Here is a 54177-nt window from a genome sequence, read left to right as displayed (position 1 = left end):
GCCCATGCCGATACCGGCGTTGCCTGCGATGCGGCCGGTGCGTTCGCTGGCCTTGCGGAGCCGGAACACCTGCCGGTGCGCCACGTCGTGCGCGACCAGTGCGACCTGGCCGAAGACGACGGCCAGGAACGCCGCCACAGCGAGGGTCCACCAGCTGTCGCCGACGAGAACGAACGCGACCCAGCCGCCGACGTAGAGCGCGGCCACGGCGGACAGACGGGCTGTGTAGTAGCCCGGGCGGCGGTCCATGAGGCCGTGGTCGGCAATCTTCTTCGACAGGTGGGCGAAGTCGCTGCCTGTGCTCCGCGCGGGATGTGCAAAGGTCTCGTCGATCACGGTCGGGACCCTTTCGGTGGGTTGCACCCGGGGCGGTTCGCACCGGGTCCACTCCACGCAGCCGTTGGCGGGGTCACGGCCGAGCACCTCCGGAGGGAGGCGCTCTTTGAAGCGTGCGAGAGCGTTTGACTCTGTGTCGCGTACCCCGGAATCGTCCTCACGCACGTCTGTGGGCCTGCCTGCTGCTCAGGGCAGACGCAGCGGTGCGTCCCGGGACTGGCACACAGCGCGGTGCCGCCGTGTGCGGGGAACTCACCCGACCGCTGCGCGCCGGGTGAGTGGCGCTGCTAGCGGGTCGTGAAGAGGCCTGTGCGGAGCTTGGCCAGGGTGCGGGTCAGCAGCCGGGAGACATGCATCTGGGAGATGCCGAGCTCCTCGCCGATGCGGGCCTGGGTCAGCTCCTGGCCGAAGCGCATCTCGACGAGGGAGCGCTCGCGGTCGTCCAGCTGCGCGAGCAGCGGGGCCAGGGAGTGCAGATTCTCGACCAGGGCCAGGGAGGGGTCGGCGTCGCCGATCGTGTCGGCGTAGGTGCGGCCGTCGTCGCTCCCCTCACTCCCGGATCCGGGGGCGGGGGTGTCGATGGAGTCGGCGACATAGCCGGCGGAGGCGATGAGGCCGTCGATGACCTCTTCCTCGGACAGGTCCAGCTGATCGGCGAGTTCCTTGACCGTGGGCTCGCGGTCCAGTCGGCTGTGGAGCGTTTCCTTGGTCCTGGCGAGTTCGACGCGTAGCTCCTGAAGGCGCCGCGGCACGTGGACGGCCCAGGTGGCGTCGCGGAAGAAGCGCTTGATCTCGCCGACGATGTAGGGGATGGCGAAGGAGGAGAACTCGACTTCGCGCGCGAGGTCGAACCGGTCGATCGCCTTGATCAGGCCGATGGTGCCGACCTGGGTGATGTCCTCCATCTCACCGTCGCCGCGATTGCGGAACCGGCGCACGGCGAACTTGACCAGGGACAGGTTCATCTCGATCAACGTGTTCCGCGCGTACTGGTACTCCGCGGTGCCCTCTTCGAGGACCTGCAAGCGGTCGAAGAACAGCTTCGACAACTGGCGGGCGTCCCTGGGGGCCACCTTCCCGGCATCCTCGATCCACGGCAGCCCGCCGCTGACAGCGTCTGCCGATGCCCCCGCAATGTCGATGTCCGCGCCGGGTGTTGCGGTCGATAGCGGGAGGGTCATGACGATGTCCAGACTGTAGGAGGCAACCACCTGCCGGGTCACCTGCCCCGCGCCCTTGTTCTCACACCCTGTGCACCCGATGGGACGGACCGCGGCATGCTCGGTTGCCGGAGGTCTGCCGCAGACATGTCGGCAGTCTTCTTCCGCGGCCGGCCGGAGAACGACCGTGAGGCCGATGCCCCGTCCGGCGGATCAGCCGGCTGCTGGGTGGTCTCCGGGGCCTTCGGTGTGGAGGGCGAGAGGGGTGGGGGACAGGGCGGTGTCCTCCTCGCCGGGTTCGAGGAGCGTGGCGGCCGGGCCGATGATGAGCGGGTCCGCCAGTGCGACCGCGTCGCTGTCCTTGCTGGTGTAGTCGATGCGCGCGAGGAGGCTGCGCATGGCTTCGAGGCGGGCACGGCGCTTGTCGTTGCTCTTCACGACGGTCCAGGGGGCGTGCTCGGTGTCGGTGGCGCGGAACATGTCGATCTTTGCGACGGTGTAATCGTCCCAGTGGTCCAGGGAGTCGAGGTCGGTCGGCGAGAGTTTCCACTGCCGTACGGGGTCGACCTGACGGATGGCGAAGCGGGTGCGTTGCTCGCCGCGGGAGACGGAGAACCAGAACTTCACCAGCAGGATGCCGTCGTCGACGAGCATCTCCTCGAAGCGAGGACATTGCTGGAGGAAGAGCTCGTACTCGGACTTGGTGCAGTAGCCCATGACGCGCTCCACGCCGGCCCGGTTGTACCAGGAGCGGTCGAAGAAGACGAGTTCGCCCGCCGCGGGCAGGTGCGCGGCGTAGCGCTGGAAGTACCACTGGCCCGATTCCCGTTCGGTGGGCTTGTCCAGGGCGACGACGCGGGCGCCGCGGGGGTTGAGCCGTTCGGTGAACCGGTGAATGGTTCCGCCCTTGCCCGCGGCGTCACGTCCCTCGCAGACCACGATCAGGCGGGCGCCGGTCTCCTTGGCCCAGCGCTGGAGCTTGAGCATCTCGATCTGCAGGACCCGCTTCTGCTGTTCGTACTCCTTGCGCCGGACCTTGCGGTCGTAGGGGTGATTCTCCCGCCACGTCGCGATCGAGCGGCCTGCCTCGTCCAGCAGAACCGGCTGTGCGGGACTGCTGTCGTCCACGGTCAGCCCGTCCAGCAATGATCTCTGCGTCGCGTCATCGTTCATTGCTCAACCCTCTCGGCCCGGCCCCGCGTGATCCGTGCACGCCCGTGCGCAGCGCCTGCCTTCTGCGGTTCCCTGCAACCCGCAGGCCAGTCCTGTTCCCTCACGGCCGCGGCCGGCGACCGTGGTGCGCCCTTGCCGCACCGCGCCGGTACCCGCCTCACCGGACCCGGTGATCACGGCGTCCACGCACATCGGCGCTGTCACGCCCGGTGGAACCGTCGCGCTGGAGATGGCCGTCGAGGTAGAGCCCGGCCAGCAGGCCGATCGCCCCGAGAGTGAGGACGAGGAGGAAGGCGGTGAAGCCGCCGAACGCGGCAGCGAAGCCGAGCGCGAGGCCTGTCAGCAGCCCCATGCGAGTGGACGTCATGTCAGTTCTCCTTGGTGCCGCGCGAAACCGCCCTGGGACCGGTGTTCCCGCCGTGTCACCAGTGGCGAACGTGGAGTGATCGGCAATCTTCATGACGCCCTCCTCGGCCTCCGGACGTACGAGGCGGTGTCGCGCTCGTCGTGCCGGTAGGACCCCTGACAGGGCAGAACGTCACGACGTTTTCGTCGCAGGCTGAACGCCACTGGGCACCGGTTCGAGCGAACTGGGCGCCCGGCGGCTGGTGGCCCCCGCGGGCGAGGTGGGGCATTGCCGGGGCAGCGGGGACCGCAGGAAGCGAGCAGGGAGCCGATCGCTTCCTGCGGTCCCGTGCTCGGGCACCCCGTTGAGATGCCCGGCACCGTGCCGGGGGCTGCCTTCACCCGCCACGGCCGGCCGCAGGACGCGCCGCTCGCACCTCCCGCTGCCACAGGAGATCCGGAGCGGCAGCGCTCACGGATTGCTTTCTGAACGGACATCACCCGGCCGGGTGATGCGGCGAATCCGTCCCCGGCCCGGAGCCGGCCGGCCTGCCGCGGTGGCGCAGGACGGCGGTTGCTGTCCGGTGGCGCGCAGGAGGGCTGTGGTCATCGTCGGCTGTGAGGGCTACGGTGGGAGTGGCCCTTGACCCCGGTGCCCCTGATCGTGCGGCGTTGCGGGTGGTGGTCACGGTGTACAGAACCCCGGTTCGAGTGCCTTGCCGTGATGTCCGGGTGGCTCCTGCAGCGATGGGCCGGCAACAGCCCTCAATTCTGCCGTCGCGTCGAGTGGAAGCGTTCTCACGGGTGTCCTCTGTGGCCGAGACGCCGGTCCACGTCGTGCTCGCGTGGCGGGATCCCGCCCCCATCTCTCGAGCGAAGGCGGCGACGTGATCCGTGATCCCGGGGTTTCCACAGAGGAATTCCCTCTGCTGCGCAGCCCGACGCCAGATCCTGTCTCCCGGGCGGGCACCGGGCCACTCCCGTGGATCGAAGACCCGGCAGGAGTGTCTCCTCACGATGCCCGGTCGCTGTCCCGGGTGTTCTTCGAGCGGCTCGACATGCTGGAGGAAGGCAGCCGCGAGTACCAGTACGCGCGCAACACGCTGATCGAGATGAACCGGAGCCTCGTCGGGTTCGCCGCCCGCCGTTTCCGCAGCCGCGGAAACGGTCAGATGGAGGACCTCATCCAGGTCGGCATCATCGGTCTCATCAAGGCGGTCGACCGGTTCGACGTGTCCCGCGACGTTGAGTTCACGTCCTACGCCATCCCCTGCATCGTGGGCGAGATCAAGCGGTATTTCCGCGACGCCACCTGGGCCGTCCATGTGCCGCGGCGTCTGCAGGAACTGCGGGTCGATCTGGGCAAGGCCAGAGAACACCTGGCCAGTACCTCCGATCATGAACCCACGATCAGGGAACTGGCCGCGTATCTGGAGCTCGGCGACGACGAGATCATCGAGGGCCTTGTCGCGGCCCAGGGATACGCGGCCGGGCCGCTGGACGTTCCGGACGACAGCGGTGCGGACGCCGGAGCGGGTGCCAACGGCATCTCGCGCCCGGTCTCGGAGCGACTCGGCGTGCCCGATCACGGCATGGACCTGGTGGAGGACTTCCTGACGCTGGCCCCGCTGCTCGCCCAGCTCGACGACCGGGAACGGCAGCTGATCCGCATGCGCTTCGGGCAGGACATGACTCAGGTACGGATCGGCAAGGAACTCGGGATTTCACAGATGCACGTCTCGCGGCTCCTCGCGAGGGTATTGGCACGGCTTCGTGTCGGCATGCTCGACCAGTAGCCGTCAGCCGGTGGCCAGACGCAGCTCGCGGTCTTGGGGGACCGCGGGGGCGTCCGCACAGGGCAGCGCCGGGGGGCGGGGCGTGACCCTCGGCGCTGCCCGGTTTCGTCCTCCTCCCGCGCCGGGAGGTCTAGGCTGTGATCACACCCACCGGCTTCTGGGTGCTTCCGGCTGTCTCGGCAGGGAGCAAAGTGCGCGGGAAGGGGGTTGGGATGCTCAGTCCTGAGATGGCCGACATCCTGCGGCTCCTGCATGTGCGTGCGGAGCCGGGCCTTCCCGACGGCTGTACGGCCGCTCTGGGCATGGACCATCTCGCGGTCTCCCTCGTCGGCGAAAGCCGGACCATGGAGCAGCTGTGGTCGTCGGGCGCGACGGGGATTCTCTTCGACGATCTGCAGTTCACCCTGGGGGAAGGTCCCGCCTCGGACACGGTCCGCACGGGCCTGCTCACCCTGGAGCACGATGTCGCGGCTGTCCGGGCCGATCGGTGGCCGGCGCTGATGCCGGCGATGGCCGGTCTGCCGATCCGGGCCATGTTCTGCTTCCCCCTGGCTCTCGGCGGGATCACGGTCGGCGTGCTGACCGCTCTGCGAGCCACACCGGGACCCATGTCCGGCCGGGAAATGGACGATGCCCTGGCGCTCGTCTCCGCGCTGACTCTGCATTTCCTCGGCGCGGACGGCACCCAGCTGGAAGCCTGGATCGACGCACAGCGGGACGGAGTTCTGCACCGTGCCGTCGTGCACCAGGCCACCGGCATGCTCAGCGTCCAGCTCGCTGTTCCCCTGCCGCAGGCGCTGCTGCGACTGCGTGCCCATGCCTATGGTCACGCGCGATCCATCGTCGACGTGGCCGAAGACATCGTGGCCCGCCGGCTGCGACTGGCTCCCGACCACCAAGAACCCGATTCGACAGACGAGACGAGGGGATGACTGTCATGTCCCGCGAGCAGCAAGTGTCAGCGGTCTTCGTGGACGTCGCGGACTCTCTCACCGATGACTTCGACGTCATCGACTTCCTGGAGCAGCTGTGCACGCACTGCGTCGCTCTCCTCGACGTCTCGGCCGCCGGCATTCTCCTGGCAGGCGAGGGGGACACGCTGCACACCATCGCGGCCTCCGACGAGAACACGCACCTGCTGGAGCTCTTCGCTCTCCAGCACGATCAGGGGCCCTGTCTGGACTGCTACCGCGATGGACAGGCTCGCATCAACATCGACCTGCACAGCGCCCAGGAAACCTACGCCTGGCCCGAGTTCGCCACAGCCGCCCGCTCCAGCGGCTTCAGCTCCAGTCACGTGTTCCCCCTGCGCCTGCGGGCCCGCGCGGTCGGTGCGCTGAACCTGTTCCACACCGGTGGCCAGCCCCTGAGCCCGGCCGACGCCTCCCTCGCCCAGGCACTGGCCAACGTGGCCACCATCGCTCTTCTCCAACAACGCGCTCTCGACCACGAGCAGAAGGAGAAGGCGCAGCTCCAGCACGCGTTGACGGCCCGAGTTCTCATCGAGCAGGCCAAGGGCATCCTCGCCGAACGCTGGAACACCAGCCCCGACACGGCGTTCAACTCACTGCGGGCATACGCCCGCAAGCGTCAGCTCCGCGTCTCGGACTGCGCCCGCCGGATCATCGACCAGACGCTCGACAGCAACGACATCCCGCATGCCTGACCCGCCCGTGGTGGGCCGGTGCGCCGCGTAGCCGCGGCACCGGTGCGGCGGCTTCGAGGCAGTCGTCTTCGTGTCCCGCGCATGGGTGGTGGAGGGCGGGGCACACGGAGCGAGCACGAACAGAGATCCGGCGGCCGCCGATGGCGCGGCCGGCCGGATCTCGACTGGCCCGGGCTGCGCAGCGGGGCGGGGAGAGGGTGCTGCAGGTCCGACGACGCGAAGGCCCGCACGCACCGAAGAGACGGAAAGATCGGAACCGAAATGATTGTCCTGGGTGCCATTCTGCTCATCATCGGCCTGCTGGCCGGTGTCTCGTTGCTGACGACGATCGGCGGCGTGCTCGTCGTGGTCGGCGCGGTCCTGTGGGTCCTCGGCGCGAGTGGGCGCAAGGTCGGCGGGCGTAAGCACTTCTTCTGACAGACGCCCCTGCGGGGGTTCTCCTCGATGTGCGCACACGTCTGAGGACGAACACCCGGTCAGGGGCGCCGCAGGCCGAGCCGGAGGACTGCCCTGCCGACCGACCTGCTCACGCCGTACCGTTCCGGGGTCCCGCGGAGAACCACTTTCCGCCGGACCCCGTCGGCATGCTCCGGCACCCTCGCACCGGCGGGTCCCTGGAGGGCGCTCTCCCGGGTCGACTCCCTCGCCGTCGCCGAGTTTACTGTGAGGTGGGTCACATCAGGCCGGCCCGAGCGTCAGGCCGGGCGCCCGCCCGCTGTAAGAATCCGCAGGTCACCGCCATCGTTCGACCTCTCCACCGAACCCGGAACGGTTCTCTTCCGCATCTGTCACACACGTCACACCTCTTTGGTCATACGTGCGAAAGCGGGCAAAAGCCCGCCGAGGCAAGGAGTGCGACCATGACCAAGCCCGTTCTGGAGCCCGCGGCTCAGGAGTTCGCCGACGCGACCGCCAAGCCGCCGTTCCTCTACGAAATCGGCCCGGAAGCCGCCCGGAAGGTCCTGGACGATCTGCAGGCGGCGCCGGTGGAGAAGCCGGACGTCGAGGAGGAGTGGATCACTGTGCCCGCCGAGGTGGGTGATGTGCGGATCCGCATCGTCAAGCCCCTCGGCTCCCGGGGCCCGCTGCCGGCCGTCCTCTACGTCCACGGTGGCGGCTGGGTCCTCGGCAATGCCGGCACCCATGACCGTCTGGTGCGCGAACTCGCCGTCGGGGCGAACGTCGCCGTCGTGTTCGTCGAGTACGACCGCTCCCCGGAGGCCGCCTACCCGGTCGCCATCGAGCAGGCGTACGCGACCGCTCGATGGATCACCGCGAGGGGCGCCGACGTGGGGTTGGACCCCTCCCGGCTGGCCGTGGCCGGCGACTCCGTCGGCGGCAACATGGCCGCCGCGCTGACCCACATGGCCAAGCGGCGCGGCGACGTGACCTTCGTGCACCAGTCGCTGTACTACCCCGTCACCGACGCGGCTCAGGACACCGACAGCTACCGGGAGTTCGCCGACGGCCCCTTCCTCACCGCGAAGGCCATGGCCTGGTTCTGGGACTGCTACACCACCGACCCGGCCCAGCGGGCCGAGATCACCGCCTCGCCGCTCCGGGCCGGCCCGGACGACCTGGAGGGCCTCCCGCCGGCGCTCGTCATCGTCGACGAGAACGACGTGCTGCGGGACGAGGGCGAGGCGTACGCCCGCAAGCTGACCGAGGCCGGCGTGCCCACCACGAGCATCCGCATCAACGGCACCCTGCACGACTTCATGATGCTCAACCCTCTGCGGCCCACGCAGGCGACAACTGCAGCGATGGAGCGGGCCGTTCACACCCTGCGCGTTGCCCTGCACGGCAACTGAGGTTGCCGCCCGCCTCAGTTTCTCCCGACGAACCAGCAGTACTGAGCCCGGCTCGGTTGCTCCTGCCGAACCAGCAGCACTGAAGCCGTTCACCGCCTCGGCGCGCGTGCGCGGGGACCACCCGCGCACCGGCCGTCGAGTCCGATCGGTTCACCGGGCCGATCCCCGGCCGTCACCCGTTCCCGGCAAGCCCTGGACACGAACCCGCTTGCCGCGCCCGGCCCCCCATGACCTGCGGCAGCACCTGCCGTACCGCGGCCATGCCCACCTGTCCGGACATGGCTGAACCCCTGCGCCTCGAAAGGGCCCCCTCATGTACCGTCACTCGCGCCTTCGGCGTGCCCGTACCCCCCTCACCCTCCTGGCCACCGCAACCGTCGCCTCCGCGCTCCTGGCCGCGTCGGTCGGTCCGGCGAGCGCGGAGAGCACCGCCTCGAAGGGCGGCAAGCCGACCGTCGTGCTCGTCCACGGCGCGTTCGCCGACTCCTCCAGCTGGAACGGCGTCATCGGCGAGCTGAAGAAGGACGGCTACCCGGTGGTGGCCGCGGCCAACCCGCTGCGCAGCCTCAGCGGCGACGCCGCCTCCGTCAAGAGTCTGCTGGACACCATCAAGGGGCCCGTGGTTCTCGTCGGGCACTCCTACGGTGGTGCGGTCATCACCAACGCCGCCCACGGCTCCGACAAGGTCAAGGCGCTGGTGTACGCCGACGCCTTCCTCCCCGACAAGGGCGAGAGCGCCAATGCGCTGGCGAGCAAGTTCGAGGGCAGCGTCATCGCCAAGGTTCTGCGACCCGTCCCGATCACCAACGCCGACGGCTCCAAGGACGTCGATCTCTCCATCGACCAGTCCGCGTTCCGCCAGGCGTTCGGTGCGGACGTCCCCGCGGAGAAGGCCGGACTGATGGCGGTCACCCAGCGTCCCGGGACCGGCACGGCTCTCAACGAACCGTCCGGTGAGCCCGCTTGGAAGGACATCCCCTCCTGGGCTCTCGTGGGCACCGACGACCGGATCATCCCTCGGGAGGCCCAGGTCTTCATGGCCGAGCGCGCCGGCGCCCACGTCAAGGAGATCAAGTCCTCCCACGCCGTGAGCGTGTCCCACCCGCAGGCCGTCACCGACATCATCGAGAAGGCGGCCCGGACGGTCCGCTGACCGGCACCCCGGCACGGCGGGGCGGGTACGACGCCGCCCCGCCGTCGTACCCGGCGGCCGGCCCACGGCTCCCCGTACGCCCGGCACCGGCTTCCCCCCACGGCAGGGAGGGTTCACCGGCGCCGGGCCACGGTCATCCTCGGCGGGTCACCTCACGGAGCGAGGCGGTAGGCGTTCGTGATCGTCTCGCGCACCGTGTTGCCGCCCTTGTCCTTCAGGTCCACCTGGAAGGACACGGCCTTGGCGGCCGCCGGGTGCTTCACGATCACCGAGCGCGCCCCCTTCGCGTCGGTCGTCACGGTGAGCGCCTTCCAGGTCAGGCCGCCGTCGAAGGAGACCTTCACGGTCAGTGCGGCGACCTGCCCGGCCGCGGCGGCCGCTCCGCTCAGCTTAAGCGGCACCGCGAGCGCGCTGCCCGCCCGAGCCGTGCTGCTGAGGCTCAGCATCGGCGTGAACCGCACCGTCGACAGCGGCAGCCTGGCCGTGCTGTCCGCCGCCGGCCGGGCCGAGGTGAACGTCCACACCCCTGCCACCTTCGTGCTGGTGGACGTGTCCTCGGTGGAGCGGCTCGCCTCGACCGTCAGGCGGTACGGGGCGGAGGCGGCGGGAACGTCGGCGCCCAGCCAGTCCGTGGCCGGGCCCTCGGCGAGGACCCGTCCGCCGGATTCCAGCTTCGCGAAGCCACTGGTGACGGTCGATGAACCCAGGTTGCCGTGGCCGTCGTTGAACAGCGGGATCCTGGCGCCGATGTAGTCGCCGGTCCGCTCGGCGCCCTGCTCCCCCGGAGTTCCCGCCGCGAGATCGGGGCCGACCACACCGGTGTTGAAGTTCAGCGTGTGGCTGGAGCCCGGCTTGTAGGCCACCCCCGGCTTCGAGTAGATCATGCGCGGCTCGCCGAGGGCATTGAGCTGGGTGGCCGTCCAGGCCCAGCGCACGCCGGCCGCGCTGAGGTAGTGCGTGGTGGCCTGCGGCAGCTTCTGCTCCCGCGGTTCCTCGATGCCGATGGTCGTCCCGAGTTCGTCCAGCGGTGTGATGTGGACCTGGCCCTTGGCTCCGGTGACGGAGGCGCCGAAGCCGAGCTTCACCTCGGCGACATCGGCCCGGGTGACGGTACGGGTCAGGCCGGTGAAGAAGCTCCCCTTGCGGTTGAAGGCGAGCCGGTGGTCGACGTTCTTGCCGGGCGTCTTCCACACGCCGTTGAACTGGGCCCGCATCGTCGGGGACTCCGGGCCGAGGGCGGCGGTGCGGATCGGCGGTACCCCGTTGGTGGACCAGGAGTTGCCCACCCCGACGGCCTGGTCGTAGTAGCCGACGATGGAGGTGACGAGCTTCGCGGCAGGGTCCATGGCCTTCACGGCGAACGGCTTCGCCTTGCGGGAGTCGAGGGTGACCGCGACCTTTCCGGTCACGTTCAGCACCGGCTGGACGAAGAAGCCCAGTTCGTTGTCCTCGGCGAAGACCAGGCTCGCCAGCTGGTACCTGCCCTTGGGCAGCCGCTGGACCACCGTGCCGTTCGCGCTGTACGGCAGTTCCACGAACTCGCCGCGTCCGTCGACCGGGTTGATCGTCGTCATGTACGTCGCCGGGTGCGCCCCGTCGGCGTCGATGTGCCGCACGGTGACGTCGTACGACTCCACCTCCCGCTCGGCCACCAGGCCGGTGCGCACCTGCTGGCCGCTTCCCGACGCCAGCACGGTGCCGCCGAAGACGCCGTCGGCGGTGCCCTTGCGGGTGTCGACGGTGACGGTGGTCGCCGCGGTGCCGCCGGCCGGAACGGTGAGCTGGGCGTCCTTGACGGCGAACATGCCGGCCGGCGCGGGGCCGCCCGACGAGTCGACCCCGGAGACACTCAGCCGCAGAGTGACCGCCTGGGCCCCGTGGTTGCGGTAGGTGACGGTCTTCGAGACCGGCTTGTCGTCGGCATGCGGCCAGGCGTGAAGGCCGAAGTCCAGGGAGCCGGGCTCGGAGACGACGAGGGCGGTGGCGGCGCGCTCCAGGTCCACCCGGCCCGCGCCCTGCTGATGGGCGTTCAGCACCGGGTTGGGCTTGGCCGACCCGGTCAGGAGCGACTTCAGCCGGGCTCCGGTCCAGCCCGGGTGCTGCTGGAGCGCCAGGGCGGCGGCGCCCGCGACGTGCGGGGAGGCCATCGACGTGCCGGACTGCGAGATGTAGTCCTCGCCCGAGGGCTCCTCGCTCTGTGTGGTCAGGGCCGCGGTGATGTCCACGCCGGGGCCGGTGATGTCCGGCTTGGGCGTGCCGTCGAGATTCGGGCCGCGGCTGGAGAAGTCGGCGATCCGGTCCTGCTTGTCCACAGCGCCCACGGTGAGCGCCGTGGGCGCGCTGCCGGGCGACCAGATCGTGCGGCGCCCTTCTCCCGAGTTGCCCGCGGCCACCACGAACAGGGCCTTTCCGGAGAGCCGGGCGATGGCCGCCTCCATCGGGTCGACCTCCGGGGTGTCGGGGGCGCCCAGGCTCATGTTGACGACCTGCGCGCCCTGGTCGACGGCCCACTGCATGCCTGCGACGATGCCGGAGATGTCGCCGAAGCCGTCATCGCCCAGGACCTTGCCGTCCAGCAGCTTCGCGTCGGGAGCCACGCCCTTGTTGCGGCCGCCGGACCTCGCCCCGCTTCCGGCGATGGTGGAGGCCACGTGCGTACCGTGCCCGTAGCGGTCGTCGTTGACGGGGGACTCGGTGAAGTTCTTCTGTGCCACCTCGACGCCCTGGAGATCCGGGTGGGTCTGGTCCACGCCGCTGTCCAGGACCGCCACCTTGACGCCCTTGCCGGTCCAGCCCGACTTCCACATGGCGGGCGCACCGATGTGCGGCACGCTCTCGGCCAGGGTGCCCCGGACCTTGGCGTCCAGCCAGACACGGGCGACGGGCCGTGCGGCCGAACCGCCGGACGTACGGGCAAAAGAGCGGCCGGCGACGGCCGTCCACAGCGCCGGCGCACCGGACTTGGGCGTCTCGAAGGCCTCGCCGCCGACCGCGGGCAGCGCGCGTCGCTCCCGGACGGCCACCCCCGCGAACGGGTCACCGGCGCCGGCCCGCGCTCCGTCGCCGTCCTGCCGGTAGCCGACGATCAGCGGCAGCGTGGCGCGGTGCGCGTCGTCGTACCCGTCCCTGACCAGCTGCGCGACGTCGAACAGTTGCCGGTCGAGCACGCCGTCGGCGACCAGCCGGAGGGCGTCCTGCGGGATGACGTACGTGTGACCGTCAGCGCGCCGCACCGAGAAGCCGATCCCCTCGCGGCCCTTGCCGCGCACGAGCCGAACCACCCGTCCGTCCGTCCCGACGTCCACGCGGTCGCCGCTGATGAGCGTGACCGTGGCCGGCGGCCCGGCCTTCGCTTTCGCCGGTGTCTTCGTCCCCTCCTGCGCGGCGGAGCCGGCGGCCTGCGCCGTCTGCCCACCGGCCGAAACGGCCCCCGTGACCAGCGTCCCGGCCACCACGGCGGCCAGTGCCGCCGTTCTCGCGCGTGCTGTGGATCCCACTCGTGTTTCCCCCACCTCGTGTGCATGCCAACGCGTTCTCCGGTACTACGCACGGGGGGACGGTTCGGTTGCCTGCGCAGCTCGCCGATCGGAGAGAGGAAGGGGAGGGGGAACGAACGCGGTTGGCGCGGGTCGACCGACATGACGTGGGCCGGGAGCGGGACTACTCTGATCGAGTGAAGCCGTGATACGCGGCGCGTCGGCCGAGGCCCCTGAAGTGCGGGCACCCGGCCGCGGCATCCACAGGCGAAACCCATGTACGAGCCACGTCGTGGTGGACGCGCTCTCCCGTCACCTCTCCGAGCGCGACAGTGTCTTCGGCCGGGGCGAGCAGGCCGGATCGCGTGACAGCAGGCACTGCCTGACACGGCGCAAGGAGGCTGCGATGAGTACGGCGGATGTGTCCAGCGAAGCCGGCCGGGTCTCACGGGCCCAGGGCATCGACATGATGCTCGAGGTGATCCTTGTCCCTGTGTCGGATCTCGAGCGCGCTACGGAGTTCTATCTGCGCCTCGGGTGGAGGCGGGACGACAACACGCCGCCCGGTGTGGAGCAGTTCACCCCTCCCGGCTCCGGGTGCTCGGTGGTGTTCGGCGAGGGCCTCACGTCGGCGGCGCCCGGTTCGGCCGGCGGTTTCCTGGTCGTCTCCGACATCCAAGCCGCGCGGGACGCACTGGTCGCCGACGGCGTCGACGTGGGCGAGATCTTCCACGTCACTCCGGGCGGCCCGGTCCCGGGCCGTGATCCCGATGGCGGCAGCTACGTCACGAGGGCGTTCTTCAGTGATCCCGACGGCAACAGCTGGATGCTGCAAGAGATCACGACCCGCCTCCCCGGCCGCCTCGGATGATCCGCCGCTTCGGACGTGAGGCTTCATGAGCACCCCGCGGGATCTGCTGATCGTCGCCATGGACGTCGCGGGCACCCGTGACGTCGGGCCCGGTGATCTGTCGCTCGCGCTCGCCGGAGCCGAGTTGATCGAGCTGCTGAAGACACCGACCATCCGCTTGGACGCCGGTCGCATCGTGCCGGGGCATCTGCCGTTGCCGGCGGATCCGCTCCTGGTGGAGGCCGCCGCCGTCCTCATGATGGACGAGCCCTACGAGTTGGTCGGCGACTGGCTGTGGCGCAGGGGTGACTCCCTGGCCGAGGCGTACATGGCCGCCTTCGAGGCCGACGGGCTCGTCGTGCGGCAGGGCAGCCGGCCCTTCCGTGGCGGGCAGAGGGTCCTGGTCGATTCGCCGACGCGCCGCAGGGCGATGGAACGCTGGGAATCCGACGAGCCGGTCCTCGCCGGCCTGGCGGAGGGTCTCGGGATCGAGCGGGAGTCCGCGGAACCGTCGGAGATCGAGGACTATTCCGTGGCGATGGTGCTCGGCGCCGTCAACGACGCCCTGCTGGAACTGGAGGGCGAGCGGCAGAAGCGGGGGATCGAGCAGGCCGCATTCGACAACGTCTGGCGTGGCTTCTAACGGACCCTGCGGTGCTCCGACGAGCCGCCGCCCGGCGGGACCCTGCGGTGCTCCGACGAGCCGCCGCCCGGCGGGACTCTGCGGTGCTCCGACGAGCCGCCGCCGGCGGACCGGCCCGCCGTGCTCCGCGAGCCGTCGGCCGACCCACCTGCATGGCTCCGCCGGCCGCCCGTCGGCGAGGCCGGAAGGCCCGTCCGGACGGCCGCACAGCGTCCGTGATCCGAGTGGTCCGGTGCCGGTGGCCGTTTGCCCGAGGCGGCGACGGGGACTGCGTGGAGCATGATCCGAACCATTGTGCGCGGCTGCGCGGCGGGGGCCGCGGGGACCACCGCCTTGAATGCCATGGGCTATGCCGACATGGCTGTGCGGGGCAGGCCCGCCAGCAGTGTCCCGGAAACCCTGGTGGACACCGTCACCACCCGGGTCGGGATTCCGCTCCCGGACTCCGACAACAAGGGCAACCGGCTCTCCGGTCTCGCGGCGATCGCCGGGATCGCCGTGGGAGCCGGGACGGGCGCCGCCGTTTCGCTTGCCCACCGGTCCGGGGCCCGGCTGCCCCTCTGGCTGGGAGGCGCGCTCACCGGGGTGCTGGCGATGGCCGCCTCCGACGTGCCCCTCGCCGCCTTCGGGATCAGCGACCCCCGTACCTGGTCGGCCGCCGACTGGACCTCGGACGTGGTCCCGCACCTCGTCTACGGCGTGGTCACCTACGGCCTGGTGGCCGCCTGGGACCGGCGGCCGTGACCGTCTCGGCCCGCGCGGCCGGAAAGTCGGCCACTTCCCCATGCTGATCAGGGAAGAAGACTCCTTTTGATACGGCTTCCCGCTGATGCATGCTGGAGGAGCGGCTCGCCCCGATCCCAGAGGCGTGACCTGCGGTTCGACCGAAGCGGAGGAGACAGGCCATGACCGACGACCAACAGAAGGCGCTGCTGGCGGGCGGATGCTTCTGGGGCATGCAGGATCTGATCCGGACGCTCCCCGGTGTCCTCACCACACGCGTGGGATACAGCGGTGGCGACACCCCTCATGCCACGTACCGCAATCACGGGAACCATGCCGAGGCGATCGAGATCGTCTTCGACCCGGCAGTGACCGACTACCGCACGATCCTCGAGTACTTCTTCCAGATTCACGACCCGACCACGAAGAACCGGCAGGGCGGCGACATAGGCGCCGACTACCGTTCCGCCATCTTCTACGCCGACGACGAGCAGAAGCGCGTCGCCGAGGACACCATCGCGGATGTCGAGGCCTCCGGCCTGTGGCCCGGAAAGGTGGTCACCGAGGTCGCGCCGGCCGGTGCGTTCTGGGAGGCCGAACCGGAGCACCAGGATTACCTGCAGAAGTATCCCGAGGGGTACACCTGCCACTTCCCGCGGCCGAACTGGCAACTGCCGAGGCGCGCAGAGATCTGAGGGCTGTCCCGCCCTCGGCCGCACGTCACGTCGAAAAGCCGGACGAGCAGGGGCGCGTGGAGCTGGACCCCGACGCATACGGAGTCCTCCGACGGGTCCGGCTCGGCCGAGGTGACCGAGGTGACCTCCCGCACCGGGACCCGGACGTCCCTCAGCCCGGCGCCCCCGCGTCGGCCGTTCCCGGCGGAGGATCGGCCGGCCGGTTCAGCAGATAGCCGGCCACCGTGTTGGCCACCGCCACCAGGGGCACGGCGACGACGGCGCCGCCGATGCCGGCCACCAGCCCTCCTGCCGTCACCGAGAAGATCACCGCCAGCGGATGCACGCGGACCGCGCGGCCGAGGATGAACGGCTGGAGGATGTGTCCTTCGAGCTGCTGCACGCCGAGCACGACGATCAGGACCAGCAGCGCGGTGACCACGCCGTTGGCCACGAAGGCGACGATGACCGCCAGCAGTCCCGAGACCACCGCGCCCACCAGGGGGATGAACGCTCCGGCGAAGACGACGACGGCGAGTGGCAGGGCCAGGGGGACGCCGAGGATGTAGATGCCCAGGCCGATGCAGACGGCGTCGATGAGGGCGACGACGAGCGTGCCGTGGACGTACGCCGTGAGGGTGTCCCACGCCCGGGGACCGGCGCCGGCGAGCGCTGGGCGGGCGGGAGCGGGAGCGAACTTCAGGCACCACCTCCAGATGCGCGGCCCGTCGTAGAGCAGGAACAGCGTGGAGAACAGGGTCAGCAGGCACCCGGTGAGCAGTTCCAGGACGACGGTCACGCCCTGAAGGCCGGCGTCGGCCAGTTGTTCCCTGCTGGAGCCGATTCCGTCCCTCAGCATCCTGGTGAAGTCGTCGATCTGGGCTTCCGTGACGTGGAAGGGGCTGTTGAGCAGCCAGCGTTTGGCGTCGTCGATGCCGTCCTGGAGCCGGGCGGAGAGCTCGGCCAGATTGGTCATGACCTGCCAGACGACGAACCATCCCACCAGCCCCAGCAGCGCGAAGCCGAGGAGTGCCGTCATGGCCGTGGCCAGCCCCTGTGACACCCCGTGCCGGTGGAGGCGGGCCACGGTGGACTGGAGAAGCGCGGTGATGAGAAGGGACGCGACGAACGCGAGCACGAGTACGCGCACAGCGCTGATCGCCTGCACCAGTACCCAGAGCGTGGCCGCGATGACGAGGAGACGCCATCCGGCTTCGGCGGCGACGCGAACGCCCCAGGGGACTGCCGTGGCCGGCTGCGGTCGGGCACCGGCGGAAGCCACCCGGGACGGGGGCGGCGAAGCCGGCTCAGGAGGGTCGACGGCCCGCTCCTGCGACGGTGGTTGGGCCGTCTTGTGTGCCTTGGCGCGGAGGCGCTTCAACCACGTCTCACGTCCCACGTCCGCACCTCTCCCTCCGTCTTCCTCGGTCAACGCGTGGGTGTGGGGGCGAGTCCACCCCCGCCCGCGGCGATGCCACCGGTCGGCTTGGTCGGCTTGGTCGGCTTGGTCGGCTTGGTCGGGCTGAACGGCGCGGTGTCCTGTCGGCAGGTGGCCCCGACGGGCGGCAGCGCGCCGGTGGTGAAGTAGCGCACGGCGTACCGGTTCACGCAGGTGCTGGGATTGACCAGGGCGGTGTGGCCGTAGCCCTGGAGCGTCAGCAGGCGGGCGTCGGCCAGTTCGCGGGCCATGACCTCGGCGGCCTGATAGGAAGTGGCCGGGTCGTAGGTGGGATTGACGACCAGGATCGGGTGCGAGGTGGGGCGGTTCCACGGACCCGTGTAGCGGTGGGCCGCTGTCGCCGGCCACTGGCCGCACCACTCGTAGTCCCACACCCAGCGGCGGCCGAGATCCCCCGCGCGTGCCGCGCTGAACGCGTCGAGTTCGGCATAGCGGCTGAGGACACGGGGGTTGGGGCTCTCGGAGCAGACGACGGCGGCCTCCTGCTCGAAGCCCGGGTAGGCCGTGCTCGCAGGGGCCGCGGGCAGGCTCGGAGCGCGTCCTTGCCACAGCGCCTCCAGCGTCTCGGCCGCGTCGGTCCACCCCGGGGTGACGAAGTAGAGCGAGGACCGCAAGGTGTCCACGGTCTTGGCGTAGGTCCACTCGCCGACCGGTTGGCGTCGGAGCCGTTCCATCAGGGCGGTCAGTTTGGCGCGGGTGGCACCCGGGCTGCCGGCGGAGAACGCGCACAGCGATGCCGGGCCTCGACCGCACAGGTCGAGGAACTGGTCCAGTGTCGCGGCCGATCCCAGATCCGAGCCCATGCGCAACGCGGTGGTCAGCCGCGCCCTGCCGGTCATGGCTCCGTCCGCGTAGCCGAGGGGGTCGACGTTGCCGTCCAGGAGCAGGCCGCCCACCTTGTCGGGGAAGAGGTTCGCGTAGACGGCACCGAGAAACGTGCCGTACGAGATGCCCCAGTAGCTGAGCTGTTCGTCCCCCACCGCCTGGCGCAGCCGGTCCAGATCGCGGGCGCTGTCGGGGGTGGAGACATGCGGCAGCAGCTTCGCGGCCCGCTGCTCGCAGCCCTCGGCCAGTTCAGCCCTCCCGGCGAACCAGGCCCGTCGTTCTTTCTCCCCCACCGGGAATCCCGCCGGCTGCCGCGCCCACCAGGCGTTCGCCTCCTCCGCGCTGCCGAAGCAGCGCACCGCGGTGCTACGGCCCACACCGCGGGGATCCCAGCTGACGATGTCGAAACGCTCGCGCAGCTCGGCCGGGAAATACCGTTCGTACCAGGCCGGCAGAGCATTGGTGCCGGCTCCGCCGGGGCCGCCGGGGTTGAAGAACAGCGACCCGAGTCTCTCGGACGGGCCGGTGGCTCCGCGCCGGATCAGAGCGAGATCGATGGTCTCTCCGGCCGGACGGTCGTAGTCGAGCGGAACGTCCAGCGTCGCGCACTCGAATCCCCGCTGTGCCTCTTCCTCGCACGGCCGCCACGTCAGTGAGGCTGCCCCGGAGCCCCCACCACGTACGGTCGGCGGTCCGGTGGCGCCGGTGGTCAGGAGTACGCACGGCAGGAGCATCGCGACGCACCACGCGGCACGGCTTCGCCGGCCGGATATCGGGCCTGGCATCAGATCTCCTCCGCCGTCCATCTGCCGGGCCGCCGTCGCCGGTGTCCCCTGGTCTGGACTCACCTCACCATCGCCCGGGGCAGGGCAGCACCCGTTGCGCACCCGAACGCGGTACGGCCCGCGGGCGCCCCGGCTCCCGGCCGGGCCGCCGACGTGCGCGGCGGGACGCGGGGGCGGAGATTGTAGGGAGCGGAGATCGCGAGGAGCGGACACCGGCCGCGTCGCACGAGCTGAGGAGCCGCCCATGTCGACGGGCCCGACAGGCGAACAGTGGGAGATACGCCGGGACGGTCAGCGTGCCGTGGTGGTCCAGCTGGGTGCGGCGCTGCGCCACTACGAGGCGGACGGCAGACCGGTGCTGGACGGCTTCGGCGAGGACGAGGCGATCAGCGGCGGGCGGGGGCAGATCCTCGTCCCCTGGCCCAACCGGGTGGGGGACGGGCGCTACCGCTTCGCCGGCGACGACCTCCAACTGCCGCTCACCGAACCGGAGAAGCACAACGCCATCCACGGCCTGCTCCGCTGGAGCCCGTGGCGGCTGCTCGTGCACGGGGAGGACGTGGTGGCGGCCGGGACCACCGTCTTTCCCCAACCGGGATACCCCTTCCGGCTGGACGTCGTCGCCGAGTACCGGCTCGGGCCCGAGGGACTCGAAACCACCGTCTCCGCCACCAACACGGGCGGTGTCCCCGCTCCCTACGGCGTGGGGCAGCATCCGTATCTGACGGTCGGCACCGACCGGGTGGACGACGCCCTGCTGACGGTCCCCGCCCGGTACCGGCTGCGCGCCGACGACAACGGGCTGCCCGTCGCCCGGGAAGACGTCGCCGGCACGGAGTACGACTTCCGCACCGCCCGCCCGATCGACGGCGCCCAGCTGGACACCGCCTTCACCGGGCTGGAGCGCGACCCGTCGGGCCGTGCCGTCGTACGGCTCGCGCACCCCACCGGGCGGCACGGCGTCGACCTGTGGCTCGGCGACGGCACGCGGTATGCGCAGATCTACACGGGCGACACGCTCGACCCGCCCCACCGGCGCCGCGGCCTCGCCGTGGAGCCCATGTCCTGTCCCGCGGACGCCTTCCGCAGCGGCACCGATCTCACCGTCCTGGATCCGGGGGACGGTCATGTGCTGCGGTGGGGCCTGAGCCCCTGGGGGACCGGATGACCTCACCTTCGCCGGCGGCCGGGGAGCGGATGAGCGGGGACGCGTTCCGGTCGCTGTACACGCGGCTGCGCGACGGGACGCGGACGGCGGATCCCCGCGGGGCGCTGCGCCATCTGACGCCCGAGCGGGTCGTGGCGGCCGCCGCGCGGGTGCGGCTCGGCCGTACGGTGTCGCTGGCCGCCCCGGTGGACACCCACCCCGCCCCGGACAATCCCGTACCGGCGGAACACCGGATGCTGGGACCCGACGCGGGCGAGACCGGGGCCGAGGGGCTGCACTTCGCCCTGGACCGCATCGCCATGAACGTCCACGGGGACGCGACCAGCCATCTCGACGCCCTCTGCCATGTCCTGTACGACGGCGAGCTGTACGACGGAGTGCCCGCGAGCACCGTGACGCCCGAGGGGGCCCGTGCGCTCTCCGTGGACCTGGTCGCGGAGGGCATCGTCGGCCGTGGGGTGCTGCTGGACATTCCCCGGCTGCGCGGCGTGCCCTGGCTGGAGCCCGGTGACTGGGTGACCCCGGACGATCTGACGGCGGCCGAGGCCGCGCAGGGGGTCCGGGTCTCTCCCGGTGATCTGCTGTTCGTGCGGGTGGGGCACCGCCGGCGCCGCGACGAGCTCGGCCCGTGGGACGTGGCCCGGGAGCGGGCCGGACTGCACCCGGAAGCCGTGGCGTTCCTGGCCGAGCGGCAGGTCTCGGTCCTCGGCGGGGACGGCAACAACGACACCGCGCCCAGCCTGGTGGCGGACGTCGCCTTCCCGGTGCATGTACTGGCCATCCACGCCATGGGGGTGCACCTCATGGACTACCTCCAGTTCGAGGAGCTGGCCCCGGCCTGCGCCGATGCGGGCCGCTGGGACTTTCTGTGCACGGTCGCGCCGCTGCGGGTGCCGGGGGCCACGGGCTCGCCCGTGAACCCGATCGCCGTGCTGTGACCGGGCCGGGGGCGGCGGACCGGCGTGCGGTCGCCGTCCACCCGGAGGGCGGATACGTTCGAAGGGGCGGGGCCGACAGGTCTCCCGGGTGGGGCAGCAGGTCTCCGCAGCGCGGAGTGACAGGTCCTGGCCGCGCCAGGGCAGGGCCCCGAGCGCAAGGACGGTGGTCGCTGTGGGCGACTTCCCCCACTACGACGTCATCATCATCGGCACCGGCGCCGGCGGCGGCACACTCGCCCACCGGCTCGCCCCTTCCGGCAAGCGGGTCCTCCTTGTCGAGCGCGGCGACTATCTGCCGCGTGAACGGGACAACTGGGACTCCACCGCCGTGTTCGTGAAGGGCAAGTACCGGGCCCCGGAGTTCTGGCTCGACCGGCACGGCAGCGAATTCCCGCCCGAGGTCAACTACTACGTCGGCGGGAACACCAAGTTCTACGGCGCCGCGCTGTTCCGGCTGCGGCCCGAGGACTTCGGCGAGCTCCGTCACCACGGCGGCATCTCGCCCGCCTGGCCGATCCGGTACGAGGACCTGGAGCCGTACTACACCGAGGCCGAGCACCTCTACCTCGTGCACGGGCAGCACGGGGAGGACCCGACGGAGGGCGCGGCCAGTGCGCAGTACGCGCATCCGCCGGTGGAACACGAGCCGCGCATCCAGAAGTTGAGCGACGACCTGGAGAAGCGCGGGCTGCGTCCGTTCCATCTGCCCATCGGCGTCAACCTCAGCCAGGACGGCAGCGGCGCGGCCACGCATGCGAGCGTCTGCATCCGGTGCAACCGGGTCGACGGCTTTCCGTGCCTGGTGCGCGGGAAGTCCGACGCCGAGGTGATCTGTGTGGAGCCGGCGCTGCGGCACCCCAACGTCGAGATGATCACCAACACCCAGGTGGTCCGGCTGGAGACCGATCCGACGGGACGCAGTGTGAACGCGGTCGTCGGCCGGCTCGCCGACGGCTCGGAGATCCGCCTCACGGCGGACGTCGTGGTCGTCTCCTGCGGGGCGGTCAACTCCGCCGCCCTGCTGCTGGCCTCGGCCGACGACCGGCATCCCGCCGGTCTCGCCAACAGCTCCGACGTGGTCGGCCGCTACTACATGCGGCACAACAACATGGCGCTGATGGCCGTTTCGAAGGAACCCAACGACACCCAGTTCCAGAAGACGCTCGCCCTGCACGACTGGTACTTCGGCGCCGACGACTGGGACTTCCCGCTCGGCGGCATCCAGATGCTCGGCAAGTCGGACGCCGAGCAGATCCACGGCGAAGCCCCGAAGTGGGCGGGCGCCGTGGCTCCCGACATGCCGTTCGAGGTCCTGGCGCACCACGCCGTCGACTTCTGGCTCTGCGGCGAGGACCTCCCCCTGCCCGGCAACCGCGTCACCCTGGACGGCGACGCCCGTATCCGGCTGGCTCTCGACGAGACGAACAACATCGAGGGACTGAAGCGGCTGCGGCACAAACTCCAGGGAATGCTCGGGCACTTGGGCATGCACGAACACCAGCTGCTGTCCCACAGCATCTATCTCCACAAGGGGATGCCGATCGGCGCCACCGCGCACCAGGCGGGCACCGTGCGCTTCGGCACCGACCCGGCCGCCTCCGCCCTGGACGTCAACTGCAAGGCCCACGACCTCGACAACCTCTATGTCGTCGACACGAGCTTCTTCCCGAGCATCGGCGCGGTGAACCCGTCGCTGACGGCCATCGCCAACGCCCTGCGGGTCGGCGACCACCTCGTGGAGCGGCTGGGCTGACGGGCGGGCGCGTTGGGCCGCCCGGGCGAAGATGCTCCGCCAGGCGGATCAACCCCCGCTCGCCGGACACACCTCCCGCCGCCGCCGGTGGTTGCGTGGCCCCGCCCCAGCCGGGTGGACCGGGGCGCCGCAGCGAGGAGGCAGGGCATCATGAGTTCCAGCGAGGGCGCACCTCAGGGTGTCATTCCACCGCGTCTGCTCAAGGGCCAGAAGGCACTGGTCACGGGCGCCAACTCGGGCATCGGGAAGGCCACGGCCATCGGGCTCGGCCGGGCCGGCGCGGATGTGGTCGTGAACTATGTGAGCGGCGCCGACGCCGCGCAGGAAGTGGTCGACGAGATCACCTCGTTCGGGGTCCGCGCGGCCGCCTACGCAGCGGACGTCTCCCAGGAGGACCAGGTCGTCGCCATGACGGACCGCATGGTCGAGGAGTTCGGGACGATCGACATCCTGGTCGCCAACGCCGGGCTGCAGCGGGACGCGCGGTTCACCGACATGACCCTGGCGCAGTGGCAGAAGGTGCTCGACGTCAACCTCACCGGCCAGTTCCTGTGCGCCCGGGAGGCGACCAGGGAGTTCCGGCGCCGCGGCGTCGTCCCCGAGGTCTCCCGGTCGGCGGGAAAGATCATCTGTATGAGCTCGGTGCACCAGATCATCCCCTGGGCGGGCCACGTCAACTACGCCTCGTCCAAGGGCGGCGTGCAGATGATGATGGCGACCCTGGCCCAGGAGCTGGCCCCGGAGAAGATCCGGGTGAACGCCGTCGCCCCCGGCGCCATCCAGACCCCGATCAACCGCGACGCCTGGGAGACGCCCGAGGCCCGTGAGGAACTGCTGAAGCTCATTCCCTACGACCGTATCGGCGAGCCGCAGGACATCGCGCACGCCGTCGTCGGCCTCGCCTCCGACCTCATGGACTACGTGGTCGGGACGACGCTCTACGTCGACGGCGGGATGACCCTCTTCCCGGGCTTCGCCACCGGCGGCTGACCTTCCCTCACGTCACGGACAGCGAAGGTTCCATGCACACCTCGTTCCACCTGCTGGCGGATGCGCCGGCGCAGCTGCTGCCCGCCCGGGAACTCATGGCGTTCACCCTCGCCTCCCACATCATCCTGGTGCCGCTGGGGGTGGCGCTCCCCTTCATCACCCTGCTGATGCACTACCGGGGACTGCGTCGCAAGGACGCGACGGCGCTCCTGCTGGCCCGGCGCTGGTCGGCCGTGATGGCGGTGCAGTTCGCCGTCGGGGTGGTCACCGGCACCGTGCTGTCCTTCGAGTTCGGGCTGCTCTGGCCGGGTCTCATGGGCAGATGGGGGGACGTCTTCGGGATCGGGTTCGGTGTCGAGGCATGGGCGTTCTTCCTGGAGGCCGTGCTCATCGCCATCTACCTGTACGGATGGCGGCGGCTGAAGCCCCGGACCCACTTCCTCCTCGCGCTGCCGCTGCCGGCCACCGCACTGCTCGGGGCGTTCGGCATCCTGGCCGCCAACTCCTGGATGAACACTCCGCAGGGCTTCTCCCTCGACAGCGAGGGCAACCCGGTCGACGTGGACGTCTGGAAGGCCATCTTCACGCCGATGTTCGGGCCGCAGTACTGGCACTTCGTCGTGGCGATGCTGATCACCGCGGGCTATGTGGTGGCGGGCGTCTACGCCGTCGGCCTGCTGCGCGGTCGCCGCGACCACTACCACCGGCTCGGATTCACCGTTCCGTTCACCGTCGCCGCGGTGGCGACTCCCGTGCAGTTCATTCTGGGCGACTCCATCGCGCGGTCGGTGTTCCACAAGCAGCCGGTGAAGTTCGCGGCCCTGGAGATCGTCTGGAAGACCGACACCCGGGTTCCGGAGTACCTCTTCGGCCGCCTGCATCCCGACGGTTCCGTCTCGGGAGGTATCAAGATCCCGCTGCTCGACTCCGTCCTGGCCGGATTCAGTCCGAACACCACGGTGGTGGGGCTGAGTTCGGTCCCCGCGGACCAGCGGCCGACGGCCGTTCAGGCGACGATCGCGCACTGGGCCTTCGACCTCATGGTGCTGATCGGGTCGGTGCTGGTGCTGCTCGCCCTCTGGTACGGCCTCGTCCGGCTGCGGCACCGTCGGCTTCCCGAGTCGAAGTGGTTCTTCCGCAGCGCGGCCTGTGCGGGCGTCGCGTCCGTCGTCGCCGTCGAGTGCGGCTGGATCGCCACCGAGGTGGGACGCCAGCCCTGGATCGTCTACCAGAACATGCGGGTCGCCGAGGCCGTCACCTCGACCCGCTCCACCACCCTCTGGATCATGCTCGGTCTGGTGATCGTGGTGTACGTGTTCATCTTCGGCTCGTTCCTCGCGATCCTGCTCCGGATGCGCACGCGCTGGCGGCTCGCGGACGAACAGCGGGCGGCGGGGAGCCCCGTGTCACCGCCCGAGGCGGACACACCGTACGGGCCGCGGGCGCCCGTTCCCGCGGGTGACGCCCCCGCGGCCGGCCCGGAGACCCCGTCGGAAGGCGGCCGTCCGTGAGCGCCGATCTCATCGCCGTGGTGCTGCTGCTCGCGGTGGCCGCGTACACCTGCGCGGGCGGCACCGACTACGGCGCCGGCTTCTGGGACCTGACCGCCGGGGGCGCCGAGCGCGGCAAGCGGCCCCGGTGGCTCATCGACCACGCCATGGCGCCCGTGTGGGAGGTCAACAACGTCTGGCTGGTCTTCATCCTCGTCATCACCTGGACCGGCTTCCCCACGCTCTTCCAGACCGTCTTCTCCGCGATGTGGCTCCCGCTGGCCCTGGCAGCCGTGGGCATGGTCCTGCGCGGCGCGGGCTTCGCGTTCCGCAAGCCGGCCCGGCGGCTCGCCGGCCGGCGGCTGTACGGAGCGGTGTTCGCCGTGGCGTCGCTCGTGACGCCGTTCTTCCTCGGCGCCGCCGTCGGCGGTGTCGCCTCGGGCCGTGCGGCGCCCGGTACGCCGGCCACGGCGGACGTCTGGGCCAACCCCACCTCGGTGCTGTTCGGGCTGCTGGCCGTCGCGACCACGGCGCTCCTCGGCGCGGTGTTCCTCGCCGGGGACGCACGCCGTTTCGACGCGCCCGACCTCGTCGGCTACTTCCGCGGACGCGCGCTCGCCGCGCTGGCCGTGCTCGCGGTGCTGGCCGTGATCACGCTGTTCGTCACCCACGACGACGCTCCCCACGTATGGCACGGACTCACCCACGGGGTCGGTCTGTTCTTCGTCGTCCTGGCCACCGTGGCCGCACTCGCGACCGCCTGGCTGCTGCTGCGGACTCCCGGCAACTGGGCCCGCGTCACGGCCGTCTGCGTCGTGGCGTCCGCCGTGATCGCCTGGGGCATGGCCCAGCGCCCCTACCTCGTCCCGACCTCGCTGACCGTCGCCGACGGCGCGGGTGCGCCCTCGACGCTGACCTGGCTGGCGGTCGTCACGCTGGTGGCCGTGGTGATCGTCTTCCCGGCCGTCGGCCTTCTGTACTGGCTCGACACCCATGGCGAACTCGAAGAACTCAGCGACACCGACCTGAGGCGGGACGGCGCGGGCGGTGACAGCGCGCCCGGGAGCAACTGACCCGCTGCCACGGGTGATTCCCCGCCCCACCTGCCCGGCCTCCGACGAAGGGAGCCGTTGTGACCGACGACCAGATCCTTCTCGGGTTCGCGCTGACCCTGGTCATCGCGACCGCATCACAGATCCTGGCGAGCAAACTGTGCGTGCCCGCCCTGATCCTGCTGCTCCCCGCCGGGTTCGCCGCAGGCGCCCTGACGGATGTCATCCACCCGGACCGACTGATGGGACAGAACTTCTCCGTCCTGGTGTCGCTGTCCGTCGCGGTGATCCTCTACGACGCCGGGCTGGGCCTCAACCTGCGCAAACTCACCGGTCACACCCGGTCGGTCGTGGGACGGCTGCTGCTGCTCGGCATCCTGATCACCTTCTTCGCCACCAGCGCCGTGGCGCCGGCCATGTTCGACATGCCCCTCAGGGTGGCGGCGATGCTCGGCACCATCCTCGTGGTCTCCGGGCCCACCGTCGTCGGACCGCTGCTCGACTTCGTACGGCCCTCCGACCGCGTACGCCGCATCCTCATCTGGGAGGGGACGCTCACCGATCCGATCGGCGGCATCCTCGGCGCGCTGGTGTTCCACGCCATCGCCACGACGCACCGGGTCGACATCGGGCGCGGCTACCAACTGGGTCAGTTCGGCCTCAGCCTGCTCGTGGGGCTGATCGGCGGGGCCGTGGGAACCGCGCTGCTGTGGCTGACGCTGCGCACCCTGCGGCTGGGCGAGACGCTGGGCACCCTGGCGCAACTGGCCACGGTGATCGCCGTCTCCGCGGGCTGCGACATCGTCCGTGACGACACCGGGCTGATCGCCGCCATCGTCACCGGACTCGCCGTGACCAACATCCCCGGCTTCGACATGCCCGCCCGGCGCCCCTTCTTCGAGACCCTGGCCCAGCTGATCATCGGGCTGCTGTTCGTCTCCATCTCCTCCACCGTCACCCCGGCGTCCCTGGTGCCGGTGCTCCTCCCCGCGCTGGGACTCATCGCGATCCTCGTCCTGGTGGTGCGTCCGCTGGTGGCCTACCTCTCGACGACCGGAACCGGCATGAGCCGGGGGGAGCGGGCGTTCACCGGCTGGATGGCGCCACGCGGCATCGTGGCGGCGGCCACGGCGTCGGCCTTCTCGGCGAGCCTCGTGGACCGGGGAGTGGACGGAGCGTCCCGGATCCTCCCGGTCACCTTCCTCGTGATCGTGGGCACCGTTCTGCTGTACGCCCTGACCGCGGCACCGGTGGCCCGGCGGCTGGGCATCGTCAAACCGGCGGGCACCCGGATCCTGCTGGTGGGCGGGAAACGGTGGGTGGTCGAGCTGGGGAAGGCCCTGGGGTCGGCCGGGCTGGACGTGCTGATGTGGGCGGGCCTCGACGAGGAGCGGCAGCGGATCAGGGACGAGGGAATCGAGCTGGCCACGGGTGACCTGCTGGCCACCGCCACCAACCCCGGGGCCCGGCTTGAGGGTGTCACCGCCGTCTTCCTGGCCACCGACGACGACGACTTCAACGCGCTCGCGTCCGTGGTGATGCAGGACAACGTCGAGGGCCCCGTCTACCGGGTCGGACCCCCGCACGACAGCCACGGGGTCATCGCCCCCTACACCGGAGGGGACATCCTGTTCGGCCGTCCTCTCGTCCGCCAGGTCCTGGCCGACCGCTACGAGCAGGGGGCCCGGTTCCTGGTGCAGCCGGCCTCGTCCCCGGTGCCGCCGGAGTACGACACCCTCTTCGTGGTGCGGGCCGACAACAGGCTGGAGCCGGTGACCGAGAAGCAGCGGATCATCCCTGAGGAAGGCGACACCGTCGTCCTGCTGGGCGCCGCCCCCACCGCGGGGTGAGCCGGCCCGGACCGTGGTGGCCCGGATCTCTCCGCCGGACTCGGGACCGGCATGTCTCGGCGGTACTCAGGACCGGGCCTCGCGCGCCCGGTTGATGGCGTCGTCCAGGGTGATCGCCGTGTCGATCATCGCGAGGTGCGTGAACGCCTGCGGGAAGTTGCCCAGTTGCCGTCCCGTCAGGTCGATCTCCTCCGAGTACAGACCCAGGTGGTTGGCGTACGTGAGCATCTTCTCCAGGACCAGTCTGGCCTGGTCCGTCCGTCCCGCCCTGGCCAGGGCGTCGACGTACATGAACGTGCAGAGCGAGAACGTGCCTTCGGAGCCGCGCAGCCCGTCGGGGGAGGCTTCCGGGTTGTAGCGGTAGACGAGGCTGTCGGTGACCAGTTCCCGGTCCATCGCGTTCAGCGTCGACGTCCACATCGGGTCGTCGGGCGTGATGAACCCCACCGTCGGCATCCGCAGCAGCGCCGAGTCGAGGACATCGCTGCCGTAGTGCTGCACGAAGGCGCCGCGCTCCGGGTGCCAGCCACGCGCCAGGACCTGCTCGTAGATCTTGTCGCGCTCGGTCGTCCAGCGGCCCTTGGCGGCAGGCCGGCCGCTCGAATTGGCGAGCCGCAGGGCGCGGTCGAACGCGACCCAGCACATCACCCGTCCGTACGTGAAGTCCTGTCTGCCGCCGCGGGTCTCCCACAGCCCCTCGTCCGGCTGGTCCCAGTGGTCCACCAGCCAGTCGAGGAGCGTGTGCAGCGAGGTCCAGCCCCGGTTGTCGAGCTGGATGCCGTGCTGATGTGCGAAGTAGATGCTGTCCAGTGCCTCGCCGTAGATGTCCAGCTGCAACTGGTCGGCGGCCCCGTTGCCGATGCGCACGGGAGAGGACCCGTGGTACCCCTCCCAGTGATCCAAGGTCTCCTCGACCAGGTCGGAGGAGCCGTCCACCCGGTACATGATGTTCAGCGGTCCGGTGTCGCCGCCCGCCTTCTCCTGCACCCGGTCGCGCAGCCAGCCGGTGAAGGCCTTCGCCTCTTCCTTGAAGCCGAGGCCGAGCAGGGCGTACACCGAGAACGAGGCGTCACGGATCCAGGTGAACCGGTAGTCCCAGTTGCGTTCGCCGCCCAGTTGCTCGGGCAGCCCCGCCGTCGGGGCCGCGACGAGCGCGCCGCTCGGCGCGTATGTCATCAGTTTGAGCGTGATGGCCGAGCGTTCCACCGCCTCGCGCCAGCGGCCCGAGTAGCGGGACTGAGCCAGCCACCCCCGCCAGAATCCGACCGTCTCGCCGAAGAGCTGCTCGAACTCGCCGAGGCGGACTTCGCGTGCCGGCCCCTCGGGCGACGACTCCACCATCAGACCTCGCTGTTGGCCCGCCTCCAGCGGCAGGGTGAAGCGCAGGTCCCTGTCACCCGACACGGCCTTCAACAGCCGGTCGTCCTCCGGCTCGCGGACGGCGTGAACGGCCAGTTCCAGCCCGTCCGAGGCGAACACGGCGCCGTGCTGCGAGATGTGCAGCTCGTGGGGCTTGCGGCCGTAGTCGAACCGCGGGGCGATCTCGACCTCGAAGGTCATGCTGCCGCGTACGCAGCGCAGCATGCGGACGAGCCGATGGCGGCCGGTGGCCTCGGACCCGGTCACCGGCATGAAGTCGAGCACCTCACCCGCACCGGCCTCGGTCATGAACCGGGTCACGAGAATCGCGGTGTCGGGCAGATACAACTGCTTGGTCGAATAGTTCTCCACCGCCGGTTTGACCGTGAAATGGCCACCCTTTTCCCGGTCCAGCAGTGCACCGAAAACACTGGGTGAATCGAAACGCGGACAGCAGAACCAGTCGATCGTCCCGTCGGTCGCCACGAGCGCCGCGGTCTGCAGATCTCCGATCAGACCGTGATTCTCGATCAGCGGGTATTCGTCCATGACGAGCCCCTTCCGGGTTCCCTTCGCTCAGCTTAAGCACGGACCCCACGGGCGGGCCTGCCGAGAAGGCGGCGCCGCAGCCGCCGCCTTCTGCCGCTGCGGCCGTCCGCGAGCGGCCTTAACGTGGTGGGGGAGGGCTGTGCCGAGCCGGAACTGGAGGGCCTCCTGTGCCGTACCGCCGAGCCCCGGCTCCCACGAGTGGACGGGCCCGCACGTGCGGGGCGTGACGTCCTGGGCAGCCGTTTTCGGGCTGCGGCAGTACGCCAAGGCCAGTCTGTGGATCCTGCCCCTCGTCGGTCTCGTGCTCGGTACCCTCCTTGCCGAATGCGCCATCGCGCTGGACGGAAAGGACTGGCCGCCGAGCGGCTGGCGGTATTCGGCGACCACCGCGAGCGGAGTACTCAGCGCCATTGTCGGGGCGATGGTGGCGCTGCTCGGATTTGTTGTGACCATCGGCGTTCTCGTCGTCCAGCAGGCGACCGGAACTCTTTCCCCGCGGTATATGCGCCTGTGGTATCGGGACCGCTTGCAAAAGGCCGTGCTCGCCACGTTCACCGGGACGTTCGCGTTTGCGTTCTCTCTGCTGCGCAGTATCGAGGCGAATTCCGTCCCGGATCTCGGAGTCACCCTCGCCGGACTGGCGGTGGCCGTCAGCCTGCTGCTTCTGCTCGTCTATCTCAACCGGTTCACCCACAACCTCAGGCCGGTGGCCATCGCGGCACTGGTGGGAAGAATGGGGGAGAAGGTCTTCTCCCGTGGCGCCGCGAGAATCCGCGGGGCGGCTCCCGGCGCCGACGAGTCGGTGCCGTCCGGCACCCCGACGACGGTGATCCGCTCCGAACGCGGGGGTGCCATCCAGGCGTTCAACATCACCGGGCTGGTGGCCGAGGCGACGCGTCACGACTGCGTCTTCGTCGTGACCCACCTGATCGGTGACTTCGTCCTGCCCGGCACCGTGCTCGTCGAAGTCCACGGCGGTTCCTCGACGCCGGGCCCGGACCGGGTGAACGGCCTTGTCGCGCTGGGGGCCGAGCGCACCATCGAGCAGGATCCGGCTTTCGCCCTGCGGATTCTCGTCGACATCGCCATCCGGGCGCTCTCCCCGGCGGTGAACGACCCGACGACCGCGGTACAGGTGATCAACTACATCGAGGTCCTGCTCCAGTCCGCCGGCACCTTGCCGCTCCCCGGCCGATACGTCCTGGCCGACGACCGGGGCCGGCCACGACTCGTGCTGCCCGGGCGGGACTGGGACAACTATCTTCAGCTCGGCGTCTGCGAGATCCGCGAATACGGGGGATCGTCCGTGCAGATCTGCCGCCGGCTCCGCGCGCTGCTCGAAGACCTGCTGGACACCCTGCCGCCCGCACGTCATCCAGCGCTGCGGGTCGAGTTGCAGCTGCTCCAGGAGTCGGTCGAGCGGGTGTTCACGGACCCGGTCCGCCGGGCCGTGGCGGAAGCGGCCGACTGTCAGGGCATCGGCGGGCAGTACGGCTCCCCCCGCCGCCCGCACGGCCCGACGGCCTGACCAACCGCGGCCGGACGGTTCCCGAATCGTTCAGTGGGGCCTTGCTGTCCGGGAAACGGACCGGGGCCTGGAAGCGAGCCCTGCGGGCCGCCCGTCGGAAGGGCGTTCTCAGCGGAACGGGCTGAGTGGGAGGCCACGTTCCACGGTGTCGGCACCCGGAGCCAGTCGGGTGCGTACCTTACGAAAGCGTGTCGTACCCGGTAAATCACGGCACGGCCCATGAGGATGTGGCGCTGGTCGTGACGTCCACCGGGGCGTGGGGCGGTCGACAGCCTGGACGGCCTCGACGGAAGGTGCGGTGGCTCGGGTGGCGAAGGCGACGACGGATGCACAGGACAGCGAGAGTGCCGTTGAACTCGGTGGCTACCGGCAGGAGCTGAAGCGGACGCTCGGCTCCTTCCAGGTGTTCGCGATCTCGTTCGCGTTCATCTCGGTGGCGGTCGGCATCTTCGCGACGTACGACGAAGTGCTGCTGACCGCAGGACCGGTCGGGATCTGGCTCTGGGTGATCGCGGCAGCGGGGCAGACCCTGGTGGCGCTGGTGGTGGCGCAGTTCGCGGCCCGCATCCCCCTCAGCGGCTCCTCCTACCAATGGGCCTCACGGCTGGCGAACCCGAAGATCGGCTGGGGATTCGGTTGGCTGACCTTCTGCTACCTGGCGATCGGCGTGGTGGCGGTCGACAACGCGCTGGCGAGTCAGGCATTCATGCCGCTCCTCGGCATGGAGCCGGACGAGGGCACCGCGCGTCTGATCACCCTGGTGGTGCTGTTCGTCCAGACCGTGCTCGCCGTGGCCTCCACGCGCCTCGTCAGCCTGATCAACGTGGCGGCGGTGGGACTCGAACTGCTGCTCGTCGTCGGCGTGGCGATCGCGCTGATCATTGCTGTGCTGGTCACAGGTGACGGTGCGGCCGGCAACCTCACCTCGCGTGGTGTCACCGAGAACGCCACCGACTACTTCGCCGTCGGCGGCGGGCTGATGATCGCGATGATCATGGGCCTCGCCACACTCGTCGGGTTCGACTCCGCGGCGAACCTGGCCGAGGAGGCCAAGGACCCCTATCGCTCCGTCCCCCGCGCGATCGTGGGTTCGGTCGTGGCCGCCGGGCTCCTGGGACTGCTCTTCCTGGTCACGCTCACCGTCGCGATCGACGACATCTCCCGGATCAGCGCCGACGGCTCCCCGGTCGCGGCGATCATGCGCGTTCACCTGGGTCCGGGGATGGAGAGGGTGCTGCTGATCGCGATCACGATCGCGTTCTTCGGCGCCGGGATCGTGGGGATGGTCGCGTGCGCACGGCTTGTCTTCGCGATGTCGCGCGACGCACGCTTCCCTGCCCACCAGCTGATGCGCCGAGTCAACCGGCGCACGCGGACGCCGATCCCGGCGACGATCCTGATCTTCGTCCTCGGGGTGGTCCTGATGGTCGCGCTGCCGGGCGCCGCACTGCTGGAGCTGATCACGGCATCGACGATCCTCCCGGCGATCATCTACGGCTCGACGATCGTCCTCTACCTGGCGGTGCGCGGGCGGCTCGATCGCAGGAAGGGTGCGTTCGACCTCGGGCGCTTCGAGCTGCCGGTCGCGATCTGCGCACTGCTGTGGACACTCGTGGCGCTGTTCGTGCTGGTGACACCCGGGGAGGCGCTGGTCTCCGTCGTGATCGTGGCCGGCCTGCTCGTCGCGGGCGGGCTGTTCTTCCTCGTCATGCTGACGTTCGACCGCCAGGCGCTGGAGACGGAACCCGGGAAGGCGGACGCCTTCGGCGAGAAGTGACGGCGTGAGCGGTGGCGGGCACTGCGCCGGCGGAGCGCCGCGATCCGGACACGTCGCGAGCACGACCTAGAGTGCGCACGTGCAGTCGTACAGCATTGGGCAGGCAGCCGAGTTGCTGCGGGTGAGTTCGGAGACCGTTCGCCGGTGGGCGGACGGCGGGCGGTTGCGGATGGACCGGGACGGCTCGGGGAACCGGGTGATCGACGGGGTGGGGCTCGCCGCCTTCGCCAAGGAGCGGGCCGCCGGGATGCATCCGGTGCCGGAGGGTGTCTTCACCTCCGTGAGAAACGCGTTCGCCGGCATCGTGACCGCGGTCGCCGTCGACGACGTGGCCGCCCAGGTCGAGATCCAGTGCGGGCCCCATCGGGTCGTCTCGCTCGTGACCCGGGAGGCCGTGCGGGAACTGGGCATCGAGGTGGGTGTGACGGTGACCGCGCGGGTGAAGTCGACCAACGTGCACATCGACCTCGGCTGACACCCTCTCGCGCGTACGGCATTCAACTGCACAGGAGCGCGGCGTGCAGGTCGAGCTTGTGGTCGAGGCGGTTCAGGTCGCGGCCGGTGAGTGCCTGGATGCGCTGGATGCGGTAGTGGACGGTGTTGACGTGCAGGTGGAGGGCCTGCGCGGTGCGGCTCCAGGAGCAGTTGTGGGCAAGGAAGACCTCCAGGGTCTTCCGCAGTGTGGTGTGTGAGGCCGAGTCACTCCGGGCGAGAGGGCCGAGGGTCCGGGCACTGAAGGCCGTACGGACATCGGCCGGCACGCCGGCCAGCAGGGACGGCAGCGAGGAGAGGTCCTCGACGGCCGTCACGCTCGCGGTGCAGGGGGCCGTGCTCCGGGCGGCGGCCAGCGCGTAGCGCGCCTGGGCCAGAGCGCTTCGGAGGTCGGCAGCGGAGTGGGTGGGCAGGCTGAGTCCGGCGTGCAGGGGCGCCTCGGGGCGGCAGGCATGGATCAGGGGCCAGATCTCCTGGAGCCGGGACACGTCCGGGCTGTCGGCTCTGTCGGTGTCGTCGGTGCTATTGGTGTTCTCGGTGCTATTGGTGTTGGCCTGTACGACGGCCAGGGCCTCGCCGTGGGGGAGCCGTCCGAGGGCGAAGGCGACCGGGCCGAGGTGACCGAGCGCCTCGTGCAGGGCGGGCACCGCCCCTGACGTGTCGTCACCGCCGAGCGCGGCGACCATCACGCGGAAGGGGCCCGCCGGGGAGAGGCCGATCGCTTCGAGTGCCGCCGGTCCGGGTACGGCGTCGGGTTCCGGGCCGGTGATCAGCCCGATCAGATCCTCGGTGGCTTCCCTCCGGACCGTCCGCCGTGCTTCGTGGGCGTGCCGGTACTGGGCGATGACGTCGGCGATCTCGTGCAGGACGCGGGGCGGGGCCGCGGAGCTGCCGGGCAGGTGCAGATGCCAGGCGTCGTACGGCGTGGTGCCGGTCTGCACGCGCAGGGTCGTGCCCGCGCCCGGTGCCGCCACGAGGTCGGCCGCGCGCCGCGCCGGGATCGCGGGGGCGCCCGGAGTACGGGCAACGGTCCGCCCGGTCGAGGTGAGTATGTAGCCCGGCAGAGGCCCGAGATGGGCGATCGCCCGCTCCAGCAGTTCATCGAGGCCGGCGCCCTGGTCGAGGAGCCCGCTGAGTTCGGTGCGGACGTTCTCCGGCAGTGCGTAGTGCGCGGTGGGCAGCCGGCTGAGGTCGCCCCACTGGCGCAGGTACACCGCTTCGGTGATGGCCCGGAAGGTCGTGTGCGCGGGCACCGCGAGCAGCGGGATGCGGTGCTCACGGCAGGCGTCGACCAGTGCGCCGGGCACCGTGCCGTGGGTCTCCTCTCCCGCGAGAAGAGCGCTGACGTCCGCGGAGCGCAGTGCGGAGACGAAACGGTCGATCGTGGCCCGGCTGTCGTGCGGGTGCCACCAGACCAGTCCGCTGAGGACGATCTCGCCCGGCTGGAGGAAACGGGTGGGGTCCTCCAGGTCGGTGGCCGTGACGCCGCTGATTCCTCGGCTGAGCAGAGCGGGATCGCCCCACAGCAGGGCGATGTCGAGGCTGTCGAGCTGAAGGAGGTGTTCGACGTGCATGCGGTGCTCCTTGCGCGGCTGCGGGGCGGACCCCGCATCTCACATTCACGAGGCGAGTGTGAGTTGCCACATGGTAAATGCACGGGTGATTGCCCAAAAAGCCTCTTGGTTGATCGTCCAGTACCGGCCGGGCGCGGACGCAGGTTTTCCGTGTTCCGGACCAGTCGTTTTCGGTCCTCGCCCCGGCTTCACTGGCCTGGAAGCAGCGGCAGAAGGCGGGGGCGACATGGATCTGAACACCGTGCTGGAGGTGTCCGACGCGCGGCGGCGTGAGCCGTGGCGGCCCGGCGACGCCTGGCTCGGCGGGGGCACCTATCTGTTCTCCGAGCCGCAACCGCACCTGCGGCGTCTGGTCGATCTGAGCCGGATGGGGTGGGAGCCGGTGGTGCACCGGCAGGACGGGGCGCTGGAGATCGCGGCGACCTGCACCATCGCCCAGCTCTCCCGCTGCGGACGGACGCTCGCCGCGGAGGCGGCAGCGTTGTTCGAGCAGTGCTGCCGGGCCTTCCTCGCCTCGTTCAAGATCTGGAACATGGCCACCGTCGGCGGCAATCTCTGCAACGGACTGCCGGCCGGGCCGATGATCTCGCTGACGGCCGCCCTGGACGGTGAGTGCCTGCTGCGGTCGCAGGGAGGCACGTCGCGCCGGGTCGCGGTCGCCGACTTCATCACGGGCGCGGGACGCAAGGATCTCGGTGAGGGGGAGCTGTTGCGGTCGGTCACCCTCCCGGCCCGGGCGCTCAGGTGCCGTACCGCCTTCCGGCAGGCGTCGCTGTACGGGCTGGGCCGCTCGGGTGCGCTGGTCATCGGCACGCTCGATCCGCTGGACGGCTCACTGGCCGTCACGATCACCGCCGCCACGACCCGGCCGTTCCGGCTCTGGTTCCCCCTGCCGCCGGACGGACCGGGCCTGCGGTCCGCGATCGAGGCGGCCGTCGGCGACGACGAGTGGTTCGACGACATCCACGGGCTGCCCGCATGGCGACGGCACATGACGTTCCGCCTCGCCGAGGAGATCCGCCGCGAACTCACCAAGGAGTCGGTTCGATGAGCTTCCGTATCGAGGTCAACGACCAGCCCTTCGAGGCCGAGCCCCGCGCGGGCCAGTGTCTGCGCACCTATCTGCGCGACCGCGGCTGGTTCGGGGTGAAGAAGGGCTGCGACGCCGGGGACTGCGGGGCCTGTACCGTCCACGTCGACGGCGAACCCGTCCACAGCTGTCTCTATCCGGCCGTCCGCGCCGCCGGCCGCCATGTCACCACTGTCGAGGGCCTCGCCTCACCGGAGGGCGAACTCCACCCGGTCCAGCGCAAGTTCCTCGACGCCCAGGGCTTCCAGTGCGGCTTCTGCACCGCCGGATTCCTGATGACCACGGCCGCCATAGAAGCCGAGCAGGGCACCGACCGTGACGACGGCAAACTCGACGACCTGCCCCGCGCGTTCAAGGGCAACATCTGCCGCTGCACGGGCTACCGCGCGATCGAGGACGCGGTGCGCGGCGTCCGGCACACCGAGCGGCCCTGCGCCGGGAAGGCCGTCGGCAAGAGCCTCGGCGCACCGGCCGGCCCGCAGGTCGTCACCGGCACGGCCCGCTACACCTTCGACATCGAGGTCCCCGGCCTCCTCCATATGAAGCTGCTGCGGTCGCCGCATCCGCACGCCCGCATCCTCGCGATCGACACCTCCGCGGCCCTGAGGATCCCGGGTGTGCACGCCGTCTTCACCCACGAGGACGCCCCGGAACGCCTTTACTCCTCCGCCCGGCACGAACACCCCACCGAGGACCCCGACGACACCCGGGTCCTGGACACCGTGGTCCGCCATGTCGGGCAGCGGGTCGCGGCGGTCGTCGCGGACAGCGAGCAGGCGGCCGAAGAGGGGTGCCGGCGGATCGAGGTGACGTACGGGCAACTCCCTTACGTCACAGACCCGGAGGCCGCGATGCTGCCGGGCGCACCCGCGCTGCACGGTGACAAGGGGCCCGACGCGCGCATCGCCCGCGCCGAGAACAACGTCGCGGGCGAGGTGCACGGCGAGATCGGCGATGTGGAGCAGGGTTTCGCCGAGGCGGACGTCGAGTACGAGGAGACCTTCCGCACGCAGCGCGTCCAGCACGCCAGTCTCGAAACCCACGGTTGTGTCGCGTACTTCGAGCCCAAGGAGGGCGGCAGCGGCGAGCGGCTCACCGTGCGCTCCTCGACCCAGACACCGTTCCTGACCCGGCGTGCGCTGTGCGCGCTGTACGACCTGCCCGAGGACGAGGTCCGGGTCGTCGCGGGCCGGGTCGGCGGCGGGTTCGGCGGCAAGCAGGAGATGCTGACCGAGGACATCGTGACGCTGGCCGCGCTGAAGCTGCGCCGTCCGGTGAAGCTGGAGTACACCCGGGCCGAGCAGTTCTACGGGGCCACCACCCGGCACCCGTTCAGGGTCACGATCCGGATGGGCGCCCGCCGCGACGGCACGCTCACCGGTTTCCATTTCCGCGTGGTGTCCAACACCGGGGCCTACGGCAACCACGGCCCGGCGGTGATGTTCCACAGCGTCGGCGAGTCGATGGCCGTCTACCGCGCCCCGCACAAGAAGGTCGACGCCTACTCCGTCTACACCAACTGCGTGCCCGCGGGCGCCTTCCGCGGCTACGGCCTCGGCCAGGTGACCTTCGCTGTCGAGTCGGTGATGGACGAACTCGCGCGGCGACTCGGGATGGACCCGCTGGTCTTCCGCGAGAAGAACATCATCGGGCCCGGCGAGCCCATGCTCAGCCCGATCGGCGAGGAGGAGGACCTCCACATCGCCTCGTACGGCCTGGACCAGTGTCTGTCGGTGGTCCGCACCGCGATCGCGGAGGACACCAGCGCCGAACAGGCCCCGGAGGGCTGGCTGGTGGGCCAGGGCACGGGCATGGCGATGATCGCGACGGGCCCTCCCGGCGGGCACTACGCGGACGCGCGGGTCTCCCTGCTCGGTGACGGCACGTACGACGTCGCCGTCGGGACCGCGGAGTTCGGCAACGGCACCACCACCGTCCACCAGCAGATCACCGCCGGCGCCCTCAACACGACGGAGGACCGCATCGCGATCCGCCAGTCCGACACCGACGTCGTACGCCACGACACCGGGGCCTTCGGCTCGGCCGGTACGGTCGTCGCCGGCAAGGCGGTGCTGCTGGCCGCGAGTTCGCTGGCGGAGCGACTGCGGACCTTCGCGGGCCGGTACACCGGCGTACCCCGGCATCTGTGTGTCCTCGGCCCGGAGGCGGTCGACTGCGCGGGCCGGGTCGTCGTGCTCAAGGAGCTCTTCGAGGCGGCGCACGCCGCAGGGGCCGCGGAGGAACTCGCCGCCGACGGTCACTGGGGCGGCTCCCCGCGCTCGGTCGCCTTCAACGCCCAGTGGTTCCGCGTCGCCGTCGACCCCGGCACCGGCGAGATCCGCATCCTGCGCAGCGTGCACGCTGCCGACGCGGGCAAGGTCATGAACCCGATGCAGTGCCGCGGCCAGGTCGAGGGCGGCGTCGCCCAGGCCCTGGGGGCCACTCTGTTCGAGAACGTCCGCATCGACGAACGCGGCGAGGTCACCACGGCCGCATTCCGCCGCTACCGGCTGCCTCAGTACGCCGACGTGCCCCGTACCGAGGTCCACTTCATGGAGACCGCGGACGCGATCGGGCCGCTCGGAGCCAAGTCGATGAGCGAGAGCCCGTTCAATCCGGTCGCCCCCGCGTTCGCCAACGCGCTGCGCGACGCCACAGGCATCCGGTTCACAGAGCTGCCTGTCACCCGTGACCGGGTCTGGCTCGCTCTCGACCGGCATGCCCGGGGGGAGCAGCCGCGCCCCTCGGACGATGCGACGGAAGAAGCGATGGAATCCGTCGTATCAAGCTCACAAATTCGAGGAGAAGTATCCGACAAGGTGCGCAGATGAGATTCTGCGGCCGGGCGGGCGGGTATCACTGGCGGCAGTCGCCGCACCGACCGCCCGAAGGGGACCCCGATGAGCCGCGTCCCTGCGCAGCCCCGTACCGCCCCCGCGCAGACGCGCCCGTTCACCGTGCACGGAGAGGTGGCCAGTCCTCTCACTCTGAGCGTCGCGGACCTTCGGGAGCGCTGGGATGAGCACCGGGCGGACGTGACCTTCGACTGCGCCACCAGCGGTCCGCAGCACCACACCTTCCACGGGCCACTGCTGCGGGAGGTGGTCGGCCTCGCGGCCCCTCGTTTCGACCCCGGGAAGCGCAAGCTCCGATCACGCTTCCTGCTGGCGGTCAGCGGGGGCGACGGTCATCGCACCGTGCTCGCCTGGGCGGAGATCGACGCCGACTTCGGCGGCTGTCCCGCTCTGCTGGCCACGCGGATGGACGACGAGGACCTCGATACGGCAGGTGCTCAGCTGGTCGTGCCCACGGACCGGTGCGGAGCCCGCTACATCAGTGCCGTCACCGGTATCTGGGTCGGGGAGTGCCGTGTGCCGGGAGGTCTGTGAACCCCGAACAGGGACAGTGAGCGGTGGCCTGCCCACGGCAGCCACTGCGGTGGGCCCGAGTCCGAGGGCCCCGCACCGGGCGCGTGCGGGGCCCTCTTGCCGTCGGAACGCGTCCCTGGAGCGGTGGTGCGCCGGAGCGGGGTGTGCGTCGCCGGAAGGCGGCGGTGCGCCGGGGCGGTGCTCAGGCGCTCGCGAGCGCGATCTCCGTGGACTTGATCAGGGCGACGACCGGGGAGCCGGCCGTCAGGCCGAGGTCGGAGACCGCGTCCTTCGTGATGGCGGCCGTGAGGCCGCCGCCCTCGATGTCGATCTTGACGCTCGCCATGGCCCCGCCGGCCAAGACCTCGCTGACCGTGCCGGGGATCCGGTTGCGGATGCTCAGCCCCTCGACGGCGCCGGTGGCCAGGGCCACCTCGGTCGCCTTCATCAGCGCGCGCACAGCGGAGCCCTCGCCGAGGCCGAGGTCCTTGACGGCTTCGGCCGTGATGGCGGCGGTGACGTGCTGGCCGCCGTCGAGGCGGACCCTGACGGTCGCCATCGCCTCGCCGGACGTGACCGAAGTGACCGTGCCGGGGAGTTGGTTGCGGATGCTCAAGCTCATGGGAGAACGCCTCGATTGCAGTGGAAAGCCGGTGTGCGCGCGCCGTGTTCGGCACTCTAAGGGCTGTCCCGTCCTCCCCGGTGGATCAGCGCGCGGCGTCGGATGGGGGTGCATCGCCCGGCGGGGGGTCGAACTCGTACGGGGGGTATCCGGGCGATCCGGCAACGCGGCGACGGGCCGTAGCTGTTCGTCGTGCGCCCGAGGCCGTGTCTGTCGTCACGCCGACCAGGGCCACCGTGCGCAGATCCGCTCACGGTGGGTGACCAGGGAGTTCGGGCCCCCGCGATCATCGAAGGCCCCCGCCGGGGGTGGGGTACTGTGGACGATTGCGAAGGGGAGTAGCCCCGCGAACCGGTCGTCGACACACTGGAGCCCCCGGGCTCCCGGTGGCCGGGCCTGCGGATGACGCGGGCGGGCGAGACCTTCGGTCAGGTATGACGTGCCCGCGCCCTGCGGGTTCGCCGTCGTGCCGGGCCGAGCGGTCCTCCGGTTGCCTCTGGCGCTTCGCGAAGACCGGGGCCCGGCTCTCACAGAAAGCCACCCGGAATGAGCCTCGACCCTCTGGCGATCGTCACCGCCTTCGGTCTGATCTTCCTCGCGGAACTGCCCGACAAGACGATGTTCGCCTCCCTGGCGATGGGCACGCGGATGCGGCCCCTCTACGTCTGGTTCGGCACATCGAGCGCTTTCATCGTGCACGTCGCGATCGCGGTCGGAGCGGGCAGCCTGATCGGGCTTCTGCCCGACTGGATCGTCAAGCTCGTCTCCGCGCTGCTCTTCGCCTTCGGTGCCTTCATGCTGCTGCGCGGCGGAGCCGAGGACGACGAGGAGGACGCCGGGGGCAAGACCGTGACCGGTTTCTGGCCCGTCTACTCGACCGCGTTCATGGCGGTGTTCATCAGCGAGTGGGGCGACCTCACCCAGATCACCACAGCGAACCTCGCCGCGAGCAACGGCACGTGGTCCACCGCCATCGGCTCCGCCGCCGCGCTCATGTCCGTCTCCGCCCTGGCTCTGCTCGCCGGCCGCTTCATCGCCAAGCGCGTTCCACTGAAGACCGTGCAGCGCATCGGCGGTCTGTGCATGCTCGGCCTCGCGATCTGGTCCGTGACCGAGATCTTCACGAGCTGACGCGGCATGGCGCGGGGCGTGCGCGGAGCCCCCGGCGGAGGGCCCCGGTGGCCTCAGCACATGCGGCCCGTTGCGGCCGAATGTATGAAGGAAGGGCAGGTGGGGGGATCGGGCCGAAGGGCCCTTTCCCGCCCCGCGGCGGGTCCGCGGGGGCACGCATGAGGGGGGTACCGGAGGGAGAGGCATCTCATGGCCCGAACCAGAACAGACCGGCAGTCGAGAACGCCGTTCTTCTCCCGCCCCGCCGTCCGCCGCCTCCTGCCGTTCGCCCTGATCACCGCGATCGCCCTGATCTTCATCTTCGAGAACCGTACGAGCGTCAGGATCCGTCTGCTGATCCCCGAGGTGACCATGCCGCTGTGGGGCGCCCTGCTGATCGCATGGGGCCTCGGGATGCTCGCCTGCCTCTTCACGGTGCGCAGGCGGGCGTCCCGGCGAACGATGTGACGCGATGGCGGTGCGCCGCTGCGGCCGGGGCTCGCGGGCCGCGTGTCAGAGGTCGCGGTGGACCTTGGAGTTGGATGCCTGGGCGCGGGGGCGGACCACCAGGAGGTCGATGTTGACGTGGGAGGGGCGGGTGACCGCCCAGGTGATCGTGTCGGCCACGTCGTCCGCCGTCAGAGGTTCGGCCACGCCCGCGTAGACCTTGGCGGCCTTCTCCTCGTCACCGCGGAAGCGCGTCGTCGCGAACTCCTCCGTCCTGACCATCCCGGGAGCCACCTCGATCACACGGACCGGGGTGCCGACGATCTCCAGGCGGAGGGTCTCGGCGAGGACGTGCTCGCCGTGCTTGGCGGCCACGTAGCCCGCGCCGCCCTCGTAGGTGGAGAGCCCGGCGGTGGAGGAGAGGATCACGACCGTGCCGTCGCCGCTGTCGGTGAGGGCCGGCAGCAGGGCCTGGGTCGTGTGCAGTGTGCCGATGACGTTGACCTCGAACATCTGCCGCCAGTCCGCGGGATCGCCGGTGGCGACCGGGTCCGCGCCGAGCGCGCCGCCCGCGTTGTTGACCAGGACGTCGCAGCGGTCGAGGCTCGCGGCGAAGGCGTCGACGGCCGGGCGGTCGGTGACGTCGAGGGCGTACGCGGTGGCCCGGTGGCCCGCCGTGACGAGCTCCGCGGCGAGTGCCTCGATGCGGTCCTTGCGGCGGGCGGTGAGGACGACGTGGTACCCGGCGGATGCGAGTCCGCGGGCGGTCGCGGCGCCTATGCCGCTGCTGGCTCCGGTGATGACGGCGACGGGGGTGCCGGCGGCGGTCATGTCCAACTCCTCGCGCATGTGATCGGTACGCGGCCCAGGATAGGCCGCCGCCGCTTCAGCGGCCGCGTGGTGCGTACATGATCAGCGCCATGCCGGCGAGGCACACCAACGCGCCGAGAATGTCCCAGCGGTCGGGGCGGTAGCCGTCGGCGACCACGCCCCAGGCGATGGAACCGGCGACGAACACTCCGCCGTACGCGGCGAGGATCCTGCCGAACTCGCCGTCCGGCTGAAGCGTCGCGACCAGGCCGTAGGCCCCGAGCGCGATGACCCCTGCCCCGATCCAGAGCCAGCCGCGATGCTCCCTGAGGCCCTGCCAGACCAGCCAGGCGCCGCCGATCTCGAACAGGGCGGCGACGACGAACAGGAGGACCGAGCGTGCGACGAGCATGGGCTCAGCGTGCCATGGGGAGCGCCAGGGACGCGCCGGGCCTGATGGGCAATCAGTTATATAGGCACATAAAAGGTATCTTCGGGATATGTGTGTGATGCGCAAGGTGCTGCTCGCGGTGTCCGCGGCTGTCGTACTGGTGATCGGCATGGGCGGGGCGAGCGCCGGTGCCCGGGTGATCGCGCCCGAGGCGGACGTGGCGCACCACGGCCATGTCTCGCTGACCGGCGGGCGGCTGGGGATCGCGCTGGTGTCCCAGAGCTATGGTCCGGCCAGTCTGGACAACGCCACCGTGAAGTTCACCTTCTCGGTGCCGCTGGCGGGCGCCCAGGTGCTGCCGGAGCGGTGCCTGTGGGGATCCGACCGGGTCGTGCTGTGTGCGGCGGGACCGCTGCGGGCCGGGGGCACGGGACGGACCGTCGCGCTCGATCTGCGGACGCTGGGCGTCCCGGACGAGGTGGTCGTGAAGGTCGGCACCCACTGGAACGGCGGCGCGACCGACCGGAATGCGGCGAACAACGAGCACGAGGTGCTGGCGCTGTCCACCGGCGATCCGTACGTCTTCTGAGGTCTGGTCCGCGGCGAGGGGTCCGGTCCGGCACGGTGAACCCCGATCCGCACCGGGGTGCCCCGGGTGGGCGAGTGGGTGCCGGTCCGCGGCGGTGGGTCCCGGGCGGGCGAGTGAGCCCCGGTCCGCGGCGGTGGGTTCGAACCGTGCCGGTGGGCTCTGGTCCACACTGGTCCCGTGATTGTCGAACGCGCGTACGCACACCTCGCTTCCTACGACGAGGACGCCTGGCCCTGGTCGGTGCCCTGTGTCCGGCAGTTGCTCGACGAAGGTCTGCGCTTCACCGCACCGGTGACCTTTCTGGTCGGTGAGAACGGCTCGGGCAAGTCGACCCTGGTGGAGGCCCTGGCGGAGGGCTTCGGCCTGGACTCCTACGGCGGGTCGCACGACTGGCGCTACTCCTCCGCGCGCGGCAAGTCGGTGCTCGGCGAACGTGTGCGCTTCGACGCGGCTCCGCGCGGACGTCGCATGGTCAGCAGCTGGTCGGCCCGCAAGGGCTTCTTCCTGCGGGCCGAGACAGCACTGGACGCCCTGGACCGGGAAGGCTTCGCGCCGGACTTCGTCAGTCATGGGGAGGGCTTCCTCGCCGCGTTCCGCGGGAAGTTCCTCCAGGCGGGGCTCTATGTGATGGATGAGCCGGAAGCGGCGCTCTCCTTCTCCTCCTGCCTCGAACTGATCGGGCACATCGACCGGTTGACCAAGGAAGGCGGCCAGATCATCTGCGCCACGCACTCCCCGCTGCTGACCGCCCTGCCCGGCGCGGACATCGTGGAGGTGGGGGAGCGCGGCATGCGGCGGGTCGCCTGGCGGGAGCTCGGTGTGGTCGATCACTGGCGCCGCTACCTCGCCGACCCGCAGGCCTACCTGCGCCACATCGTCGATCCCTAGCTTCCGGGGCCTCCCCGGGGCCGGTCCCCGCCGGATCGCCCCGGTCGGGCGGGCCTCGGCCGGCGCTCCGCTCATCTGCCGTCCTCCGCCCAGGCGATATACCCGTCGGGACGGATCAGGAGGGAGTCCCGGCGGTCCGACATCCAGTGGGCCCGGACGACGCTTCCCGAGACAGTGGGGACGCCGCGCGGACCGGCAGCGTCGGCAGCGGCGGCAGCGGCGCCGGTGTCCGGGGTGACCAGCACGAACTCGCCCTTGCGCAGCAGCTCGTAGAGCCTCCCCTCGCCCAACTCCAGGTCCGGGGCGCGGGTGCCGGTGAGGCGGTGGGCCCCGCGCGGTCTGCCGTACGCGATACCGATGCCGGAGACCATGCCCATCGCCTTGGCGGCGGCCGGGCGGACGGCGCTCACGAACCGGGAGAGCAGGGAGCGGACCGCACGCCGCAGCGGGGTGTGGGCCATGGCGAGGCGGACGATCCCGCCGCTGGAACGCAGCACCATCGCGCCGACGGGGTGCCGCTCCGAGTGGTAGCTGTCGAGCAGCGCTTCCGGGGCGGGTGCCTGGCCCTTGAGGACCGACGCCAGCTTCCACGAGAGGTTGGCCGCGTCCTGGAGGCCGGTGTTCATCCCCTGGCCGCCGGCGGGGGAGTGGACGTGTGCCGCGTCGCCCGCGAGGAAGACCCGGCCCACGCGGTAGGACGGGACCTGGCGCTCGTCGCTGTGGAAACGGGAGATCCAGCGGGCGTCGTGCATGCCGTGGTCCGTGCCGAGGGCGACGCGGGCGATCTCGCGCACCTCGTCGAGATCGACAGGCGCGCTGTCCGGCACCTGACGCCTCCGGTTCCACTCCATGACGCGGTACCAGCCGTCCCCGAAGGGGGCGATGAAGGCGAAGGCGTCGCCCGCGCCGTTCACCGTGAGCAGTCCCTCGGGCTCCTCGGTGAGCCGGACGTCCGCGAGGACGATGGAGCGGATCACGGAGTCGCCGGGGAACGGCAGGTTCAGCGCCGAGCGCACCGCGCTGCGCACTCCGTCGGCGCCGACGAGATAGCGGGCGCGCACGGTGGTCCGCGCTCCGTCACCGGCTCGGACCCCGGCCGTCACGGAGTCGCCGGACTGCTTCAGGTCCAGCAGCTCCGTCCCGTATCGGAAGGTGACGCCCGCGGCCCGGGCGCGGCGCTCCAGCAGTCGTTCCACCTCGTACTGCGGGGTGATGAGCAGGAACGGGAAGCGGGACCGCAGCAGCGACAGGTCGAGGGAGAGCCGGCGGAAGAGCCGGAGTCCGGTGATGGGGGTGCCCGTCGTGATGAGCTCGTCGGCGAGACCCCGCGCGTCCAGCTGCTCCAGCGTGCGGGCGTGGACGCCGAAGGCCCGCGTCATGTTGCTCGTCTCGTGGGGGCGGCGCTCGATCAAGGTCACCGAGATGCCCGCAGCGGCGAGGTCGCCGGCGAGCAGCATGCCGGTGGGACCGGCTCCCACGACGAGGACGTCGGCGGTCATGTCCTCGGCGGTCGTGTCCTCGGCGGTCGGGGCGTCGGTCGTCGCGGCATCGGTGGTGCTGCCCGCTTCCTGTGCGGCCTTGTCGTTCATGGCGCCTCCTCAATGCCAACGCTTGTTGGTCAACGCTTGTTGGCAAAGGTAGACCCGGAGGTCTGGCGTGTCAACACCTGTTGGCCTACAGTTGTTGGCATGACGACGGAAGCCCCCGGCCCCACGCGCCGATCGGATGCCACACGAGCCGCGATCCTCGAAGCCGCCCGCGAGCGCTTCGCGGAGGACGGATACGAGCGCGCCACCATCCGCGCGATCGCCCGCGACGCAGGGATCGACCCGTCGATGGTCATGCGGTACTACGGCAACAAGGAGGGGCTGTTCGCCGCGGCCTCCGAGTTCGACCTGCGGCTGCCGGGCCTGGGCGCCGTCCCCGACCGGCACATCGGCGCGGTCCTCGTCACCCACTTCCTCGACCGGTGGGAGCAGGACGACGTGCTGACCGCCCTGCTGCGGGCCGGCGTCACCAATACCGCGGCCTCGGAGCGCCTCCGCGAGATCTTCAAGGGGCAGATCGGACCCGTGGCGTCGGCCGTCTGCCCCGACCCCGCCGACGCTCCCCGCCGGGCCGCCCTCGTCGCCTCGCAGATACTGGGCATGGCTCTCGCCCGCTACGTGCTGCGCTTTCCGCCCGCCGTGGACATGTCCCGGGAGGAGGTGATCGCCTGGCTGGCGCCGACCGTTCAGCGCTATCTCACGGCGGATCGGCCGTAGTCGGGCCGCCGTTGTGGGCCGGCGGGCGCGCCACAGGGGCCCGGGCCCCGCGGGTGGCCGAGGCCGACGCCTGGCAGGGGACGGGCGCTACATGAGTGAACTACGCCGGTGCGCCGCCGAATTCGCGGACCGCGTCGTCGACGATCGCCTCCAGCCGGGCGTGGTGCGCACCCCTCCAGTACACCCGCCTGCACTCCAGGCACTGGGCGAACACGTCGTAGGTGCGCTCGGTGCCCTGCTCCAGTCGGTCCTGGACCGCGTCCTTGTCGGCAGCGCTCAGCCGCCCGTTGCACGCGGTGCACCGCGTCCAGGGTGCGAGCGCGGGAGTGAACCGCTCCAGGACGTCCCGCAGTTGGTCGTCCGGCTTGTCGCTGTAGACATAGGCGCCGGCCCAGATCTCGCGGCGCCGCAGCAGTCCGCGGTCCCGGGAGAGCAGGACGCGCTTCTCCTGCGCGGACAAGGTCGCGAGCGCCGGGTCGCCGATGTCCTCGTTCTCGTACGACGCGTCCACACCGAGCAGCCGCAGTCGCCTGGCCAGTGTGCCGAGGTGGACGTCCAGCAGAAAGCGCAGCGGGGCGCCGGGCACCTGTTGCGGGCGCTCGACACCGAGCACCTCGACGTTCTCGCCCGCGCTCGGAATGTGCGAGACAGCCACGTCGCGGCCGTCGACGAGCAGCCGGCCCGCCTCCGTGAGCGGGACGCCGAGCGACTCGACGACATGGCCGAGCGTGGAGGAGCCGTCGGTGGCCAGGGGCGTTGCGCCCTGGCGGCGCTCGGGCGGGACGAAGAGGCGCAGCTCAGGGGCGACGCACAGCTGGATTTCCGGTCCGTTCACGCGCCAAGCATGTCATCGGGCGGCAGGGAAGGGAGCGGGAAGCGCCCGGACAGGGCCGAGGAGCCTGCACCCCGGACGGGTCCCTGAGCCCCGGGCCGCGGAAAGAGATCCGTGCGGTCGGCCCGTGGGCACGCCTCGTCCATCGGCACGCCTCCCACGCCGGTCGCGGGCTCGGTCACGAGGCCGCGTCCCACCCGGTCCTACGAGGCCGGCAGCGACTCCAGGTCGAGCCGCCAGTCGTTCGACCGCAGCGGATTGCCGGGCGGGTACTCGAAGTCGTACTCACCGAGCAACTCGAAACCGGCCTTCCGGCACACCCCGTTGGACGGCGCGTTCTCGATGGACGGGAAAGCGTGCAGATAGCGGTGCTTGTGCTCGGCGCGGGCCGCGCGGGCCACCGCGAGGGTGGCGGACGTGGCGATGCCCCGGCCCTGGAAACCGGGCAGGACGCTCCAGCCCGTCTCGTACACCTGCTGCCCCTGCCACTCGTGCTCCCAGAAGCCGACCGAACCCGCCGCCTCCCCGGTCTCCTCCAGAACGACGCGGTACATCCTGCCCTTGCCGGTGCGGTCGGAACTCAGGTCCACATACCGCTTGTGGCGCTTGACCAGCTGTTCATCGGATTCAGGACCGCCGAGGTGGTCCATCATCTCCGGGACGTTCGCCGCACGCAGCAGCTCGAAGTCGCCCGCCGACCATGGCTCGATACGTACCGCCGATGCTTTGATCTCCATGGCACGCACTGTAGGAGGCAGGTCTGACAACCGGGGGTCACGACGATGAGCTTCACCGGTGTCTGGGCGATCGGCGCCGTACCCGACGCCGAAGTCGCCGCGCTGCCCGCCCGGTTCAGCCAGGCGGAAGGCGAGTGGACGACACCGCCGGGCTATGCCGAGGATCTGGCCTGGTGGATCGGAGGCGGCGACCGCGAGCCCTATTTCACGCCCCTTCCGACACCGGCCGCGCATCGTTTCGCCGCCTTCGCCCGTAGCGGTGGGCCGAGTTCACCGGCCGTCGCCGCGATGAAGGAGGCGAGCATGGACCTGTTGCGCGACGCGGAGGGCGACGCCGCCTTCGCCGCGGCCGCGCGCAAGGGTGATCCGGCCGTCGCCCTCTACTACGGCCTCGGGGCCGAGGCCGCGGCGCGGCTGCCCGGCTGGTTCGGCGACTTCCTGCTCACGGCGGTGGAGGTACGCGCGGTTCTGCCGCACGCCGAGTCCGTGCTCGCCGCGAACGGGCCGCGCCGCGCCGAGATCCTCGGCCGTATCGACGTGTGGATGTCCGCCATGAGCGACGAACCCGGCTTCGACGCGAGCACGCTGCTGGACGGGCCGTTGCGGGTGCTGCGGTACGCCGCGGAACACGGGACGGGGGCGGTCGGGGTCAGCGAGACGTACTGAACGGTCCGTGGTGCGCGACGTGCGCACAGGCGACCGGCGGACCCTAAGGACCGGGCGGGCGTGCGTACGCCGTCGGCGGCACGCCCACCGTCGCCGTGAAGTCCCGTACGAGATGGGCCTGATCGCTGTATCCGAGCTCGGCCGCCAGCGCCGCCCAGTCCGGCGAGGTCCGCGGATCCTCGCTCGACTCGGCGCGCTCCAGGGCCTCATGGATGCGGTAGCGCAGGATCACCCACTTCGGGCCCACCCCGACGTACGCGGCGAACAGCCGTTGCAGCGAACGGGCCGACAGCCCTTCCGCCTCCGCCAGTTGGGAGACCCGGCGGATCGTACGGTCGCCGCGCACCCGGTCCACCAGTTCCATGGCGCGCAGCGCCTGAGGGTCGGGCTCCGGGGCGAGGCCGAGAAGGAACGCGTCGAGGGCGGCGACCCGGGCGTCCTCGTCGTCGGGGCCGCAGATCGTCGCCGGAGCGGCCACGGGGTCGGTGCCCGGCAGGGCGTCCGCGATCGGCACCCGGCGGCCGGTCCAGTCCGACACCGGCCCCTGGGGCGCGAACGGCCGGTAGCCACCGGGCCGGAACTGCACCCCGCACACCCGGCCCTCGCCCTCCAGCTTCTGCGTGAACAGCTCCAGGCCGATGCCCGCGACCTCGCCCCAGGGCGACTCGCCGCCGTACCGCTGGAACACGATGTTGACGCAGGGGTGCGGAACGACGTGCGATGCGTACGGCTCCGGCAGATCCCAGTCGATGAGCCAGTAGTGCTCGAGGTACGGACGCAGCGCCGGCGCGGGCTCGCGGCGGCGGAAACGGACGCGGTCGAAGAGTTCCCGGGCTTCGACGATGCCGCGGGTGTCGCGGCGCGGACCTGCCATGACGGGGATCCTATGTCGCGTTTGTTCAATACGCAGGGGTGTTGCCGGGCCTACGGTCGGTCCATGACGAACACCATCAGTGATCTTCTCGAAGCGGCGGCGGAGTGTGCTGTTCCGGTGGTGCGCGGCATCACCGACGACCGACTGGACGACCCGACGCCGTGTGCGGAGTACGACGTACGGGCCCTGGTCGACCATCTGACGCAGGTGGTGATCAACTTCCAGGCGCTGGCGGGGAAGAAGGACGCCGACTTCGGCGTGGAGGCGCGTTTCGTCGACGGCGGCGGGGACTGGCGCGAGCGGTTCGCCGAGGAAACGGCGACGCTGGTCGGCGCGTGGGCGGCGCCGGGGGCGGAGGAGGGCACCACCGGCACGTTCGGCCTTCCGGCCAGGACGGTGGGGCACATGGTGCTGGGTGATCTGACCGTGCACGCGTGGGATCTGGCGAGGGCGACGGGGCAGGAGTTCACGCCGCCCGCGGTGGTGGTGGCGGAGCTCGGTCCCGCGCTGGACCGGATGGCGCCGATGGCTCGCAAGGGGGGCGTGTTCGGGGAGCCGGTGGCGCTGGGGGAGGGGGCGTCGGCGTTCGAGAGGGTGCTGGGGGTGACGGGGCGGGATCCGGGGTGGGTCCGGGGGTAGGTTTCGCCTCAATCGCCGGCGGGGCTTGTTGTGGTTGCCCCGGCCTGGTCCGTGCGGGCTCCTCGGCGCGAGCTACGCCTCAATCGCCGGCGGGGCTTGTTGTGGCTCGGGCCGGCTTGATCGCTCCGGTCCTACCGGGGTGCGTTCGCTCGGGTCCTGCGGGCAGGGTTCGCCTCAATCGCCGGCGGGGCTGGAATTGCTCGCCCAAGTACTTGATCGGCCCGGGCGGGGCCCCGCGTCCGTACGTCCGCCTACGGCCACACCAAGCAGTACGGCTGGTGGCCCGCCTCGTGCAACCGGTGGCTGAAGTCCTGCCATTCGTGCAGCAGCTGGTAGACGTTGAACGCGTCCCGGGGGCCTCCGCGGTCCGGGACCGTCGACCAGATGAAGGCCGCCGCGCCCACCGACTCCTCGCCGATGTCCCGCAGCGGGTCGACCACCGTCATCGGGAGTTTGACCACCGCGTAATCCGGGTGCAGCACCACGAGCTCCAGCGGCGGCACCTTGTTCAGGGGCATGCCCTGGATTCCGGTCAGCACCATCGCCGCTATCGTCTCGGGCTTGATCTTGGTGAACAGCCCGCCCATACCGAGTTCGTCGCCGCCCAGCTCTTCCGGGCGCATCGAAATCGGCACCCTGGCGGCCGTGGCCCCGTCAGGTGCTCCGAAGTATTTGTAGGTCACCCCCACTCGGCCGCTCCTGCTTCCCGTGGGCTCGTGCGCCTCCGATTCGCCTCGCCGGTGCTTTCCCCGCCGGGCAGGCTCGGGACCCAGGTCGTCGGTCCCCTCGCCCAGTCCGCCACCGCGATGCATATCTCCACCCGACCACTCGCAGCCCCCGCCGCGCAACCCGATCATCGTGACAGTGACCTCCCCCACGAACGTGCTGTGAAACACCCGTCCGCAAGAACGTCACAGCCTCTGACACCATGGATTCCGTGAGCTTTCCCTGTGTCGCCCCAGTTTCGCAGACGCGAGGGGGTGACGCCGTTTCGTAATACGAGGAGATCGCGCTCCCTGCTCACCGGTGGCCGAGATCATCCTCCTTGGCTGCCCGAACACCCGAACCGCAGATCAGGACCAAAGTGGCGTATTCATACGAAGCCCCAGTTTCGCAGGCGCTTTTCGACCGCGCGTCCCTCGTGACGCCCGGCGGCGTCAATTCTCCCGTGCGTGCCTTCCGTGCTGTGGGCGGTACGCCCCGGTTCATGGTGTCCGGTACCGGTCCGTACCTCACCGACGCGGACGGACGCGAGTACGTGGACCTCGTCTGCTCGTGGGGGCCGATGATCCTCGGGCACTCCCACCCGGCCGTCATCGAGGCGGTGCAGGCGGCGGTGGCCCGCGGCACCTCCTTCGGGACGCCCGGAGAGGGCGAAGTCGCCCTGGCCGAGGAGATCGTGGCCCGGGTCGCGCCCGTCGAGCAGGTACGGCTTGTTTCCAGCGGTACCGAGGCCACGATGTCGGCCATCCGCCTCGCCCGCGGATTCACCGGCCGTGCCAAGGTCGTGAAGTTCGCCGGCTGCTACCACGGTCACGTGGACGCGCTGCTGGCCGCCGCGGGCTCGGGTGTCGCGACGTTCGGGCTGCCCGACACGCCCGGGGTCACCGGCGCCCAGGCCGGCGAGACCGTCGTTCTGCCGTACAACGACCTGGAGGCCGTACGCCAGGCCTTCGCCGCGCACCCCGGTGAGATCGCCTGTGTGATCACCGAGGCATCGCCCGGCAACATGGGCGTCGTCCCGCCGCTGCCGGGCTTCAACCAGGGTCTGAAGGACATCTGCCGGGAGAACGGCGCGCTCTACATCTCCGACGAGGTGATGACCGGGTTCCGCACCAGCAGGTCCGGCTGGTTCGGCGTGGACGGTGTCGAGGCCGACCTGCTGACCTTCGGCAAGGTCATGGGCGGCGGCTTCCCGGCCGCGGCGTTCGGCGGCCGCGCCGACGTCATGGCCCACCTCGCCCCGGCGGGCCCCGTCTACCAGGCGGGCACGCTCTCCGGTAACCCGGTCGCGACGGCCGCGGGGCTCGCGCAGCTGCGGCTGCTGGACGACGCCGCGTACGCCAAGGTCGACGCCGTGTCCGCGGAGATCCGCTCGCTGGTGACCGACGCGCTGAGCAAGGAGGGCGTGGCGCACCGGCTGCAGACCGCGAGCAACATGTTCTCGGTCTTCTTCACCGCGGACGAGGTGCGCGACTACGAGGACGCGAAGCGCCAGGAGGCCTTCCGCTTCACCGCCTTCTTCCACGCCATGCTGGCCGAGGGCGTCTATCTGCCGCCGTCCGCCTTCGAGTCCTGGTTCGTCTCGACCGCCCACGACGAGCGGGCTGTGGAGCGGATCGCCGCCGCGCTGCCGTCCGCCGCCCGCGCCGCCGCGGAGGCCACCGCATGAGCGACCACAAGGACGACGGCAACAGCGACAGCAAGGCCGTCGACGACAGGGACATCACCGTCGTCCACCTGATGCGGCACGGCGAGGTCGACAACCCGGACGGCGTGCTCTACGGCCGTCGCGCCGGCTATCACCTGTCCGAGCTGGGCCGGCAGATGGCCGACCGGGTCGCCGAGCATCTCGCGGGCCGGGACATTACCCATGTCGTCGCCTCTCCGCTGGAGCGCGCCCAGGAGACCGCCTCTCCGCTGGCCAAGAGCCACGGTCTGACGATCGAGACCGACGACCGGCTGATCGAGGCCGGAAACGTCTTCGAGGGGAAGACCTTCGGTGTCGGCGACGGCGCACTGCGCAAGCCGGCCAACTGGCGCCATCTCACCAACCCGTTCCGTCCCTCCTGGGGCGAGCCGTACGTCGACCAGGTCGTCCGGATGATGAGCGCGCTGAACGCCGCACGGGACGCCGCCCGCGGGCACGAGGCCGTGTGCGTCAGTCACCAGCTGCCGATCTGGACGGTGCGCAGCTTCGTCGAGCGGCGCCGGCTGTGGCACGACCCGCGTCGCCGGCAGTGCACGCTGGCGTCGCTGACCACGTTCACCTACCAGGGCGACAGGATCGTTTCGGTCGGCTATTCGGAGCCCGCTCGTGATCTTGTCCCGGCGCACCTGCTTGCCGGTGCGAAGCCTGTGAAGGGTAAAGCGAAGGCATTCGGCGCGTAGTTCTTCGCAAAAATGTGCTGTTGGCGCGGGAACCCCCGCCCTCCGTGGCTCATCTCAACCGGTGGCCGGTTTGTATGGGCTCTCTCCTCCGGGAGGGTGCGGATGGGATCGATATGCGCGACATCAGCCGAAGGGGCTTGCTGGGGGCAGGACTTGGAGCCGCGGCCGCGATGGGGATCGCGGGCTGCGGCTCCCTCGGGTCGGACAAAGGTGGACAAACCGGGTCGAATGGTAGCGGCAAGGGCGGGACGGGAAAGCCGTCGCCGTCCGAGAGCCAGGCCCGGCTCATAGGTGACGGCTCCACCTCCGACACCGGGGCGCAGCCGCACCAGCCGGCGAAGCCG

48 protein-coding genes and 1 pseudogene are annotated in these 54177 nt (G+C 70.7%); 32 read left to right on the top strand and 17 right to left on the bottom strand.

Features of this window, described 5'->3' with window-relative positions; translation table 11 throughout:
- The 4 genes and pseudogenes from ACFWU3_RS29445 to ACFWU3_RS29430 form a co-directional block, all read right to left on the bottom strand.
- Window positions 1-336 (bottom strand): annotated as a pseudogene (locus tag ACFWU3_RS29445) (acyl-CoA desaturase); the annotation flags it as partial.
- A gap of 287 nt (window positions 337-623) precedes the next feature.
- On the bottom strand, window positions 624-1517 hold the full coding sequence (locus ACFWU3_RS29440) for an RNA polymerase sigma factor SigF (protein WP_384443748.1): 894 nt from the start codon (window positions 1515-1517) through the stop codon (window positions 624-626).
- A 192-nt stretch (window positions 1518-1709) separates the two neighbouring features.
- Window positions 1710-2669 carry a polyphosphate kinase 2 gene (gene ppk2, locus ACFWU3_RS29435; RefSeq protein WP_384443746.1) on the bottom strand — a complete coding sequence of 320 codons (960 nt, stop codon included), beginning with the start codon at window positions 2667-2669 and terminating at the stop codon, window positions 1710-1712.
- A 157-nt stretch (window positions 2670-2826) separates the two neighbouring features.
- Window positions 2827-3036, bottom strand: a complete 210-nt coding sequence (locus tag ACFWU3_RS29430) for a hypothetical protein (protein WP_384443744.1) — start codon at window positions 3034-3036, stop codon at window positions 2827-2829.
- 904 nt (window positions 3037-3940) lie between these two features.
- On the opposite strand from ACFWU3_RS29430, the gene ACFWU3_RS29425 reads away from it, so the two are divergent.
- The 6 genes from ACFWU3_RS29425 (at window position 3941) to ACFWU3_RS29400 (ending at window position 9440) form a co-directional block, all read left to right on the top strand.
- The gene (locus ACFWU3_RS29425) at window positions 3941-4810 is read left to right on the top strand and encodes a SigB/SigF/SigG family RNA polymerase sigma factor (RefSeq protein WP_384443753.1); all 870 of its coding nucleotides are present in this window, start codon (window positions 3941-3943) and stop codon (window positions 4808-4810) included.
- Window positions 4811-5022: 212 nt separating this feature from the next.
- Window positions 5023-5742 (top strand): GAF and ANTAR domain-containing protein, encoded by a 720-nt coding sequence (locus ACFWU3_RS29420; RefSeq protein WP_384443742.1) that lies wholly within the window; start codon window positions 5023-5025, stop codon window positions 5740-5742.
- A gap of 5 nt (window positions 5743-5747) precedes the next feature.
- A complete protein-coding gene (locus ACFWU3_RS29415) occupies window positions 5748-6476 on the top strand; it encodes an ANTAR domain-containing protein (protein WP_384443740.1) in 729 nt (242 codons plus the stop codon).
- Between the two features lie 261 nt (window positions 6477-6737).
- Window positions 6738-6893, top strand: coding sequence for a hypothetical protein (locus ACFWU3_RS29410; RefSeq protein ID WP_384443738.1), 156 nt, complete (start codon window positions 6738-6740; stop codon window positions 6891-6893).
- 443 nt (window positions 6894-7336) lie between these two features.
- A complete protein-coding gene (locus ACFWU3_RS29405; protein WP_384443736.1) occupies window positions 7337-8287 on the top strand; it encodes an alpha/beta hydrolase in 951 nt (316 codons plus the stop codon).
- A 313-nt stretch (window positions 8288-8600) separates the two neighbouring features.
- Complete coding sequence (locus ACFWU3_RS29400) at window positions 8601-9440, top strand: alpha/beta fold hydrolase (RefSeq protein ID WP_384443734.1); 840 nt, start codon at window positions 8601-8603, stop codon at window positions 9438-9440.
- Window positions 9441-9592: 152 nt separating this feature from the next.
- On the opposite strand, the gene ACFWU3_RS29395 is transcribed toward ACFWU3_RS29400, so the two are convergent.
- Window positions 9593-12937 (bottom strand): S8 family serine peptidase, encoded by a 3345-nt coding sequence (locus ACFWU3_RS29395; RefSeq protein ID WP_384443732.1) that lies wholly within the window; start codon window positions 12935-12937, stop codon window positions 9593-9595.
- A 385-nt stretch (window positions 12938-13322) separates the two neighbouring features.
- On the opposite strand from ACFWU3_RS29395, the gene ACFWU3_RS29390 reads away from it, so the two are divergent.
- From ACFWU3_RS29390 to msrA, 4 genes are all read left to right on the top strand, one after another.
- Window positions 13323-13787 carry a VOC family protein gene (locus tag ACFWU3_RS29390; RefSeq protein ID WP_384443730.1) on the top strand — a complete coding sequence of 155 codons (465 nt, stop codon included), beginning with the start codon at window positions 13323-13325 and terminating at the stop codon, window positions 13785-13787.
- Between the two features lie 25 nt (window positions 13788-13812).
- A complete protein-coding gene (locus ACFWU3_RS29385; RefSeq protein WP_384443728.1) occupies window positions 13813-14409 on the top strand; it encodes a GPP34 family phosphoprotein in 597 nt (198 codons plus the stop codon).
- Between the two features lie 279 nt (window positions 14410-14688).
- Window positions 14689-15153 carry a hypothetical protein gene (locus ACFWU3_RS29380; protein WP_384443726.1) on the top strand — a complete coding sequence of 155 codons (465 nt, stop codon included), beginning with the start codon at window positions 14689-14691 and terminating at the stop codon, window positions 15151-15153.
- A gap of 161 nt (window positions 15154-15314) precedes the next feature.
- Complete coding sequence (gene msrA / locus ACFWU3_RS29375) at window positions 15315-15827, top strand: peptide-methionine (S)-S-oxide reductase MsrA (RefSeq protein ID WP_384443724.1); 513 nt, start codon at window positions 15315-15317, stop codon at window positions 15825-15827.
- A gap of 151 nt (window positions 15828-15978) precedes the next feature.
- Here the strand turns inward: msrA and ACFWU3_RS29370 are convergent, their stop codons facing one another.
- Window positions 15979-17205, bottom strand: a complete 1227-nt coding sequence (locus ACFWU3_RS29370; protein WP_384443722.1) for an AI-2E family transporter — start codon at window positions 17203-17205, stop codon at window positions 15979-15981.
- A gap of 29 nt (window positions 17206-17234) precedes the next feature.
- The gene (locus ACFWU3_RS29365) at window positions 17235-18875 is read right to left on the bottom strand and encodes an alpha/beta hydrolase (RefSeq protein ID WP_384443720.1); all 1641 of its coding nucleotides are present in this window, start codon (window positions 18873-18875) and stop codon (window positions 17235-17237) included.
- Between the two features lie 244 nt (window positions 18876-19119).
- Between ACFWU3_RS29365 and ACFWU3_RS29360 the strand changes: the two genes are divergently transcribed.
- From ACFWU3_RS29360 to ACFWU3_RS29330, 7 genes are all read left to right on the top strand, one after another.
- Window positions 19120-20043, top strand: a complete 924-nt coding sequence (locus tag ACFWU3_RS29360; protein ID WP_384443718.1) for an aldose 1-epimerase family protein — start codon at window positions 19120-19122, stop codon at window positions 20041-20043.
- The gene (locus ACFWU3_RS29355; RefSeq protein ID WP_384443716.1) at window positions 20040-20981 is read left to right on the top strand and encodes a cyclase family protein; all 942 of its coding nucleotides are present in this window, start codon (window positions 20040-20042) and stop codon (window positions 20979-20981) included. Before ACFWU3_RS29360 ends, ACFWU3_RS29355 begins: the two co-directional genes overlap by 4 nt.
- Before the next feature lie 172 nt (window positions 20982-21153).
- Window positions 21154-22734: a GMC oxidoreductase gene (locus ACFWU3_RS29350; protein WP_384443714.1), complete on the top strand. Its 1581-nt coding sequence runs from the start codon at window positions 21154-21156 to the stop codon at window positions 22732-22734.
- Between the two features lie 150 nt (window positions 22735-22884).
- Window positions 22885-23724 (top strand): SDR family oxidoreductase, encoded by an 840-nt coding sequence (locus ACFWU3_RS29345; protein ID WP_384443712.1) that lies wholly within the window; start codon window positions 22885-22887, stop codon window positions 23722-23724.
- Between the two features lie 32 nt (window positions 23725-23756).
- Window positions 23757-25235 (top strand): cytochrome ubiquinol oxidase subunit I, encoded by a 1479-nt coding sequence (locus ACFWU3_RS29340; RefSeq protein ID WP_384443710.1) that lies wholly within the window; start codon window positions 23757-23759, stop codon window positions 25233-25235.
- Window positions 25232-26287, top strand: coding sequence for a cytochrome d ubiquinol oxidase subunit II (locus ACFWU3_RS29335; RefSeq protein WP_384443708.1), 1056 nt, complete (start codon window positions 25232-25234; stop codon window positions 26285-26287). Before ACFWU3_RS29340 ends, ACFWU3_RS29335 begins: the two co-directional genes overlap by 4 nt.
- A gap of 59 nt (window positions 26288-26346) precedes the next feature.
- Window positions 26347-28116 (top strand): cation:proton antiporter, encoded by a 1770-nt coding sequence (locus tag ACFWU3_RS29330; protein WP_384443706.1) that lies wholly within the window; start codon window positions 26347-26349, stop codon window positions 28114-28116.
- Window positions 28117-28182: 66 nt separating this feature from the next.
- Here the strand turns inward: ACFWU3_RS29330 and ACFWU3_RS29325 are convergent, their stop codons facing one another.
- Window positions 28183-30024, bottom strand: coding sequence for a glycoside hydrolase family 15 protein (locus ACFWU3_RS29325; protein ID WP_384443704.1), 1842 nt, complete (start codon window positions 30022-30024; stop codon window positions 28183-28185).
- Window positions 30025-30247: 223 nt separating this feature from the next.
- Between ACFWU3_RS29325 and ACFWU3_RS29320 the strand changes: the two genes are divergently transcribed.
- The 3 genes from ACFWU3_RS29320 (at window position 30248) to ACFWU3_RS29310 (ending at window position 33804) form a co-directional block, all read left to right on the top strand.
- Window positions 30248-31552: a DUF2254 domain-containing protein gene (locus ACFWU3_RS29320; RefSeq protein WP_384443702.1), complete on the top strand. Its 1305-nt coding sequence runs from the start codon at window positions 30248-30250 to the stop codon at window positions 31550-31552.
- Between the two features lie 307 nt (window positions 31553-31859).
- Window positions 31860-33329 carry an APC family permease gene (locus ACFWU3_RS29315; protein WP_384443700.1) on the top strand — a complete coding sequence of 490 codons (1470 nt, stop codon included), beginning with the start codon at window positions 31860-31862 and terminating at the stop codon, window positions 33327-33329.
- A gap of 79 nt (window positions 33330-33408) precedes the next feature.
- Complete coding sequence (locus tag ACFWU3_RS29310) at window positions 33409-33804, top strand: molybdopterin-binding protein (protein WP_384443698.1); 396 nt, start codon at window positions 33409-33411, stop codon at window positions 33802-33804.
- Window positions 33805-33826: 22 nt separating this feature from the next.
- Here ACFWU3_RS29310 and ACFWU3_RS29305 read toward each other — a convergent pair whose 3' ends face one another.
- Window positions 33827-35395, bottom strand: coding sequence for a PucR family transcriptional regulator (locus ACFWU3_RS29305; protein ID WP_384443696.1), 1569 nt, complete (start codon window positions 35393-35395; stop codon window positions 33827-33829).
- 226 nt (window positions 35396-35621) lie between these two features.
- On the opposite strand from ACFWU3_RS29305, the gene ACFWU3_RS29300 reads away from it, so the two are divergent.
- The 3 genes from ACFWU3_RS29300 (at window position 35622) to ACFWU3_RS29290 (ending at window position 39874) form a co-directional block, all read left to right on the top strand.
- A complete protein-coding gene (locus ACFWU3_RS29300) occupies window positions 35622-36446 on the top strand; it encodes an FAD binding domain-containing protein (RefSeq protein WP_384443694.1) in 825 nt (274 codons plus the stop codon).
- Complete coding sequence (locus tag ACFWU3_RS29295) at window positions 36443-39316, top strand: molybdopterin-dependent oxidoreductase (RefSeq protein WP_384443692.1); 2874 nt, start codon at window positions 36443-36445, stop codon at window positions 39314-39316. The genes ACFWU3_RS29300 and ACFWU3_RS29295 overlap by 4 nt, the downstream gene beginning before the upstream one ends.
- Before the next feature lie 69 nt (window positions 39317-39385).
- Window positions 39386-39874 carry a molybdopterin-dependent oxidoreductase gene (locus tag ACFWU3_RS29290; RefSeq protein ID WP_384443690.1) on the top strand — a complete coding sequence of 163 codons (489 nt, stop codon included), beginning with the start codon at window positions 39386-39388 and terminating at the stop codon, window positions 39872-39874.
- Between the two features lie 181 nt (window positions 39875-40055).
- Here the strand turns inward: ACFWU3_RS29290 and ACFWU3_RS29285 are convergent, their stop codons facing one another.
- On the bottom strand, window positions 40056-40475 hold the full coding sequence (locus ACFWU3_RS29285; RefSeq protein WP_384443688.1) for a molybdopterin-binding protein: 420 nt from the start codon (window positions 40473-40475) through the stop codon (window positions 40056-40058).
- 546 nt (window positions 40476-41021) lie between these two features.
- Here ACFWU3_RS29285 and ACFWU3_RS29280 point away from each other — a divergent pair.
- Window positions 41022-41606: a TMEM165/GDT1 family protein gene (locus ACFWU3_RS29280; RefSeq protein WP_384443686.1), complete on the top strand. Its 585-nt coding sequence runs from the start codon at window positions 41022-41024 to the stop codon at window positions 41604-41606.
- Window positions 41607-41795: 189 nt separating this feature from the next.
- Window positions 41796-42053: a hypothetical protein gene (locus tag ACFWU3_RS29275; RefSeq protein WP_384443684.1), complete on the top strand. Its 258-nt coding sequence runs from the start codon at window positions 41796-41798 to the stop codon at window positions 42051-42053.
- A gap of 45 nt (window positions 42054-42098) precedes the next feature.
- On the opposite strand, the gene ACFWU3_RS29270 is transcribed toward ACFWU3_RS29275, so the two are convergent.
- Together ACFWU3_RS29270 and ACFWU3_RS29265 are read right to left on the bottom strand one after the other, a co-directional pair.
- Complete coding sequence (locus tag ACFWU3_RS29270) at window positions 42099-42863, bottom strand: SDR family NAD(P)-dependent oxidoreductase (protein ID WP_384443682.1); 765 nt, start codon at window positions 42861-42863, stop codon at window positions 42099-42101.
- A 55-nt stretch (window positions 42864-42918) separates the two neighbouring features.
- Window positions 42919-43254, bottom strand: a complete 336-nt coding sequence (locus tag ACFWU3_RS29265) for a YnfA family protein (RefSeq protein WP_340474631.1) — start codon at window positions 43252-43254, stop codon at window positions 42919-42921.
- An 88-nt stretch (window positions 43255-43342) separates the two neighbouring features.
- Here ACFWU3_RS29265 and ACFWU3_RS29260 point away from each other — a divergent pair, with 88 nt between their 5' ends.
- Window positions 43343-43822: a hypothetical protein gene (locus tag ACFWU3_RS29260; RefSeq protein WP_384443680.1), complete on the top strand. Its 480-nt coding sequence runs from the start codon at window positions 43343-43345 to the stop codon at window positions 43820-43822.
- A gap of 177 nt (window positions 43823-43999) precedes the next feature.
- Window positions 44000-44710, top strand: coding sequence for an AAA family ATPase (locus tag ACFWU3_RS29255; protein WP_384443678.1), 711 nt, complete (start codon window positions 44000-44002; stop codon window positions 44708-44710).
- Between the two features lie 71 nt (window positions 44711-44781).
- On the opposite strand, the gene ACFWU3_RS29250 is transcribed toward ACFWU3_RS29255, so the two are convergent.
- Window positions 44782-46209 carry an FAD-dependent monooxygenase gene (locus ACFWU3_RS29250; RefSeq protein ID WP_384443751.1) on the bottom strand — a complete coding sequence of 476 codons (1428 nt, stop codon included), beginning with the start codon at window positions 46207-46209 and terminating at the stop codon, window positions 44782-44784.
- Window positions 46210-46398: 189 nt separating this feature from the next.
- Between ACFWU3_RS29250 and ACFWU3_RS29245 the strand changes: the two genes are divergently transcribed.
- Window positions 46399-46974, top strand: coding sequence for a TetR family transcriptional regulator (locus ACFWU3_RS29245; protein WP_384443676.1), 576 nt, complete (start codon window positions 46399-46401; stop codon window positions 46972-46974).
- Window positions 46975-47074: 100 nt separating this feature from the next.
- Here ACFWU3_RS29245 and ACFWU3_RS29240 read toward each other — a convergent pair whose 3' ends face one another.
- Window positions 47075-47809 (bottom strand): Mut7-C RNAse domain-containing protein, encoded by a 735-nt coding sequence (locus ACFWU3_RS29240; protein WP_384443674.1) that lies wholly within the window; start codon window positions 47807-47809, stop codon window positions 47075-47077.
- Window positions 47810-48009: 200 nt separating this feature from the next.
- A complete protein-coding gene (locus ACFWU3_RS29235) occupies window positions 48010-48543 on the bottom strand; it encodes a GNAT family N-acetyltransferase (protein ID WP_384443672.1) in 534 nt (177 codons plus the stop codon).
- A 45-nt stretch (window positions 48544-48588) separates the two neighbouring features.
- On the opposite strand from ACFWU3_RS29235, the gene ACFWU3_RS29230 reads away from it, so the two are divergent.
- The gene (locus ACFWU3_RS29230) at window positions 48589-49209 is read left to right on the top strand and encodes a hypothetical protein (RefSeq protein WP_384443670.1); all 621 of its coding nucleotides are present in this window, start codon (window positions 48589-48591) and stop codon (window positions 49207-49209) included.
- Between the two features lie 43 nt (window positions 49210-49252).
- Here ACFWU3_RS29230 and ACFWU3_RS29225 read toward each other — a convergent pair whose 3' ends face one another.
- The gene (locus tag ACFWU3_RS29225) at window positions 49253-50083 is read right to left on the bottom strand and encodes a DUF6597 domain-containing transcriptional factor (protein WP_384443668.1); all 831 of its coding nucleotides are present in this window, start codon (window positions 50081-50083) and stop codon (window positions 49253-49255) included.
- Window positions 50084-50146: 63 nt separating this feature from the next.
- Here ACFWU3_RS29225 and ACFWU3_RS29220 point away from each other — a divergent pair, with 63 nt between their 5' ends.
- Window positions 50147-50722 (top strand): TIGR03086 family metal-binding protein, encoded by a 576-nt coding sequence (locus ACFWU3_RS29220; RefSeq protein WP_384443666.1) that lies wholly within the window; start codon window positions 50147-50149, stop codon window positions 50720-50722.
- A 251-nt stretch (window positions 50723-50973) separates the two neighbouring features.
- On the opposite strand, the gene ACFWU3_RS29215 is transcribed toward ACFWU3_RS29220, so the two are convergent.
- The gene (locus ACFWU3_RS29215) at window positions 50974-51534 is read right to left on the bottom strand and encodes a hypothetical protein (protein ID WP_352205878.1); all 561 of its coding nucleotides are present in this window, start codon (window positions 51532-51534) and stop codon (window positions 50974-50976) included.
- A gap of 272 nt (window positions 51535-51806) precedes the next feature.
- Between ACFWU3_RS29215 and hemL the strand changes: the two genes are divergently transcribed.
- On the top strand, window positions 51807-53114 hold the full coding sequence (gene hemL / locus ACFWU3_RS29210; protein WP_384443664.1) for a glutamate-1-semialdehyde 2,1-aminomutase: 1308 nt from the start codon (window positions 51807-51809) through the stop codon (window positions 53112-53114).
- Window positions 53111-53833: a histidine phosphatase family protein gene (locus ACFWU3_RS29205; RefSeq protein WP_384443662.1), complete on the top strand. Its 723-nt coding sequence runs from the start codon at window positions 53111-53113 to the stop codon at window positions 53831-53833. The genes hemL and ACFWU3_RS29205 overlap by 4 nt, the downstream gene beginning before the upstream one ends.
- Window positions 53834-54177: the final 344 nt, after the last annotated feature.

It is taken from the genome of Streptomyces sp. NPDC058685, assembly GCF_042714725.1.
GTDB lineage: Bacteria > Actinomycetota > Actinomycetes > Streptomycetales > Streptomycetaceae > Streptomyces.
Note: the sequence above shows the minus strand (reverse complement) of the source record. Positions and strands in the feature narration are given on the sequence as shown.

Bases quoted from the DNA above. Each gene is read 5' to 3' on its own strand.
- ACFWU3_RS29235 (WP_384443672.1), bottom strand. From the start codon at position 48,543: ATGGAGATCAAAGCATCGGCGGTACGTATCGAGCCATGGTCGGCGGGC.
- ACFWU3_RS29220 (WP_384443666.1), top strand. From the start codon at position 50,147: ATGACGAACACCATCAGTGATCTTCTCGAAGCGGCGGCGGAGTGTGCT.
- ACFWU3_RS29205 (WP_384443662.1), top strand. From the start codon at position 53,111: ATGAGCGACCACAAGGACGACGGCAACAGCGACAGCAAGGCCGTCGAC.
- ACFWU3_RS29415 (WP_384443740.1), top strand. From the start codon at position 5,748: ATGTCCCGCGAGCAGCAAGTGTCAGCGGTCTTCGTGGACGTCGCGGAC.
- ACFWU3_RS29410 (WP_384443738.1), top strand. From the start codon at position 6,738: ATGATTGTCCTGGGTGCCATTCTGCTCATCATCGGCCTGCTGGCCGGT.
- ACFWU3_RS29345 (WP_384443712.1), top strand. From the start codon at position 22,885: ATGAGTTCCAGCGAGGGCGCACCTCAGGGTGTCATTCCACCGCGTCTG.
- ACFWU3_RS29265 (WP_340474631.1), bottom strand. From the start codon at position 43,254: ATGCTCGTCGCACGCTCGGTCCTCCTGTTCGTCGTCGCCGCCCTGTTC.
- ACFWU3_RS29280 (WP_384443686.1), top strand. From the start codon at position 41,022: ATGAGCCTCGACCCTCTGGCGATCGTCACCGCCTTCGGTCTGATCTTC.
- ACFWU3_RS29275 (WP_384443684.1), top strand. From the start codon at position 41,796: ATGGCCCGAACCAGAACAGACCGGCAGTCGAGAACGCCGTTCTTCTCC.
- ACFWU3_RS29225 (WP_384443668.1), bottom strand. From the start codon at position 50,083: ATGGCAGGTCCGCGCCGCGACACCCGCGGCATCGTCGAAGCCCGGGAA.
- ACFWU3_RS29340 (WP_384443710.1), top strand. From the start codon at position 23,757: ATGCACACCTCGTTCCACCTGCTGGCGGATGCGCCGGCGCAGCTGCTG.
- ACFWU3_RS29270 (WP_384443682.1), bottom strand. From the start codon at position 42,863: ATGACCGCCGCCGGCACCCCCGTCGCCGTCATCACCGGAGCCAGCAGC.
- msrA (WP_384443724.1), top strand. From the start codon at position 15,315: ATGACCGACGACCAACAGAAGGCGCTGCTGGCGGGCGGATGCTTCTGG.
- ACFWU3_RS29230 (WP_384443670.1), top strand. From the start codon at position 48,589: ATGAGCTTCACCGGTGTCTGGGCGATCGGCGCCGTACCCGACGCCGAA.
- ACFWU3_RS29325 (WP_384443704.1), bottom strand. From the start codon at position 30,024: ATGGACGAATACCCGCTGATCGAGAATCACGGTCTGATCGGAGATCTG.
- ACFWU3_RS29400 (WP_384443734.1), top strand. From the start codon at position 8,601: ATGTACCGTCACTCGCGCCTTCGGCGTGCCCGTACCCCCCTCACCCTC.
- ACFWU3_RS29260 (WP_384443680.1), top strand. From the start codon at position 43,343: ATGTGTGTGATGCGCAAGGTGCTGCTCGCGGTGTCCGCGGCTGTCGTA.
- ACFWU3_RS29305 (WP_384443696.1), bottom strand. From the start codon at position 35,395: ATGCACGTCGAACACCTCCTTCAGCTCGACAGCCTCGACATCGCCCTG.
- ACFWU3_RS29405 (WP_384443736.1), top strand. From the start codon at position 7,337: ATGACCAAGCCCGTTCTGGAGCCCGCGGCTCAGGAGTTCGCCGACGCG.
- ACFWU3_RS29245 (WP_384443676.1), top strand. From the start codon at position 46,399: ATGACGACGGAAGCCCCCGGCCCCACGCGCCGATCGGATGCCACACGA.
- ACFWU3_RS29215 (WP_352205878.1), bottom strand. From the start codon at position 51,534: ATGCATCGCGGTGGCGGACTGGGCGAGGGGACCGACGACCTGGGTCCC.
- ACFWU3_RS29355 (WP_384443716.1), top strand. From the start codon at position 20,040: ATGACCTCACCTTCGCCGGCGGCCGGGGAGCGGATGAGCGGGGACGCG.
- ACFWU3_RS29385 (WP_384443728.1), top strand. From the start codon at position 13,813: ATGAGCACCCCGCGGGATCTGCTGATCGTCGCCATGGACGTCGCGGGC.
- ACFWU3_RS29295 (WP_384443692.1), top strand. From the start codon at position 36,443: ATGAGCTTCCGTATCGAGGTCAACGACCAGCCCTTCGAGGCCGAGCCC.
- ppk2 (WP_384443746.1), bottom strand. From the start codon at position 2,669: ATGAACGATGACGCGACGCAGAGATCATTGCTGGACGGGCTGACCGTG.
- ACFWU3_RS29390 (WP_384443730.1), top strand. From the start codon at position 13,323: ATGAGTACGGCGGATGTGTCCAGCGAAGCCGGCCGGGTCTCACGGGCC.
- ACFWU3_RS29365 (WP_384443720.1), bottom strand. From the start codon at position 18,875: ATGCCAGGCCCGATATCCGGCCGGCGAAGCCGTGCCGCGTGGTGCGTC.
- ACFWU3_RS29360 (WP_384443718.1), top strand. From the start codon at position 19,120: ATGTCGACGGGCCCGACAGGCGAACAGTGGGAGATACGCCGGGACGGT.
- ACFWU3_RS29250 (WP_384443751.1), bottom strand. From the start codon at position 46,209: ATGACCGCCGACGTCCTCGTCGTGGGAGCCGGTCCCACCGGCATGCTG.
- ACFWU3_RS29420 (WP_384443742.1), top strand. From the start codon at position 5,023: ATGCTCAGTCCTGAGATGGCCGACATCCTGCGGCTCCTGCATGTGCGT.
- ACFWU3_RS29430 (WP_384443744.1), bottom strand. From the start codon at position 3,036: ATGACGTCCACTCGCATGGGGCTGCTGACAGGCCTCGCGCTCGGCTTC.
- ACFWU3_RS29300 (WP_384443694.1), top strand. From the start codon at position 35,622: ATGGATCTGAACACCGTGCTGGAGGTGTCCGACGCGCGGCGGCGTGAG.
- ACFWU3_RS29285 (WP_384443688.1), bottom strand. From the start codon at position 40,475: ATGAGCTTGAGCATCCGCAACCAACTCCCCGGCACGGTCACTTCGGTC.
- ACFWU3_RS29290 (WP_384443690.1), top strand. From the start codon at position 39,386: ATGAGCCGCGTCCCTGCGCAGCCCCGTACCGCCCCCGCGCAGACGCGC.
- ACFWU3_RS29380 (WP_384443726.1), top strand. From the start codon at position 14,689: ATGATCCGAACCATTGTGCGCGGCTGCGCGGCGGGGGCCGCGGGGACC.
- ACFWU3_RS29440 (WP_384443748.1), bottom strand. From the start codon at position 1,517: ATGACCCTCCCGCTATCGACCGCAACACCCGGCGCGGACATCGACATT.